A 42,620-nucleotide genomic window follows, 5' to 3' on the forward strand; every position below is an offset into this window, starting at 1 on the left:
CTTTCCGCCGCCAGGCCCCGCGCACCCCGCAACAGGGCGGGGCCTGGCGGCGGAAAGTCGTCGTGCCCTCGTCGGGGAGGTCCGGGGCCGGGGTCTGGCGGTGGAAGACGAACGTGCCGGGGTTGGACGGTTCGTCCTGCTGGGCGGGGAGCCTCGGGTCCGGGGCGCCCCAGGAGACGTGGTGGTCGCGGGCGCCGCCGAAACCGCTCTGGTGGGCGCGGTCCGCGCCCCAGGCCGATGCCGGCTCGGGGTCCTCGTCGAAGAAGTGCGGGCCGGTCTCCTCGACGGACGGGCCCGCGCCGGGCGCCAGCCCGTCCGACGGCGCCGGGCGGCTGGTGCCGGGCACCCAGGACGCGCCGTTCCAGTACCGGACGTATCCAGGAATGGACGGGTCCGGGTAGTACCCCTCGCGGGGCCTGTCGTCACCGGGTGCCGGGGTTGGGGCGCTCATGTCCGTCGTCCCGTATCTGCTCGGAGGTCGAATGAGGGTGTCCACATCTATCAGACCTGTGCCATCGCCACTGCCCGTCCCGCCCGACCCACTCCTTTCCGGGCAAGCTCGTGCACGGAGTCCACACGCCTCGAAGCCCCGTGGCGCCTTCGCGAAGCCTCGCGGAAAAAAAGTTTCCCGAAGTCGCGTAATGCTTCCGGCCGCACGCCCTCTCCACTCGTACGGGCCCACCGCGGGACCCGGCGAGCACGAGAGGACACACGTCATGCACACAGTCGTAGAGCGGGAGTTGGAGCTGAAGCTGATCCTGTCGCCGGAACGGAGCATTCCCGTTCCGGCCCGGCTCAGCTACCGCACGGACGACCCGTACGCCGTCCACATCTCCTTCCACATCAACTCCGAGCACCCCGTGCACTGGACGTTCGCCCGCGAACTCCTCGTCGAGGGGGTGTTCCGGCCGTGCGGGCACGGGGACGTGCGGGTGTGGCCGACGAAGGTGGAGGGGCGCAGCGTCGTCCTGATGGCGCTGAGTTCACCCGACGGGGACGCCCTCCTGGAGGCCCCGGCGGCCCAGGTGTCGGCGTGGCTGGAGCGGACCCTGCGGGTGGTGCCTCCGGGCTCTGAGGCCGAGCAGCTCGGTATCGACGACGGCCTGGCCGAGCTGCTCGCACCGACCCCGGCCGACGACCTGTGGCTGCGCGACCCGTGGCCGTCGGACGAGTCGCGGGACGGGGAGTGAGCCGTAGAACGGGACGGGGTCAGAAGAGTTTGCCGGGGTTGAGGATCCCCAGCGGGTCGAAGGTCGCCTTGACCGCCCGCTGCATCTCCACGCCCACCGGTCCGATCTCGCGGGCCAGCCACTCCTTCTTCAGGACACCGACGCCGTGTTCGCCGGTGATGGTGCCGCCGAGTTCCAGGCCGAGGGCCATGATCTCGTCGAAGGACTCGCGGGCGCGCCGGGACTCGTCGGGGTCCTGCGCGTCGAAGCAGACGGTGGGGTGGGTGTTGCCGTCGCCCGCGTGCGCGCAGACGCCGATCGTCAACTGGTACTTCTCCGCGATCCGTTCGACCCCTTCGAGCATCTCGCCGAGCCGTGACCGGGGCACGCACACGTCGTCGATCATCGTCGTGCCCTTGACCGCCTCCAGCGCCGTGAGCGACAACCGCCGCGCCTGGAGCAGCAGTTCGGACTCGGCCGCGTCCTCGGCGGGCACCACCTCCGTGGCTCCGGCCGCCTCGCAGAGGGCTCCTACGGCGGCCAGGTCGGCGGCGGGGTCGAGCGTGTCGAAGGCCGCGAGCAGCAGCGCCTCGGTGCTCTCCGGCAGTCCCATGTGCGCGAGGTCGTTGACGGCCTTGACGGTCGTACGGTCCATCAGTTCGAGGAGGGACGGCACGTGTCCGCCCTCCATGATCCGGCACACGGCGTCGCAGGCCTCCGCCGCGGACCCGAACTCCGCGGCCAGGACGAGCTGTTGGGGCGGCTGCGGCTTCAGCGCAAGCACCGCCTTCACGACGATGCCGAGCGAGCCCTCCGAGCCGACGAACAGGCGGGTCAGGTCGTATCCGGCGACGCCCTTGGCCGTACGCCGGCCGGTGGTCATGAGTCGCCCGTCGGCGAGGACGACGTCGAGGCCCAGGACGTACTCGGCCGTCACCCCGTACTTCACGCAGCACAGCCCGCCCGAGGCGGTGCCGATGTTGCCGCCGATGGTGCACATCTCCCAGCTGGAGGGGTCGGGCGGGTAGTACAGGCCGTGTTCGTTGACCGCGCGGGAGAGGGTCGCGTTGATGACGCCCGGCTCGACGACCGCGATGCGGTCGACCGGGCTGATCTCCAGGATGCGGTCCATCTTGACGAGGGACACCACGATGCAGCCCTCGGAGGCGTTCGCCGCGCCCGACAGGCCGGTGCGGGCGCCCTGCGGGACGACCGGGACGCGCAGTTCGGTGGCGACGCGCATCACGTGCTGGACGTGTTCGACCGTGCGCGGCAGCACGACGGCGGCGGGGGTGCCGGACGGGCAGAAGCTCGCCATGTCGTTGGCGTACGAGACCGTGACGTCCGGGTCGGTGAGGACGGCCTCGGCGGGCAGCCCGGTCAGCAGGCGGTCGAGAAGGGATCCGGTGTCGTGGTCGCGAGGCGCTTCGATACGGCTCATGATCACAGCGTCGCACTCGCGGCCATCGGTGTGAACCCCGTCCGCGCGCGGCTTCGGCTGCCGGGGCGCGGTCGTCGTAGTGACGCACAGTGAGCGCCATGGAGAACGAACAGCGGAGCCCGGGTACGTCCCTGGTGGCGGAGGCTCGCAAGCGCCGCTCCCCCGTTCTGCGGCGGGTGCTGATCGCCTCGGTCGCCGGGTGTGCCGTGGTCGGCGGGCTGCTGTGGCTGCTGCCCGAGGAACCGCGTCCGGCGCCGCCACCCGCACCGGGCCCCAAGACGCAGGCGCTGACCGCGGTGACCGCGGGGGTGCCGGCCGCGCTGCCCGACCTGGCCGCGCTGATCGGCGACCGCGAGGCCCGGGTGCGGGCCCGTCCGACGGACGCGCGCTCCTGGGCAGTGCTCGGGGTGGCCTACGTGGAGCAGGGGCGGCGCACCGGTGACGCCCTCTACTACCCGAAGGCCGACGACGCCCTCCACACCTCGCTGAAGGTCCGCGCGAAGGGGAACGACGCGAGCGCTGTGGCGATGGACGGTCTGACGGCCCTGGCGAACGAGCGGCGGGACTTCCGGGCAGCCCGGACCTGGGGCGAGGCCGCGGTGAAGCTGGCGCCGAAGCGCTGGACGACGTACCCGCTGCTGATCGACGCCTACACCGGCCTCGGCGACTACAAGGCGACCCGGCGGACCCTCGAAAAGCTCCAGGAACTGCACTCCGGACCCGCCGTGATGGCGCGCGCCGCCGAGGTCTACCGCGACCGGGGCTGGCGCGAGGACGCCGCCGCCCAGATCGCCGACGCGGCGGCCAGGGCGACCGCGCCCGCCGAACAGGCGGCCTGGTGGCAGCGGGCCGGTGAGCTGGCCTGGGAGCGCGGGGACCGGGAGGTGGCGCTACGGCACTTCGAGGCGGCCGTACGGATCGACCCCGACCAGCGGGAGGCGCTCGCCGGGGAGGGCAGGGCACTGGCGGCACTGGGCCGCACCTCGGAGGCCCTGAACGCCTACCAGGTCGCCCTCGCCAAGCAGCCGACCCCCCAATACGCCCTGGAACTGGGCGAGTTGTACGAGTCGCTGGGTCTCAGCCAGGCGGCCCGGGTCCAGTACGACACCTTGCGGACCCTGGCGACCAGGGACGCGGCGGGCGGTGTCGACGACGAGCTGGTGCTCGGTGTGTTCGAGGCGGACCACGGGGACGCACGGGATGCCGTACGACGGCTGCGCGGCGAGTGGGCCAGGCAGCCGGGGATCGCGGTGGCGGACGCGCTGGGGTGGGCGCTGCACCGGGCCGGGCAGGACGCGGAGGCGCTGAAGTTCGCGTCGACGGCGACGGACAAGGTGCACGGGGGCGGGGTGCGGGACGCGCTGTACGCGTTCCACCGGGGCATGATCGAGCGGGAGTTGGACAAGCCCGCCTCCGCGCGCCGGCACCTCCAGGAGGCGCTGCAGATCAACCCGTACTTCTCCCCGCTGCGGGTGCCGCAGGCGCAGCAGGCGCTGGCGGAACTGGGCGAGCCACCGGCCGAGCCCCTGCCCACGGACAAGGATCCGCAGGACAAGGAGCAGCAGGAGAAGGCGGGTTGAGCCTTCGCGTCACACGGCCGCCGTGCCGATCAGCGCGTTGCGGGTGACGAGTGCGGCCAGTTCGTCCTCCGTCAGCGACTCCGTGCCGGCGGGCCTGAGCGGCAGCACCATGTAGCGGGTCTCCGCGCTGGAGTCCCACACGGTGATGTCCGTGGTCGTGGGCAGGGTCAGGCCGAACTCGGCCAGTACGGAACGGGGTTCGCGCACGACACGCGAGCGGTAGGCCTCCGACTTGTACCAGCCCGGGGACGGGCCGAGGAGGGGGAGCGGGTAGCAGGAGCACAGGGTGCAGACGATGACGTTGTGCGTCGCGTCGGTGTTCTCCACGACCCGCAGACGCTGGAACGAGCCGTCCATGAAGCCGAGTTCCTGGACGGCCGCCGTGCCGTCCGTCAACAGCCGTGCCCGGTAGGCCTCGTCGGTCCAGGCGTGGGCCACGACCCGCGCCCCGTTCACCGGCGACGCGCCCGAGAGGAACGCGTCGAGCACCTCGTCGACCGCTCCGCCCGGGACGATCCCCTTCTCCTCCAGCAGGGTCTCGAGTCGCCGTACCCGCCGGGAGATCGAGGCGTCCTCGTGGTCACCGCTCATCGTCACGATCCTCTTCGTGTTCCGCTTCGTGTTCCGCTTCGCACGCTTCCAAGTAGCTTTCCCACAGGTCGAGTACGACGTGGTGGTCGCCCTTTCCCCACAGGTCCCGGGCCGCGAACCGCACCGCGTACACCTGCTCCACCGGCGCGTCCCCGCTCCCCCGCGCACTGATGTCGGCCAGTTCGGCATGGCCCTCCGCTTCGACCACGACACCGCATTTGCCGCGCGCGTACCGGGGCAGGCGGGTGTGGTGCGGCGGGTCGTGCCGGAAGGTCCGGACCCGGGTGCCGGGCGGGAAGCGGTCAGTCATCCAGCTCACCCGGTTCGATGACGCCCTTGCGTTCCAGCAGGGCGGTGAGCGCGGTGAACCAGCGTTCGTAGTACGGCATCGAGAGGTACGCGACGGGCGGGATGGCCTCGATCGCGTCCCGGAACTCGTTGGTGTTGACGATCCCTCGCGCGCGCAGGGCGTTGAACAGCCCGACGACCCGCGCCTCCCAGTCGGCGTGGAAGGGCTCGGCGTCGTCGGTGGTGTCGATGGCGCCGAAGCCCTCGGTGCCGCCCACGTCGTTGATCCTGGCCATGGGAGCAGAGTAGGGCGGAGAGCGTGGCTACGGCTTGTGGCAGAGCGAGAACCGGCGTGCCCCGGGCTCTCCGGACGCGAAACCCACGCACAGGCGGGTGTCGGGTTTCGTGCGGACCGCCAGGCCCTCGGGTTCGCGGTGGGTGAGGGTGTAGGCGGCCTCCGTGCGGGACTGCTGGAGGAGTTCGCCGGTGCGGATGTCGAGGCAGGAGACGTAGGTGTTGCCGTGTCGCGCGGGCGGGTTGGTGGTGGAGTCGTAGGCGGTGCCCGCGAGTTGGTAGAGGTGGTCGCCGTCGAGGGCGTAGCCCTGGAACGGGATCTTCGGGTCGGGGTGGGCGCCGGTCTGGGGTATGTCGGCGAGCGGTGTGGCGTAGTCGCGGGCCACGAAGGCGTCCAAGTCCCATATGCGGTAACGGGGTCGGTTGGCGATGCGGTAGCGGATGGCGATGCGGTTCGAGGTCATGCAGACCGTGGGCTGGTTGTTGGTGGAGTCCGCGATCGGCTTGCGGATCGCCACGTCGGCGGCGGTGCGGACCGTGCCGTTCGCGAAGTGGAAGCGGGTGACGGCCTGGCCGTAGGCGCCGCCGGAACCGGCCTTGGCGGCGGCCTCGGTCCAGATCCAGACGTCGCCGTCGGGGGTGTTCTGCACGCCCATACTGACGCCGTGCCCGAAGCCCTGGAGGTGCATGTGACCGAGCGAAGTGCCTTTGTAGTCGAGCTGGTTGAGGCAGAGGTTGCCCGCGTCGGCGCCGCCCTGCCTCAACTGGAGGACGTACAGGCGCTGGTGGACCTCGTCGAGGGCGAACGACTGGAGGACCGTGGGTTCGTGCAGGGTGCCCTTGTTCCAGAGCCAGCGCACCGCCGGTGCGGTCAGGTCGATGGGCGCGTCGGCCACGGTCCTCCCAAGTCCCTTGCGGGACCCGTGAGTTACAGGTTGCCCCGCTTTTCCTGCTCCCGCTCGATCGCCTCGAACAGGGCCTTGAAGTTGCCCTTCCCGAAGCCCATCGAGCCGTGCCGCTCGATGAGTTCGAAGAACACCGTAGGACGGTCCTGGACCGGCTTGGTGAAGATCTGGAGAAGGTACCCGTCCTCGTCGCGGTCGGCGAGGATCTTCAGCTCGCGCAGGGTCTCGACGGGGACGCGGGTGTCACCGACCCACTCGCCGAGGGTGTCGTAGTACGAGTCGGGGGTGTCGAGGAACTTGACCCCGGCCGCGCGCATGGTCCGTACCGTCCGCACGATGTCGTTGGTGTTGAGCGCGATGTGCTGGACGCCCGCGCCGCCGTAGAACTCCAGGTACTCGTCGATCTGGGACTTCTTCTTGGCGACGGCCGGTTCGTTGATCGGGAACTTGACCTTCAGGGTGCCGTCGGCGACGACCTTCGACATCAGCGCGCTGTACTCGGTGGCGATGTCGTCGCCCACGAACTCCTTCATGTTCGTGAAGCCCATGACCTTGTTGTAGAAGCCGACCCACTCGTTCATGTGGCCCAGTTCGACATTGCCGACGCAGTGGTCGATGGCCTGGAACGTGCGGTGGGCGGGCGCCTCGACGAGCGGGTCGGCGGGGGCGAAGCCGGGGAGGTACGGGCCGTCGTAGTCGACGCGCTCGACGAGCGTGTGGCGGGTCTCGCCGTAGGTGGCGATCGCGGCGAGGACGACCGTGCCGTGCTCGTCCTTCAGCTCATGCGGCTCGGCGAGCGAGCGGGCGCCGTGCCCGACGGCGTAGGCGTGGGCGGCGCGGGCGTCCGGGACCTCGATGGCGAGGTCGACGACGCCGTCGCCGTGCTCGGCCACATGCCGGGTGAGGAACTCGCCCCAGGGGCCGGCGGGCTTGATCACGGAGGTGAACACGAAGCGGGCGGAGCCGTTGGTGAGGACGTACGAGGCGGTCTCGCGGCTGCCGTTCTCCGGTCCGGAGTAGGCGACCAGGGTCATGCCGAAGGCCGTGGAGTAGTAGTGCGCCGCCTGCTTGGCGTTGCCCACGGCGAAGACGACCGCGTCCATTCCCTTGACCGGGAAGGGGTCGGCCTGCCGGGCGGTGTCGGGGGTCTGGTGAGTGTTCGCAGCGATGACAGCCATGAGCGCAGGCTCCCTCCGCTCCGCAAGGTGCGCAATAGTTTGCGTATCCGCTGGGCAGGCTGTTCAGTGCAGGGACCGTTTCTGCGGACTTTCTGTACATGATGACCATCGTGGGAGGCGTCGGCATGGGCATCGATCAGCTCGACGGCCGGATCATCGTGCTGCTGGCCGAGGAGCCGCGCATCGGCGTACTGGAGATGTCCCGGCGGCTCGGGGTCGCCCGGGGGACGGCGCAGGCGCGGCTGGACCGGCTTCAGTCGAATGGAGTCATCCGCGGGTTCGGTCCGCAGGTGGATCCGGCGGCGCTCGGCTATCCGGTCACGGCGTTCGCGACGCTGGAGATCCGGCAGGGGCAAGGCACGGACGTGCGGGCGCACTTGGCGACCGTCCCGGAGGTGCTCGAACTGCACACCACCACCGGCAGCGGGGACATGCTGTGCCGGCTGGTGGCCCGCTCGAACGCCGATCTCCAGCGGGTCATCGACCGGGTTGTCGGCTTTGATGGCATTGTCCGGGCCGCCACCGCGATCGTGATGGAGAACCCCGTTCCGCTGCGGGTCATCCCGCTGGTGAAACAGGCGGCCGAGGACGTGAACCGGCCGACGTAGGGGTGTGTGCATGTGAGCTTCTGGGAGTACGTGGGCAACCGGCACCAGCAGCTGCTCACCGACGCCTACCAACACGCCAGCGCGGTCTTCCAGTGCATGGTCGTGGCCACGCTGATCGGGGTGGTGATCGGTGTCGTGACGTACAGGAGCGAGTGGGCGGGCAATCTGGCCACCACGGCCACCTCGACCATTCTGACCATTCCGTCGCTCGCCATGATCGGTCTGCTCATTCCGATCGTGGGGCTCGGCGTCCCGCCCACGGTGATCGCGCTGACCCTGTACGGCCTGCTGCCGATCGTCCGGAACGCGATCGTGGGCCTGCGCGGGGTCGACCCGTCCCTGGTGGACGCGGCGAAGGGCATCGGGATGTCCCGGCTGATGCGGCTGGCGCGGGTCGAACTGCCGCTGGCCTGGCCGCCGATCCTCACCGGCATCCGGGTCTCCACCCAGATGCTGATGGGCATCGCGGCCATCGCGGCGTACGCCTCCGGGCCCGGTCTCGGCAACGAGATCTTCCGCGGCATCGGCTCGCTGGGCAGCAAGAACGCCCTCAACCAGGTGCTCGCGGGCACGCTCGGGATCATCGTCCTGGCGCTGCTGTTCGACGCCGCGTACGTCCTGCTGGGACGGCTGACCATTCCCAGGGGGATCCGTGTCTGAGGCCGCTACGACTACCTCCGGTGCCTCCATCGAGCTGGAGAACCTGACCAAGCGGTATCCCGGCAGTCCGCAGCCGGCGGTCGACAGCGTCAACATGGAGATCAAGGCGGGCGAGTTGGTCGTCTTCGTCGGGCCCTCCGGCTGCGGCAAGTCGACCACGCTCAAGATGATCAACCGGCTGATCGAACCGACCGGCGGCCGGATCCGCATCAACGGCGAGGACGTCACCGACATCGACCCGGTGAAGCTGCGCCGCAAGGTCGGCTACGCGATCCAGTCCAGCGGGCTCTTCCCGCACATGACGGTCGCCCAGAACATCGCACTCGTCCCGAGGATGATCGGCTGGTCGAAGTCCCGCATCAGGGACCGGGTGGAGGAGATGCTCGACCTGGTCGGTCTCGACGCCGGTGAGTTCCAGGGCCGCTATCCGCGTCAGCTGTCCGGCGGGCAGCAGCAACGCGTGGGCGTGGCACGGGCGTTGGCGGCGGATCCGCCGGTGCTGCTGATGGACGAGCCGTTCGGCGCGGTCGATCCGATCACCCGCGACCATCTCCAGGACGAGTTGATCAGGCTCCAGCACGAACTGCACAAGACGATCGTCTTCGTCACCCACGACTTCGACGAGGCGATCAAACTGGGCGACCGGATCGCGGTGCTGCGCGAACGCTCGCACATCGCCCAGTTCGACACCCCGGAGGCGATCCTCACCAACCCGGCGGACGACTTCGTGTCCGGGTTCGTCGGCGCCGGGGCGGCCCTGAAACGGCTCAACCTCACCCGGGTCCGGGACGTGGAGATCACCGACTATCCGACGGTCACGGTGGACGACCCGCTCCAGACCATCTTCAACAAGCTCCGGGACAGCGGCACCAACGAGATCCTGCTGCTCGACAAGCGCGGCCGGCCCTACAAGTGGCTGCGGCGCGGCGACATGATGCGCGCCAAGGGTTCGCTGGCCCGGGCGGGCACGCTGGTCAGCGACACGGTGACGCGTGACGCGACGCTCCGGGACGCGCTGGAGGCCGTGCTGACGGACAACGCGGGGCGGGTCGCGGTGACCGGGCGACGCGGCGAGTACATCGGTGTCGTCGACATGGAGACGCTGATGAACTCCGTGCACGAACTCCTGGAGGCCGACCGGCTGGAGGCGATGGAGGCGCAGCACGAGCTGGAGGAGGCCCGGGCCCTCCAGACGCACGCCGAGCAGGAGGGCGCCGGAGGGGAGGAGAAGGCGTGACGACCACTCCCGAACTTCCCGGACTGGACGAGGAGGAGGAGACGGCGGCCCCGGCGCCTCCGGCTCCCCCCAAACGCCGGATCACCTGGCAGAAGCTGACCATCCTGCCCGCGTTCCTGGTGGCGGTCCTGCTGGCGACCTGGCTGTGGTTCGACCAGGCCCACCTGGACGCCATTTCGGAGAACGCGCTCTCCAACGGACAGGTGAGCAAGGCGCTTTGGCAGCATGTCCAACTCACCGTGATCTCCACGTTCTTCGTGCTGATCATCGCGATCCCGCTGGGCATCCTGCTGACCCGCGGGGCGTTCCGGAAGGCCGCCCCGGTGGCGATGACCTTCGCCAACATGGGCCAGGCCACCCCGGCGATCGGCCTGTTGGCCCTGCTGGTGATCTGGCTGGGCACCGGCGAGAAGGCGGCCCTGATCGGCATCATCATCTACGCCGTCCTGCCGGTCCTCTCCAACACCATCGCCGGCCTGAAGGCCAACGACCCGACTCTGCTGGAGGCGGCCAGGGGTATCGGCATGTCCCAACTCGGCGTCCTGGGACGGGTGGAGCTGCCTCTCGCGGTCCCGCTGATCCTGGCGGGCGTCCGAACGGCCCTGGTCCTCAACGTCGGTACGGCGACCCTGGCGACCTTCGGCGGAGGCGGCGGCCTGGGTGTCCTGATCACCACCGGCATCACCACCCAGCGGATGCCCGTCCTGGTCCTCGGTTCGATTCTCACGGTCAGTCTCGCCCTGCTGGTGGACTGGCTGGCCTCCCTGGCCGAACTGCTGCTGCGCCCACGGGGGTTGGAGGTGGGCACGTGAAGCGGACCTGTCTGGGTCTGGTGACGGTCGGCGCGCTCGTCGTCGTCTCCGGCTGCGGACTGACCAGCGGCTCCCCGATGGTCGACGACGTCAGTCCCGGCACGGTCGGGCGGGGCGAGCCCCTCAAGGGCGCCCATCTCACCGTCACGTCGAAGGAGTTCACCGAGCAGCTGATCCTCGGCGCGATGATGGGCATCGCTTTCGAGGCGGCCGGAGCGGACGTCCTCGACCGGACCGGCATCCAGGGTTCGATCGGCGCGCGGGAGGCCGTCAAGTCCGGTGACGCGGACGGGATGTACGAGTACACCGGCACCGCGTGGATCACCTACCTCGGCAACAGCAAGCCGATCACCGACCCGATGAAACAGTGGCAGGCGGTCCGGGACGCGGACCTGAAGAACGGTCTGACCTGGCTGCCTCCCTCCGCCCTCAACAACACCTACGCGCTGGCCATGAACCAGGCCAACTTCGAGAAGTACGGCACGAAGACGCTGTCGGACGTGGCCGCGCTGGCGAAGAAGGACCCGGGCGCGGTGACGGTGTGCGTGGAGAGCGAGTTCGCCAACCGCGCGGACGGACTGCCCGGCATGCAGAAGGCGTACGGGATGAGTCTGCCCGCGAAGAACATCACGCAGATGGACACCGGGATCATCTACACCCAGGTGAAGAAGGGGAGTTGCACCTACGGCGAGGTCTTCACCACCGACGGCCGCATCAAGTCGATGAACCTCGCGGTGATGGCCGACGACAAGAAGTTCTTCCCCAACTACAACGCGGCGCCCGAGATCAACACCAAGGCCCTGAAGAAGTGGCCGGCGATCGCGGAGGTTCTCGCCCCGGTCACGAAGAAGCTGAACAACACGGTGGCGCAGGCGTTGAACGCGAAGGTGGACGTCGACGGGGAGGACCCGCACCAGGTGGCGTTGGGCTGGATGAAGGCGGAGGGGTTGGTCAAGTAGGGGTTACAAAGGACCAGTTGCAAAGAACAGCTTGCAACGACTCCTTTGCAACGCTACCTTTGTAAGCATGCAGGAACCCGAAGACCGCACTCCGCGCGTTCTCGACGCCCGCTCGCTGCGTGGCATCGCGCATCCGCTGCGCATGCAACTGCTGGACGCGCTGCGGCGCGGAGGTCCCGCCACGGCCTCCCAACTGGCCGCGAAACTGGGCGAGTCCAGCGGAGCGACCAGCTATCACCTGCGCCAACTTGCCGTGCACGGCTTCGTCGAAGACGCACCGGAACACGGCAAAGGGCGGGAACGCTGGTGGCGGGCGGTCGATCAGGGGCTGGTGTTCAACAGCGAGCAGTTCAAGGACGCCGCTCCAGAAGTACGCGGTGCGGCTGAGCTGTTCCTGCACGAAGTCGCCAACGCCCACACCCGCGAGCTGTCGACCTGGCTCGACACCCGCGAGAACTGGCCGGACGACTGGTTCCGTTCCTCTGACATGAGCGACATGTCGCTGCGGCTGACGCCTGATCTGGCCCGCGAGCTCATCGGCAAGATGCACGAACTGATCGTCGGCTACCGGGACCTCGACCTCGACAAGGCCACCCCCGGCTCCGAGCAAGTGCGCATCCACACCCACCTGTTCCCCATCGACACGGATTGAGAGGCACCACCATGAACGGCAACTCCGCGCAGCTCGCCGCCTGCCACATTGCCGACCTCCACGCCCAGGCCGACGCCCACCGCCTCGCCCTCGCCGCCAGGCCCCCGCGGGAACTCCGGACCCGCCTCGGCTGGACCCTCGTAGAGCTGGGCCTGCGTCTTGCCGCGACCGGTCCGCAGCCCGCTGTCGCCTAGGCCTGTCCTAGCAGCCCGGCACGGAACCCTTGCCGGACTCCAGCGCCTCCAGGGCGCCGACCGCGCCCTTCAGTGAGGTGACCGCGACCAGTCGTAGGCCCTTGGGCAGTTCGGACTTGGCGTCCGAGCACTCGGCCTTCGGCACCAGGAACACCGTCGCCCCGTCGCGGCGCGCGGCCTGGGTCTTGAGAGCCACTCCCCCGACCGCGCCGACCGTGCCGTCCGTGCCGATCGTCCCCGTACCGGCGATGACGCGGCCGCCCGTGAGGTCGCCGCCGTTGCCGTCGCCCTTCAGCTTGTCGATGATCCCCAGGGTGAACAGCAGGCCCGCGCTGGGGCCGCCCACGTCGGCGAGCGTGAGTGTGACCTTCACCTTCTTGTCGCTGAGGTTCAGGTAGTTGAGCGCGGCCGTGGTCGCGTCGTCCTGCGACTCCTGCATCTGCTGGGTGTTGTGCTGCTCGATCTCCTTGACGCTGTTGCCGCTCGGGTAGACCGAGTCACGGGGCATGACCGCCCGGTCGGTGCGGAACCAGCTGTCGATCACATCGCTGAGCGAGACATGCTGATCGGGTCCGGTCGCCTCGATCGTCGTCATGCGCAACTGACCGCTCGTCGTGCGCACCGGCGCCCCGGAGATCGTGATCACCGGGGTGCCCTTGTTCTCGCCGAGCACGTTCGCGGTCAGACCGGGCTGCGCCAGCGAGAACGGCAGCGGCGCGAAACCCGCCGTGGCGAGCAGCGCCACGACGGGCAGGGCACAGACGGCTACGGCCCAGGGGCGCGTGAGGCGAGAGAGGAGCACGGGATCAATCTAACGCGACGGTCGGTTTCGGCCGGGCGCCGGTCACCCCACGCCCGCCCATGGCCTCAGCGCAGCGCGTCCGCGACCTCCCGCGCCGCGTCCACGACCCGCGGCCCCACCCGTTCGGGCACGGCGTCGGCCAGCATCACCACGCCGACGCTGCCCTCGACCCCCGTGACCCCGAGCAGCGGAGCCGCGGCGCCGCTCGCGCCCGCCTCCAACTCCCCGTGCGTCAGCGTGTATCCGGGCTCGTCGGCCCCCTGGTGCCGGGCGGCGAGGATCGCGCGACCCGCGGCTCCCTTGTCCAGGGGATGGCGGAAGCCGGCCCGGTAGGCCACGTGGTAGTCGGTCCAGGTGGGCTCGACCACCGCGACGGCGAGGGCGTCGGCCCCGTCGACCAGGGTGAGGTGTGCGGTCGCCCCGATGTCCTCGGCCAGTGACCGCAGCGCGGGCAGCGCCGCCTCCCGTACGAGGGGGTGCACCTGGCGGCCGAGCCGCAGCACCCCGAGCCCGACCCGGGCCCGGCCGCCCAGATCACGTCGTACGAGAGCGTGCTGTTCGAGGGTGGCCAGCAACCGGTACACCACGGTCCGGTTGACGCCCAGTTTGTTGGAAAGTTCGGTGACGGTCAGCCCGTGGTCGGTGTCGGCCAGCAGTTTGAGGACGCGCAGTCCCCGGTCGAGCGTCTGGGAGGTCTCCGCGGTCACGACGCCCACTCCTTAAGTGGTGAGGTCGGCGGCCCCTTCGCGGCGGATGCGTCACCGAGTCCCGTCAGTGACGCGCTTCAGAGGCCGCCGATCGGCGAGGCGGCCCGGCGTGTCCGGGCCCAGTCGCTTCACGGCTGCGCTCCGCGGCGGCGCTGCCACGGGGCGTGTGCGTAGCGGGACACTAGCGAAGGGGGTTCGCTGAGCGGAAGTCTCCGTCCAGAATCCGGGCACTGCCTGGTACGGACCGGTTCGCTTCATGGCGATATGCCCGGCCCTGGCGTGGGGGGTGCTGGAAGCTGGGTGCGAATCTAACCACTGACGTCGGCTGTGACTGGTTAGAAAAGACCCCAGCCTCCAGAGAGCGCCGGATCCGGTGGGTCACTTCATGCGCGTGGCCCACTCCTGGACCTTCGCGATGCGCTGCCGCAGCTGCCCGGCCGTGGCCTCGGCGCTCGGCGGACCGCCACAGGTCCGGCGCAGCTCGGTGTGGATGACGCCGTGCGGTTTGCCGGTCTGGTGGACGTACGCGGAAACCATGGTGTTGAGCTGTTTCCGCAGCTCCATCATCTCCTTGTGCGAGACGACGGGCCGCCGCTCGGCGGGCAGTTCCAGCAGGTCGGCCTCGCCGTCCGGCTTCTTACGGCTGTGCGCGATCTGCCGGGCCTGCCGCTTCTGCAGCAGCATCTGCACCTGGTCGGGTTCGAGGAGCCCGGGGATACCGAGGTAGTCCTGCTCCTCCTCGCTCCCCGGGTGCGCCTGCATGCCGAACTCGGCACCGTCGTAGAGCACCCGGTCGAAGACGGCCTCGGACTCCAGCGCCTCGAAGGCGAACTGCTCCTGCTCGCCGGTGTCCTCGTCCTGCTCCTTGTTCGCCTCGTCCATCTCCTTCTCGGACTCGGCGTACGGGTCCTCCTCGCCCTCCTTCTTGGGCTTGTCGAGGGCGTGGTCGCGCTCGACCTCCATCTCGTTGGCGAAGGTGAGGAGGTCGGGGACGGTCGGGAGGAAGACGGAGGCGGTCTCGCCGCGCCGCCGGGACCGCACGAAACGCCCGACAGCCTGGGCGAAGAAGAGGGGGGTCGAGATCGTGGTGGCGTACACGCCGACAGCGAGCCGAGGCACGTCGACACCCTCCGACACCATCCGCACCGCAACCATCCACCGGTCGTTGCTCGCCGCGAAGTCGTCAATGCGCTTGGAGGCACCGGTGTCGTCCGACAGCACGACGGTCGCCTTGGAGCCGGTGATCTCGCGGATCAGCTTGGCGTAGGCGCGCGCGGAGTCCTGGTCGGAGGCGATGACGAGCGCCCCGGCGTCCGGGATGCCCTTCCTGACCTCGGTCAGCCGCTGGTCGGCGGCGCGCAGCACGCTCGGCATCCACTCGCCGCGCGCGTCCAGCGCCGTACGCCAGGCCTGGCTGATCGCGTCCTTGGTCATGGGTTCGCCGAGCCGCGCGGCGATCTCGTCGCCGGCCTTGGTCCGCCAGCGCATGTTGCCGCTGTAGGAGAGGAAGATGACCGGCCGGACGACATGGTCGGCGAGCGCGTTGCCGTAGCCGTAGGTGTAGTCGGCGGAGGACCGCCGAATCCCGTCGTTCCCTTCCTCGTACGTCACGAAGGGAATCGGATTGGTGTCCGACCGGAACGGCGTACCGGTCAGCGCGAGCCGCCGAGTGGCCGGCTCGAACGCCTCCAGACACGCCTCGCCCCACGACTTCGAGTCACCGGCATGGTGGATCTCGTCAAGGATGACGAGGGTCTTGCGCTGCTCGACACGGTTGCGATGCAGCATGGGCCGTACGCCGACTCCGGCGTACGTGACGGCCACCCCGTCGTAGTCCTTGCCGAGCGGCCCGGCGCTGTACTCCGGGTCGAGCTTGATCCCTATCCGCGCGGCGGCTTCCGCCCACTGCTTCTTCAGATGCTCGGTCGGCGCGACCACGGTCACCTGCTGCACGACATGGTGGTGCAGCAGCCAGGAGGCGAGGGTGAGCGCGAAGGTCGTCTTACCGGCACCCGGGGTCGCGACCGCGAGAAAGTCCCGTGGCTGCTCCTGGACATACCTCTCCATCGCCCCCTGCTGCCAGGCGCGCAGCTTGCTGGCGGTGCCCCAGGGGGCGCGGCCGGGGAAGGCCGGGGAGAGGTGGTGGGTGTTGGCGGAGGAGGCGGCGGTGGTAGTCACGGTCTCCGTTTGGTTGGTAGGGCGGCTCGGCTACGTATGACAACCGGGCCACCTTACCGGCGGGCCACCACTGTCAACGCGCGGACGACACCGGGGCGGGCGGGGATGGGACTGAGGTCACAGATCGCGGGAGTGGTCAGTGCCGCGCGTAACGCGGCAGCCGGGCAGCGATCTTGGTCACGTCCAGAGCGCCCTGGCAGACGTCCAGTACGAACTGCTCCGCATCGTCCACGTCGAAGTCCGCGTCCAGAGGGTGTCCGTTCAGGTGCAGGAAGACCCACGTCGCATACCAGGCGATGCGCTTGTTCCCGTCCACGAGGGCGTGGTTCCGGGCGAGGGACTCCATGAGCGCGGCGGCTTTCTGCCATACGTCCGGATAGGCGTCCTGCCCGAACACACTCGCCCGGGGCCGCGCGAGCGCCGAGTCGAGGAGTCCGTAGTCACGCACCTCGTCCGCCCCGAGCCGCTTCGCGAGGTCGAGCTGCTCGGGAAGCGTGAGGTAGTCCATCAGGCGAGCCTCCTGTTCAGCTCGGCGCTGGCCCTCAGCACATGCTCGGCCGCCTCGTCGAACAGTCGCGCGCGCTCGTTCACCGCCGCGATCACCGCGTCGTGCGCGAAGGCCTGCATACTGCGTCCCTCCGCCGCCGCGCGGTCGCGCAGTGCGTCGAGCTCCTCGTCCGTGAACCGCAGGTTCAGTCCAGCCATGCCTCAACGGTACCGAGCGGTACCACGTGGTGTCACCGCGGTTCCTTCCGCACCCGCGTGGTCACCCACGCCCCCACCAACGCCACCCCCGCCATCGGCAGGAACACGGCGGCGAACGCGGCCGGATGGGAGCCGCCGCCCGCCGAACCGACCACATGCCCGACCGTGCCCCCACCGAGCGCACCGAACGCGGCCCCGCCGACGGACAGCAGCACGACATTGGACAGCCCGTCGGAGATCTGCAGCGCGGCCGAGTTGGTGCCCGCCTCCTCCGGCGCGGAGAGCTGGAGCAGCAGCACGCTGGTGGAGGACATCACCAGCCCCATCCCGAAACACCCGAACCCCCACGCGACGGCCACGATCCACACGGGGACCGTATGGATGAGGACGCTCGGAGCCGCGGCGATGGCACCGGCCACCAGCACCATCCCGAACGTCATCAGCCGTTCCCGGTACGGCTCGACCCGCGCCCGTGCCTGCACCCACGACCCGAGCGCCCACGTCCCGCCGCCCGCCGCGAGCGAGAACCCGGCCAACGTCGGCGACAACCCGCGCTGGGTCACCAGCATCAACGGCACGAAGGACTCGGCCGAGATGAACGCCCCGGCACCCAGCCCACGCAACAACACGACCGACGGCAGCCCCCGCGCCGCCCGGTACGTACCGCGCGGCAACAGCCCGAGCACGGCCGGCACGAGCAGCGCGACGCCCGCGGCGGCGGGGACCAGCGAGAACCACCGCAGATCCTGGGCGGCGTACTGAAAGAGCCCGGCACCGAGAGAGATCCCGAGAGCGAGCCGGATACGACGCCGGTCGAAGGAGCCGGGCGAGCCGGGCGGCTGCTGACCGCCCTCGGACACGGGCCCGGCGGCCCGCCGCCGTATCTGGGGCAGGGCGAGCGCGAGCGGAAAGACGACAAGCACCGGAATCCCGATGAACACCCAACGCCAGCCCAGCTGTTCGGTCACCGCGCCGGCGGCGAGCGGCCCGACGACGGACGGCACCACCCAACTCGCGGCGAACGCGGCCACGATGCCGGGCCGCAACCGCTCCGGATACGCCCGCCCGATCACGACGTACAGAGCCACGATGACCAGCCCACCGCCCAGCCCCTGCACGGCCCGCCCCAGAATGAACACCCACATGACCTGAGCGGTCCCGGCGACCAGCAACCCGGCCGCGAACGCCCCGATCCCGGTGGTCAACGCCCCGAGCGGCCCCCACCGGTCCGACCACTGCCCGGCGGACACCATCCCGAACAGACTGGTCGTGAAGTACCCGGAGAACGCGAACGCGTACAGCCCCACCCCGTCCAGCTCCCGAGCTGCAACGGGCAGGGCCGTCCCCACGGCGGTCGCCTCGAAGGCGATCAACAGCACAACGGACACGATCCCGACACTGAGCGCCCGATACGACCGCCCCAGCACCCCGTCACGACACTCGTCGACCAGGTCAGAAGCAGCATCGGTGACATCGGCGTCACGCGGTTCGAGGACGGTCATGCGGGCCAGCGTAAGGCTCATCCTCCGCTTTGACCCCTGTCGAAAGACGGTCCACCACCGAGACCTTGGTCGTACGACCGCTGCCCCCTCACTCCCCCATTCATGAACGCGGTATGGCAGTCCCGTTGCAGCCCGACCGGCCCCCTTGTCCCACCCCACCGCCCGGCCCTACGGTCAACTCACCAACCACGGCCGTGTGCCCGAGTGGTTCAGGGACTCGCCTGCAAAGCGAGTTACGCGGGTTCGATTCCCGCCACGGCCTCTGGATGCCTGACCGGGCAGAGCGAATGGGCGGCACCCCACCTGGGGTGCCGCCCTTCTCGCGTGGCGTGGCGGCTAACCCGCGGAGCAGAGGCCGTCGGTCGGGCAGAACATCACCCACGTGAAGTTGTAGCCGGTTCGTACGGTCACGGGATTCGGTGTGGGGCCGTCGTTGATGTTGGACCCCGGGTCAGGTGTGGCGGTGAAACTCACCGTCGTTCCGACCTGGAAACTCGCGGTACAGGTGCCGGTCGGGTTCGGCTGCGGATCGCTGCTCGCGTACGGGTCCCACGCCGACTGGTGGCAGTTGATCCCGGCGGGCTGGCTGGTGACGGTTCCACCGCCCCAGCCGTCGCTACTCGGCGCGAAGCGCCGCTAAGGCAACCTGCGCGGGCGGCCCGTCGTCTTGGCCGGCATGGAGATGGTCAAGCTGGACACCATGGTGACGTGGGTCGACGCGCGCGACAGGCTGCCTCGGAGCGGTGTGCCGGTGGCAGCCGCGATCACCGGGCGGTATCCGCCGGACAGGGATGTCGAGGACGATGCCGATGACCCGCTGGGTGAGGAATTCTGGCTGGTGCGGCCCATGTACTTCACCTCTCTGCACTTCGGTGCCGACGGTGCGGAGCACACGGACTGCTTCGTCGACTCCGACGGGGTCGTCCGGCTGCCCTACGGGCTCGGCAGTGCCGAGACCGTGACACATTGGGCCGAACTGCCCACGCTGCCGGGCGAGATGACGACGCGTGCGGTTCTCGGGGAGGGTGTGCAGGCGGCTCTCCGGCGCGCTTGGAGCGCTGAGCCCCGAAGCTGACTCATCGCCGTGCCCGCCACAGGTCCCGCAGCAGTGCGATCTCCGCCATGTGGTGGATGAATTCCAGGCTGGATCCCGCCACGACGGAGATGTACGGGTCGTCGGGGTCGGAGCCGTACGGGTATTGGGAGAAGCCGACCACGTCCAACTGGTCCTCCGTGACCGTGGCCACGGCTGCCCGCCAGCGGTCGATCACCGGCCAGAACCCGTCCAGGGTCAGGGTCGCCGAGGGCGTGAAGTCGACCATCTGCTTGGGGTCCCGGCGTCGTTCACCGAACGTCCACTCCCACGCGCCCGCGAACTGGAAGTGCAGGTGGCCCAGGCGCCACGCGATCGTCGTGATCGGGGTTGTGTCGGGTTCCGGTTCGCCTTTGTGGGCGAGGACCTGTTCGACCCTTTCGACGCTCACGCTCCAGTCGTCGGCGATCTTGGCGACGGTCATGCCGTCGGCGGCCTGGCGGGCGACCTCGGCGTACTCGCTCGCCGGGATGTCCGGCGCGCCCAGGTCAAGGACCCACTCCCCCGGTCCGAACGCCCTCGGTGTCACCGCCTCGCTCCGGCGGCGGAGGGACCAGCAGTCGGGCGCCGGCTCCCAGAGGTACTCCTCGTCGCCGAGTCCCGTCAGCCGGACCTCGGCCATCTCCCGGGCCTTGTCGAACTGCTCCAGCAGTACGCCCAGTCGGCCGGTCCGTGTGTGTTCGGTGTCCATGTCCCGTTCCCCCTCGCCGTGTTGCGGTCAGGCGGAGGGAAGGTAGCGGCTCACCTCGCGTCGGCGCGAGCGAATTCCGCCGCTGGCCGCGTCCGCGTCCACATCCGCGTCACCGTTCGCGCCCCCGTCCCCGTCCCCGTCAGAGCACCCCTCCCGCCTCGTCCTGGAACGCCTCCGTCCAGTAGTGCGGGTGGCGTCGGTCGGCCGTCCGGGCCGCCGGCCCCGTCGGGTCCACCGACGACAGCGTCTGGAGCATCGTCGTGGCCAACTGGTCGTACGCCTCTGCCGTCAGCTCGCCCGAGAGGTCCGCGTCGATCGCTCTCTCGCGGTGGAGCAGCCAGAGGGTGAAGGCGAGGGTCGAGACGTCCGTGTTGAGGGGAGCCAGCGTCGCTTCCGGCTCGCTCCAGGTCAGGATCTCGCCCGTGGCGCCGTCCACCACCAGACCGGTGTCCTCGACGAGATGGCCGAGGCGGATCAACTCGTCGGCGCGGGCCGGGAGTTCGTCGGCGGGCTCGTCCTCGTAGAACTCGGACAAGGTCGGGAGCGGGACGTCCGTGTCCAGTTGGAAGAGGAGCGCGTCCTCGGGCAGGCCCGTCTCGCGCAGGAAGCGGCGGGTCGGTTCGTGGGTGAGCGTGGCGGGGAAGTCGACCTCCTCGAAGCGGGCCACCGTGCCCTGGCCGAACTCCTGGTCCAGCAGGCGGGCCGGGATGTCGAGGGTCAGCCCGGATGTCGTACCGGGGCCCGCGACCAGGGCCAGTGGGCGGATCAGGGCCGCCGCCTTCCAGAACGGGGGCACCTCGCCGTCCGTCTCCGACTCGAAGATCGAGAGCAGGTGGCGTGACGCCTCCGTCACCGTCTGCGCGCCGTGACGGCCCTCGTAGGACGCGAACTGGCCGCGCAGGGCGGTCAGTTCGTCGGTGGTCGTGGTGAAGCGGGCCAGCGTTTCGACCGATGGCGCCAGCGGGCCGGTCTCCATCAGGTCCGGGCAGTCGTGGAAGAAGTACGTCGTGGCGATCTCGCCCGTCTCGCCGTCCAGCAGGATCGACTCCGCCTCGCCGCCGTCGGGTCCCCAGAGCGCGCCTATCACCAGCTGGTCCCGCAGCTCCGCCGCCAGCGGGTCGGGATCGCCCAGCGAGTCCGCGACCGTCCGCAGGCCCTCCCTGCGCAGCTCCTCGAACGTCAACAGGGCGCTGTCGCCCGGCAGTCCGGGGCCGGTCAGCCAGCGGCGCGTGGACGCGTGCGTGATGTACGGATCGAGGTCGTCCTCGGTCAAGGTGATCGTGGTCGCCGTGGAACCGGCGTCGGTCCTGCTCATCGTTCCCCCGTGCATGGTTCCCCCGTGCGTGAATCTTCCCCGTGCGGCACCGGTGTTCCGCTGTCGTCCCCACTGCCCAGAACACTACGCGGCACCACTGACAACGACCCTGACCAGCGAAAACGCGGTGAACCCGCAGTGGAAACGCCTCGCAGGGCGCGGACGGACGCGGAACGTCCGAGACGTCCTCACCCCATCAGACGCTCAGACCACCCGTGAACGTTCCCGTCCCTCGATGATCGCGTCCACCGTCTCCCCCACCGCCAGCCCCGAGTTGTCCAGCCGGAGGCCGATGCGCGGGGTCTCCGCCCGCAGCGCGCCGTCCAGTTCCTCGACCGTCCACGCGCCGTACCCGGTCTTCGCCTGGTCGGCCTCCCGTGCCCGTGCCCTCGCCCTCGCCCTCGCCCGCGCCCGCGCCCTCGCCCGCGCCCGCGCCCTCGCCCGCGCCCGCGCCCGCGCCCGCGCCCGCGCCGGGAACGTACTCCTCACGGCCCGACACGATCATCCGCCGGAACACATCACCCCGGACGTGCGCCGCCCTCGGCAAGCGCTCGGCCGGCGCCTGCGCGACCGTCGACTTGTCGGCTGCCATCACACCCGTGATGAGGACGACACCCTCGATCACTCCTACAGGCACCGGCCTACTGCCCGTACTGCCCGTTCGTCACGACCGCCGCCTGGGGGCGGATCGGCAGGCGGTTCACGGGGCGGCCGGTCGCGGCGCGCACGGCGGAGGCGATGGCAGCCGGGGAGGTGACCACCGGTACCGCGCTGACCGCCTTCGCCCCGAAGGGGGCGACCACGTCACGTTCCTCGACGAGTTTCACGATCTTGATGTCGGGGGTGTCCAGGGCGGTGGGGAGGGCGTAGCCGGTGAGGTCGGGGTGGCGGATCAACCCGCGCGCGGTGCGCAGGTTTTCCGTCAACGCGATGCCCACGCCCTGAGTGACCCCGCCCTCGATACGGGCGACCAGTTGGGTCGGGTTCAGGATGCGGCCGACGTCCTGGGCGAGGGCGAGTTCGACGACCCTCACCGAGCCGAGTTCGATGTCGACGTCGACGACCGCGCGGATCGCGCAGAACGCGAGGCCCACGAAGGCGTCGCCCTGGCCCGCCTCGTCCAGGGGCTCGGTCGGGTGCGGGCGGCACTGGGCGGTGGCCCACAGTTCCTTGCCGTCCAGGGCCTCCGTGACGGTCGTCGAGAGGACGCCGTCGTAGGAGGTGATCTTGCCGTCGGTGATCTGGAGGAGTTCGGTGGACATGCCGAACTTGTGCGCCAGGGGCTGGAGGAGCTGGGTGCGGACCATTTTCGCGGCGCGTTCGACCGCGCCGCCCGAGACCCAGGTGTGGCGGCCTCGGCAGCCGGGGCCGGCGGGGGGCTGATCGGTGTCCACGGGGGCTACGTGTACCTCGTCGATGCCCAGGGTCTCCTGGACGATCTGGCGGGCCAGCGTGGTGAAGCCCTGGCCGGTCTCTACGGCCGCGCACAGGACCGTCGCGATGCCGTCGTGGACCTTCACGGTGGCCGTGGAGACCTCGTCCGCGCCCTCCGCGCCGAGCATGTGGACCATGCCGACGCCGTAGCCGACGCCCCGGCGCACCGCGCCCGGTTCGCCCGCGCCCTCGGGGCCGCCGGGCAGCAGCCACTCGTCCTCGGGGGTGTCCTTGGGGAGCTGCGGCAGCGGGAAGTCCCGTACGGCCTGGAGGAGTTCGGCGACCGGTGCCGGGCAGGTGACCGTCTGGCCGGTCGGGAGGACGTCACCGGTGGCCATGGCGTTGCGCAGGCGCAGTTCCGCCGGGTCCATGGCGAGCTTCTTGGCGAGCTTGTCCATCTGCGCCTCGTAGGCGGCGCAGACCTGCATGGCGCCCTCGCCGCGCACATGCCCGGAGGGCGGGTTGTTGGTGCGGACGGCCCAGCCCTCGATGAAGGCGTTCGGGACGACGTAGGGGCCGCAGGCGAAGGAGACGGCGGCGGCCAGGGCCTCCGAGGAGGTGTCGGCGTAGGCGCCCGCGTCGAGGAGCACCTGGGCCTCGACCTTGACCAGGCGGCCGTCCTCGTCGGCGTGGTGGCGGTAGCGCAGCAGCGTGGGGTGGCGGTGGGTGTGGCCGAGGAAGGACTCCTCGCGCGTGGCGGTGAGTTTGACCGGGCAGCCGGTCTTCAACGCGAGTAGTCCGAGCGGGAGTTGGAAGCCCTGGTCCTCGCGGTCGGCGGTGGCCCCGGGGACGCCGGTGACGACGACCTTCACGCGGTCGGGCTCCAGGCCGTAGCAGGCGGCTGCCGTGTCGCGGTCGGTGTGCGGGTCCGTGGAGGCGATGTACAGCTCGACTCCGCCGTCGGGGCGGGGCACGGCGAGGCCGGCCTCGGCACCGATGGGGGCGGGGTCCTGGCGGCCGATGCGGTACAGGCCCTCGACGACGATGTCGCCGGTCGCGTCGGGGTCGCCGTGGCGCAGCGGGATGTGCCGGATCAGGTTGCCGTCGGGGTGCAGCGGTTCGGCCTCGAAGGCCTGCTCCGGGTCGGTCACCGGGTCGAGCACCTCGTACTCGACCATGATGGCCGCGGCGGCCATCCGCGCGGTGTCCGGGTGGTCGGCGGCGACGGCGGCGATGGGCTCCCCGTGGTGGCGCACCACTTCGGAGGCGAACACCGGGCGGTCGGCGGTGCCGCGGCCGTAGCGGTCCCGGCCGGGCACGTCCTCGTGGGTGATGACGGCCCGTACGCCGGGCATGTCGCGCGCGTGGGACGTGTCGACGGACACGATGCGCGCGTGCGGGTGCGGTGAGCGCAGGACGGCCGCCCACAGGAGGCCCTCGGCCCACAGGTCGGCCGCGTACGGGAAGGTGCCCTCGGTCTTGGCGCGGGCGTCGGCGGCCGGGAGCGAGGCGCCCAGGCCGTGGCCCGGATGCTCCGGGGCGGGCGCGGCCTCTGTGGTCGCGGTGGCGGCTTCGTTGCTCACGCCTGACCTCCGTCCTGGCCGTACACCTGGTCCTGTGTGCGCGGGGACTCGAACGCCGACTGGTGGACTCCACCGCCCCCGGGACCCGCCTGGTGGGGAATACGCGCCTCGTCGCCGTCCGACTCAGGTTCGGCGGCAGCGGCGTGCGCCTCCCGTTCGGCGACGACTTCCTGTACGGCGTCCAGGACACCCCGGTAGCCGGAGCAGCGGCACAGGTTGCCGCACAGGGCCTGGCGCGCCTCCAGTTCGGTGGGCGCGGGGTTGCCCTCCAGGAGGTCGTGCACGGTCATCGCCATGCCGGGCACGCAGAATCCGCACTGCACGGCACCGCACTTGGCGAGCGCCCGCTGCACGTCCGAGGGCTGTCCCTCGACGGCCAGGCCCTCGACCGTACGGACCTCGGAGCCGGCGGCGGTGACGGCGGGCACCAGGCAGGAGGCGACGAGCCGTCCGTCGACCTGGACGTTGCAGGCCCCGCACTCGCCCTGGGAGCAGCCGTCCTTGGCGCCCGCGAGGCCGAGGCGTTCGCGGAGCACGTAGAGCAGCGACTCGCCGATCCAGGCGTCGGTGACGGGCCGGTCGGCGCCGTTGACGCGCAACACGTAGGAGGCGAGCGGGTGTTCCTCGCCGGGGATCTTCGGGGCGGGCTCGGCGTCCTCGTCCGGCGCGTCGGTGTCCGGGGCCGTCACGGGCGCCTCAGCGGCCTCCGGGGCGGCTTCGGCACCGTCGGACGCGTCGGCCGCCGCGGACGGCTCAGCGGGCCTCTCAGTGGCCCCCTCGGCCCCTTCGGCATCGCCGCCCGCCGCGCCGTCCGTCGTGCCGTCCGCGTCCGTCGACTGCGCGTCGGGCGCGGCGAGTTCGGCGCCGGTGTCGTCGTGGCGGTCGCCGCGCGCGTCCCCGTAGGGATCGCCGACGGCCTCGGTGCGGGCGTGGGCGTACGGGTCGGCGCCCTGGGGTTCCTCGTACGGCCGGTGGGTCGCCTCGGCGGCGGGATGCTCCCCGGACCGGTCGGCCGGGTGGGCCACACCGCGCCCGTCCGTGTCCGTGGCCGGGTAAGCCGTACCCCGGCCGTCGGTGCCGCTCGTGGAGTAGGCCGTGCCCCGGCCGTCGGTACCGCTCGCGGGGTAGGCCGCGCCTCGGCCGTCGGTGTGCGCGTCGGACTGCCCGGGCCGCTCCGTCACGCCCGTACCGGACGCCTGCTGTGCCCAGTTCTGGCCCGCGCCGTCCGTCGCCCAGGGCGCGGGCGCGCCGCCGGGCAGGGTGGCGGGCGGGGTGCCGCCCCACTGCTCGACCAGGGCGGAGGTGGTGAACTCGCCCGATTCGTCCGGGAGATCGCCCCCGGCGACGGGGATCGACCACTCCCCGGTCACGTCGTGACCGGGCGCGGTGCCCGGGGCAGGGGCGTTGGTGTCCTGGAAGGTCCACTGGCCGGTGGCCCCGGGGTGGTAGGCGAACTGCTCGCCCCCGGCCGTCCCCTGCTGCGGTACGGCGTTCGGGTCGGGCCACTGGACGCCCTCGGCGGGCACGGCCCAGGAGCCGGTGCCCGAGGGGTCGCCGTCCGGGGCGGGGCCGGCCGCTATGGGCGGCGGCACATAGCCGTGGCCCGGGGCGGCGAGGAGGGCGTCGATGCCCCCTTCGGGGAGTTTCACGAAGGCCGTGGCGCCGTCGTCGTAGTCGCCCTGGGGCAGCGGGTCCCAGCGTCCGCCGCCCTGGGGGGTGCCCTCTCCGTGCTGGTCGTCGGTCACGACAGCGCCCTCCCGAGTGCTCGTCGGGCAAGTGCGGCGACGGTGCGCCGCAGGTGCAGTACCGCGGGCGGAAGCTGTTCCACGGAGCCGTCCTCGGCCGGGGCCGGGTCGGGGATGCAGGCCGCGGCGACGTACTCCCCGAAGGCGGTCAGCGCCTCGGGGACGATCGCGCGGCCGTTGTCCCAGTCGATCAGCCGGGCGACCCACTGCTCGGCGTCCAGAGGTCTGAGCGGCATCGGCGCTATGGCGCCGACGGCGCACCTGACGCCGCGCCTGGCGGGGTCGAGGACGACCGCGACGGACGCGACCGAGCGTCCGGGTCCGGTCCGGCCGGTCGCCTTCAGGAAGACCTGCGGGGCGTGCAGCAGGGGCACGCGCACGAAGCCGATGAGTTCGCCGCCGCGCAGCATCTCGACGCCGGCCAGGAGGTGCGACACCGGGATCTCCCGGCGGGCTCCGCCCGGGCCCGCGATGATCAGCGTCGCCTCCAGGGCGGCCAGTACGGGCAGCGCGTCCCCGGTGGGCGCGGCCGAGGCGATGTTGCCGCCCAGGGTGCCCGCGTTGCGGATCTGCGGGGGGCCGGCAGCGCGCGCGGAGGCGGCGAGCGCCGGGATGAGGGCGGCGAAGTCGGGGCGGCCCATGCGGGCGTGCGTGAGGCCCGCGCCGAGCAGCGCGTGGCCGTCCTGGTACTGCCAGCCGCGGATCTCGCTGATCCGCCCGAGACCGACCAGCGCGCTGGGCCTGAGCTGGCCCGAGTTGACGGCCGCCATGAGGTCGGTGCCGCCGGCCACGGGAACGGCCGTGGGCAGGGCCGTGAGCGCCGCCACGGCCTCGTCCAGCGTTGTGGGCAGCGTGACGGACTGCCCCGCCTGCGGTGCGTGCGTGGTCAAACCGGCTGCCCCTTCCCGCTGCCCCACCTGGTCCCACCTGTTGCTGCCGTACGGTACGTGCTGACAGGGCGGACGTGGCAACTCTGGCACATCTTCGCAAGACCCGAACGCGGGGGTCCGCTAGGAGGCATTCGCCCGCCTCATCGGCGAGATGGTCCGTTTTGCCACGGCATCACCGGCATGCGCGAATTGCCACTCATCGGTGACTCCTGGGGGCTTTCTCCCTTCTGTGTTCTAGGCGTTCGGGGGCGGGCCGTCCTTGGGTCGTCCGAGCACTCCGGGGCGGCGCTGCCACGGCAGGGGTCCGGTGGGCGGGCGGTAGGCGACACCCAGGGCGTCGAGTCGCGGGTAGTGGGCGGTCATCCGGCGCTCGAAGTCGGCGAAGTCCCGTTCCGCGGGCGCCGGAAGGGCGCTCCAGGCGACCTCGGCGAACGCGGCCAGCCTGGGGAACGTCTGGTAGTCCACGCGCGCGTGATCCTCCATCACCTCGGTCCACACGTTGGCCTGAGTGCCCAGCACATGACGGGCCTCGGCCTCGGTGAGCTGCGAGGGAACGGGCTCGAAGCGGTAGACGTCCTCCAGGGTGCGCACATGGGCGATCGGCACCGGCTCGTCCTCGCCGCCATCCTGCCGCCAGTCCAAGTACACGTGTTGTTCAGGGCACATGACGACGTCGTGGCCCGCGCGGGCGGCGGTGATCCCGCCCTCGTAGCCGCGCCAGGACGACACGACCGCCCCGTCCGCGAGACCGCCCTCCAGGATCTCGTCCCAGCCGACGAGCCTTCTCCCGCGCGCGGAGAGCCACTTGTCGAAGTGTCGGATGAACCACGACTGCAACTCGTCCTCGTCCGCGAGCCCGAGTTCCCCGATGCGGGCCTGCACGGCCGGTGACTGCTTCCACTGGTCCTTGGGGCATTCGTCGCCGCCGACGTGAATGAACTCCGAGGGGAACAGGTCGAGGAGTTCCTCGAACACCCCCTCGTAGAAGCGCAGGGTGTTGTCAGTGGGGGCGAGTACGTTCGGGTTGATGCCCCAGGTGTCCCAGACGGAGAGGGAGTCGGTGTCAGTGACGTCTGTGTTGCCGAGTTCCGGATACGCGGCGATGGCGGCCTGCGAGTGCCCCGGTACGTCGATTTCGGGTACCACGGTGATATGCCGCTCGGCGGCGTAGGCGACGATCTCGCGGATGTCGTCCTGGGTGTAGTAGCCGCCGTGGGGCTTGTCGTCCCACAGGGGTGAGGCGCGGTGGCCGAATTTCGTGCGGGCCCGCCAGGAGCCGATCTCGGTCAGCTTCGGGTACCGCTTGATCTGTACGCGCCAGCCCTGGTCGTCCGTCAAGTGGAAGTGGAAGACGTTGAGTTTGTGCGCCGCCATCAGATCCAGGTAGCGCAGGACGCCTTCCTTGGGCATGAAGTGCCGGGCCACGTCGAGCATGAGGCCGCGCCAGCGGAAGCGGGGCGCGTCGCGGATGCTGACGGCGGGGAGTTCCCAACGGCGCTTCGAGGTGACCGGGGCGCGACGGAAGGCCTCGGGGCCGAGCAATTGACGGAGGGTCTGGGCGGCGTAGAACAGACCGGGTTCGTCGGCTCCCCAGAGGTGGACCAGATAGCCGTCGACGATCACCGTGTACGCCTCGGGGTCGTCGGACTCCCCCGGGCCGACGCGCAGCATGATGCGGTTTCCGCTGTCCTGGTGCGGTGCCAGGGGCAGTCCGGTCGCCGCGCCGACGGTGGCGCGCAGCCACTGTGCCACGCGCTCGGTGCCGGGGCCCGCGTCGATCTCGGTCCCGGCGTCGAGGACGCAGCCCACGCCCCCGCCGGGCAGCGCGTACGCGACACCGCTCGGCGCCGGAATCAGTTCCGTCTCTGAAGTCACGTCAGTCCTTAACCGCTCCGCCCAGCCCCGAGACCAGACGTCGCTGTACGAGTACGAAGAACACCAGCACCGGAATGGTCATCACCGTGGAGGCCGCCATGACCCCGCCCCAGTCCGGGTCGTCCGGCTTGTAGAAGACAAGGAGGGCCATCGGCAGGGTCGACTGGGAAGTGTCGCTGATGATGAAGGACTTGGCGAACAGGAAGTCGTTCCAGGCCGAGATGAAGGAAAACACGCTCGTGGCGACCAGCCCCGGGAAGACGAGCGGGAAAAGGATCTGCCACAGGAATCGTGTCCGGCTCGCCCCGTCGATGTACGCGGCCTCCTCCAGCGCGTCCGGTACGGCTTTCACGAACCCGCGCAGCATCCAGATCGCGAACGGCAGCGAGAACGCGATCTGGGGCAGGATCAGGGACCCCAGGGTGTTCAGCAGCCCGAGCCCCCGCATGGTGAAGAACAGGGGGATCGTCAGCGCTTCCACGGGCACCATCTGGGCCACCAGGAACATGATCAGGAGGGTGGTCCGGAAGCGGAACCGGAATCGGGTCACGGCGGTCGCGGCGAGAAAGGCGATCAGCGCCGAGACGATGACCACGGTGCCCGCCACGGCAAGGCTGTTGACGAAGTAACGGCCGAATTCCTGCTGTCCGAAGACCCGTCGGAAGGAGTCGAGGGAGGGCGCGAGCGTCCATGGCCGGGGTTCGCTCGACTCGATTTCCCCGGCCGGTTTGAAGGCGCTGAGCATCATCCAATAGAGGGGGAAGGCGACGACGACCGCGATCAGCAGCGCCGAGGCCTCGGCCGCGAGCCGCCAGGGCCGTCGTACAAAACCGCGGAGCGTACTCACAACTCCTCCCCCTGCCTGCGGAGCAGGCGCAGATAGATCAGCGTGACGGCGAGCAGCATCAGCAGCATGACGACGCCGATCGCCGAGCCGAGGCTGTATTTCGAGGACGCGAACGCCTGTTGGTAGGCGTACACGTTGAGGACGAGGTTCTGGCCCGCGATGCCGCCGCCGTTGGTCATGACGTAGATCTGGGTGAAGACCTTGAAGTCCCAGATGACGGACTGGATGGTGACGACGGTCAGGATCGGGCGGAGCATCGGCGTGAGGATCGACCGCCAGATGCGCCACTGCGAGGCGCCGTCCAGGGCGGCGGCCTCCAGGACTTCGGAGGGTACGGCGCGGATGCCGGCGTAGACCGTCACCATCACGAACGGGAAGGAGCACCACACCACTTCGAGCAGTACGAGGAAGAACGCGCTGAGGCGTCCGTACGTCCAGGAGTGGTCGCCGAGGCCGAGGATGCGGTTCACCGGGCCGAAGTCGGGGTCGAACAGCAGCAGCCAGACCGTCGAGCCCGTCACCGCCGGTGTCGCCCACGCTCCCAACGCGGCCAGCATCAGCACGAGTCGGGGCACGGCCCGCACACGGGTGAGCAGCACGGCGAGCGCGCAGCCGACCGCGAGCGTCGACACGACACACGCCCCCGCGAACAGCACGGTCGACAGCAGCACCTGCCAGAACTGGCTGTCCGAGAACAACTCCGCATAGTTCCCGAACCCCTTGAAGGTCGTCGGCTCCCCACCACTGACCTGGGCCTGCGTGTACTGGAAGAACGAGATCAGGCCGAGTTGGTAGATGGGGTAGACGAGCAACCCGCCGAGGACGACAAGAGCGGGGGCAAGATACAACCAAGGGGTGGTCCAACCCCCCAAGGGGCGCGGGGAACTGCGCGACCAGCCACGACGCACCCGCACACGCGAACGCTCCACACCAACCGAGCTATTGGGCGCCACCGGTCAACCCGCAGAGCTGAACGCGGAGTTCATCTTCTTCGCCGCGTCCTTCGAAGCCGCCGCCACGCTCTTCTTGCCGCTGATGACCTCCTGGAGCATCGTCGGCAGCACCAGCGAGGAGTCGATCTCGGACCAACCGGGCGACGCGGGAACGAACTTGGTGCCGGCGGCCAGGGTCTGCACGAAGGGCTTCTCGAACGGCACCTTCGCGGCGGCGGCATCGCGGACGTCCGTGAACGTCGGCAGGAAGCCCATCGCGTCGAACATCGAGGCCTGCGTCGCCTTCGAGGTGAGCTGTTCCATCAGGTCGACCGCGAGCGTGCGGTGCGAAGTGCTCTTCAGGACACCGATGTTGTTGCCGCCGGCGAACGCGGGGGCGACCGAGCCGGAGGCGACGCCCGGCAGCGGGACGACCGCGTACTTGCCCTTGACCTTGCCCGCCTCGACCGCGCTGTGGCTGAAGTCGCCGCCGATCGCCATGCCCGCCTTGCCGGCCGCGAACGCGGTGATGGTGTCGTTGCCGCCCATGACCGCGCACTTGGCGGCGGGACAGTTGTCGCTCGTGAAGAGCGAGGTGTAGGCCTTGATGCCCTTCTGGGCGGCGGCGCTGTCGATCGCGGAGGTGTAAGAACCCCCCGAACCGCCCTGGGCCGTGGCGAGTTCGCCGCCGTTGGCCCACACGAAGGGCATCGCGCCGTAGGTGTACGCGCCTCCGACGACAAGGCCGTAGAGGTCGGACTTCGCCTTGTGGATCTTCCGGGCGGTGGACGCCAACTCGGCCATGGTCTTGGGGGGTTGCAGGCCGAGGTCCTTGAAGACGTCGGTGCGGTAGTAGAGGGCGCGGACGCCGACGTAGAACGGGGAGCCGTACTGCTTGCCGTCGACCGTGACGGACTGCTTCGCGGTGGGGTCGGTGTCCTTGGCCTCGCTCCAGGCGCCGAACTCCTTGGTGACGTCGAGGAGTCCGCCGTCGTGGACGTAGCCGGCCGTGTCGGTGTTGCCGTACTCCATGACGTCGGGCGCGGACTTCGGGTCGTTGAACGCGGCCTTGACGCGCTGGGCGCGGGTGTCGATCGGGATGTACTCGACGTCGACCTTGGTGCCCTTGTGGGCCTTCTCGAAGGCGGTGACCACGGAGTCGACGACCTTCGCCTTCGGGTCGTTGCCGACCTCCTGGAAGAGCCACACGCGCAGGGTGCCGCTCTGATCGTCCTTGTCCGAGGACGAGTTGTCGGAGGTCTGGGGCGCGCAGCCGGCGACGACAGCGGCGGCTGCCAGGAGTACGGCGAATCTGGGGGCGAGCTTCATGGAGCGTTCCTCCGGGAATCCGGGCGTGATCCGGGCGTGATCCAGGCGTGCGTTGCAACATACGCAATGGGCGTTTCGCTCTGCACAACACCACGGAGATTAAGGAGTAGATGAACGAAGCCACAAGAGGTCTCAACCACTTCGTGACACGCGAAAGGCCGTCGAAAGGCCGTCGAAAAACCGCCGAAACGCACAAAAGGCCCTCGGGGCGCACCGAAGCGCGCCCCGAGGGCCTTACGAGGTCTTACGAAGTCAGACCGGCCGAACGGCTACTTGTCGCCGCCCTTGCCCTTGTCGCCGTCCCCGCCCGAGCCCATGGACTCGTAGATCTCCTTGCACATGGGACACACCGGGTACTTCTTCGGGTCGCGGCCCGGCACCCAGACCTTCCCGCACAACGCCACCACGGGAGTGCCGTCCAGGGCGCTCGCCATGATCTTGTCCTTCTGGACGTAATGGGCGAAGCGCTCATGGTCCCCGTCGCCGTGCGACACCTGGGGCGTCGGCTCTACGAGGGTCCCCGTACCAGTCCCGCGCTCGGGCTCAAGAGTGCTCATAGTGCCAAGGGTACTGAAGCTCACCGGCATCAGTTCCGCCAAGGGTCGATCAGTTCAGGGAAGGGTCGTCCGGATACGTCGCCACCATCGCCAGCTCGCTGCGCTGGCGGCGCAGCACCTCGCGCCAGAGCCGCTCGGGGGACGGCGAGGAGACGTCACCGGGCTCCGACTCGACGACGTACCAGGCGCCGTCCGTCAGTTCGTCCTCCAGTTGCCCCGGTCCCCAGCCGGCGTACCCGGCGAAGATTCTCAGCGAGCCGAGCGCCTTGGCCAGCAGTTCGGGCGGGGCCTCCAGGTCGACGAGGCCGATCGCGCCGTGCACCCGCCGCCAGCCGAGCGGTGCGCGCTCGGCGGACGACGCGCCGCCCGGGATGACGGCGACGCCGAGGGCCGAGTCCAGCTGCACCGGGCCGCCCTGGAAGACGACTCCCGGTTCGCCGGCGAGATCCGCCCAGCCCTCCAGGATGTCGCCGACGTCCACAGGAGTAGGCCGGTTGAGGACGACACCGAGGGAGCCCTCCTCGTCGTGGTCGAGAAGGAGCACCACCGCGCGGTCGAAGTTCGGGTCCGCCAGGGCGGGTGTTGCCACGAGCAACCGCCCTGTGAGCGAGGACACCTCGGTCATGCCAGACATGATCCCGCATCTTTCCGTGGATGGGGGAGGCAATGGGGGTTCGGGAGTGAATGCAGCTCAGGGCGGAAAGAGGCGTCCCCGGCGCACAGAACGCCGTCGTGACCCCATGTGCCCGATAGGGAACGGTTCGTGTTGTGACACAGCTATGACGTAGCTGAGTGGTCCTCGGGCTTTCTGAAGGGGGGTGGGCGGCCATTACGCTTACGTCTTCGGCCCCTGCCCAACTCCACGGAACGCGAGATTCATGACCGTCAACGGCTCAGACGACGTACTGCTTGTCCACGGCGGAACCCCGCTGGAGGGCGAGATCCGTGTCCGCGGTGCGAAGAACCTCGTACCCAAGGCCATGGTCGCCGCCCTGCTGGGCAGTGAGCCAAGTCGACTGCGCAACGTACCGGACATCCGAGACGTTCGGGTCGTACGCGGACTGCTGCAACTGCACGGGGTGACGGTCCGTCCGGGTGAGGAGCCGGGCGAGCTGGTGCTCGATCCGTCGCACGTCGAGAGCGCCAACGTCGCCGACATCGATGCCCACGCGGGTTCGTCGCGCATCCCGATCCTGTTCTGCGGTCCGCTGCTGCACCGGCTCGGGCACGCGTTCATCCCGGGTCTCGGCGGCTGCGACATCGGCGGCCGGCCGATCGACTTCCACTTCGAGGTGCTGCGGCAGTTCGGCGCGAAGATCGAGAAGCGGGCGGACGGCCAGTACCTGGAGGCCCCGCAGCGGCTGCGCGGCACGAAGATCCAGCTGCCGTACCCGTCCGTGGGCGCCACCGAGCAGGTGCTGCTGACCGCGGTGTTGGCGGAGGGCGTCACCGAACTCGCCAACGCGGCCGTGGAACCGGAGATCGAGGACCTCATCTGCGTACTGCAGAAGATGGGCGCGATCATCGCCATGGACACCGACCGCACGATCCGCATCACCGGCGTGGACTCGCTCGGCGGCTACACCCACGCGGCCCTCCCGGACCGCCTGGAGGCCGCGTCCTGGGCGTCGGCGGCGCTGGCGACCGAGGGCAACATCTACGTCAAGGGTGCGCAGCAGCGCTCGATGATGACGTTCCTCAACACCTACCGGAAGGTGGGCGGTGCCTTCGCGATCGACGACGAGGGCATCCGCTTCTGGCACCCCGGTGGGCAGTTGAAGTCCATCGCACTCGAAACGGACGTGCACCCGGGCTTCCAGACGGACTGGCAGCAGCCGCTGGTCGTCGCCCTGACGCAGGCGACCGGCCTCTCCATCGTCCACGAGACGGTCTACGAGTCCCGGCTCGGCTTCACCTCCGCGCTCAACCAGATGGGCGCGCACATCCAGCTCTACCGCGAGTGCCTCGGCGGTTCGCACTGCCGCTTCGGCCAGCGCAACTTCCTGCACTCGGCGGTCGTCTCGGGCCCGACCCGCCTCCAGGGCGCCGACCTGGTCATCCCCGACCTCCGCGGCGGCTTCTCGTACCTCATCGCGGCGCTGGCGGCCCAGGGCACGTCCCGCGTCCACGGCATCGACCTCATCAACCGCGGCTACGAGAACTTCATGGAGAAGCTCGTGGAGCTGGGCGCGAAGGTGGAACTGCCGGGCAAGGCCCTGGGGTAAGCGTCTGTACGACGATGGGGCGGCCACCCTGACCGGGTGGCCGCCCCATTCGCGTTACCTGAGCCTCGTACGCAATCCCGTCGCGTACGCGAAGGCCTACTTGCCCTTGGCGGCTTCCTTGAGCTTCGAGCCCGCGGACACCTTGACGCTGTAACCGGCGGGGATGTTGATCGGGTCGCCGGTCTGCGGGTTGCGCGCGGTGCGAGCGGCACGGTGGGTGCGCTCGAAGGTCAGGAAGCCGGGGATGGTGACCTTCTCGTCGCCCTTGGAGACGATCTCGCCGACGGTCTCGGCGAACGCGGCCAGAACGGCGTCGGCGTCCTTGCGGGTCACCTCGGCACGGTCGGCCAGCGCGGCCACCAGCTCACTGCGGTTCATGTTGTTACTCCCGTGTTCTTCTTGCCGTTTGAGGCGTGCCACGCGGCGGAGCCGCATATCGGGCACGGTGAAGCCGATGCTGCCAGGGTCCTCGGTGAGTCCCCGGACCCGGGTCCGTCGTCCAGACCCTCGCGCCCGAAGACGCATCCTGCCCCTACCTGCGGCGGGAAAGCCAATCCGGCACCCGTAGGAGTCGCGAGAACACCCGTGGGAGTCACACGAAGAGCGCCACTGCATCAGTGTGGTGACGCTCCGTCGGCTCCCGGCAGCGAGGGCCGGGCCTGGAGGGGCCCGAAGCCTGGCCGCCACGATAAACGGCTGCCGGAGGCCCCGGGTTCCGCGACGCGCCGATGTACGGGCGGCCGTGGCGATCCTCACAGCCGCCGCACACACACGGCCTGATGCGCTACGACGCGGCAGGCGTCGCGGAGGGCGCCGCGGCTCCGGCGGCCTTCGCTGCCTCGCGCACCGCGCCGGCCACCGCTCCGGCGACCTTGTCGTTGAAGACGCTGGGGATGATGTAGTTCGCGTTCAGCTCGTCCTCGGACACGACGTTCGCGAGTGCGGTCGCCGCGGCGAGCATCATCTCCGTGTTGACGGTGCGGGACTGCGCGTCCAGCAGACCGCGGAAGACACCCGGGAAGACCAGCACGTTGTTGATCTGGTTCGGGAAGTCCGAGCGGCCGGTGGCCACGACAGCGGCCGTCTGACGGGCGATCGTCGGGTCGACCTCGGGGTCCGGGTTCGCGAGCGCGAACACGATGGCGCCCTCGGCCATCGCGGCCACGTCGTCGCCGTCGAGGACGTTCGGGGCGGAGACGCCCACGAAGACGTCGGCGCCGCGCACGGCCTCCTTCAGGGTGCCGGTGAGGCCGTCGGGGTTGGTGTTGTCGGCGATCCAGCGCAGCGGCGAGTCGGGCTTGGCGTGCACCAGGTCCTCGCGGTCGGCGTGCACGACACCGTGGATGTCGGCGACGACCGCGTTCTTGACGCCGGCGGCGAGCAGCAGCTTGAGGATGGCGGTACCGGCCGCGCCCGCGCCGGACATGACGACCCGGATGTCACCGATGCCCTTGCCGGCCACCCGCAGGGCGTTGGTCAGCGCGGCGAGGACGACGATCGCGGTGCCGTGCTGGTCGTCGTGGAACACGGGGATGTCGAGGGCCTCGCGCAGCCGGGCCTCGATCTCGAAGCAGCGCGGCGCGGAGATGTCCTCCAGGTTGATGCCGGCGAAGCCCGGGGCGATGGCCTTGACGATCGCGACGATCTCGTCGGTGTCCTGGGTGTCCAGGCAGAGCGGCCAGGCGTCGATGCCGGCGAACCGCTTGAACAGGGCCGCCTTGCCCTCCATGACCGGGAGCGCGGCCTTGGGGCCGATGTTGCCGAGGCCGAGGACGGCCGAGCCGTCGGTGACGACCGCGACGGAGTTGCGCTTGATGGTGAGGCGGCGCGCGTCCTCGGGGTTCTCCGCGATCGCCATGCACACGCGGGCCACGCCCGGGGTGTAGATCATGGAGAGGTCGTCACGGTTGCGGATCGGGTGCTTGGACTGCATCTCGATCTTGCCGCCGAGGTGCATGAGGAACGTACGGTCGGAGACCTTGCCGAGGGTGACGCCCTCGATGCCGCGCAGCTGCTGGACGATCTCGTCGGCGTGGGCGGTGGAGGACGCCGCGATGGTGACGTCGATGCGGAGCTTCTCGTGGCCGGAGGCGGTCACGTCGAGGCCGGTCACCGAGCCTCCGTGGGACTCCACGGCCGTGGTGATCTGGGAGACCGCCGTTCCGCTGGCGGGCACCTCCAGACGGACCGTGATCGAGTAGGAGACGCTGGGCGCCGTAGCCATGGCCGACTTCCTCTGCTTTCACCGTTGAGCTGAGTACGCGCTCCGATGGTCGCACCTACTGCCCGGTAGGCGTTAGCCGCCCCCGATTGCGAACGTTTTGTTCGCAAGAAAAAGAGGCCCCCGTAATGGAGGCCTCTTTCACGATCCATGACACACGTTCAATGACACCGACCCGCCATGCTCGCCTCGCGGCAAGTGGTCGCTCTAAGCGACGAAGGTTGGGCCCGGGGGCTTGGATCGGGCCGGTGTCACACCCAGGCTAACAAACAGATCCCGTAAGGCCATTCCCATCCCGCAGGTTCACAGAATCAGTCCCGCAGGAGATCCGGCACCCCGTTCGCGTCCGGCTCGTCCCGCTCGGCGGAGACGACCGTCAGCTGCTGGGTCGCGCGGGTGAGGGCGACGTACAGGACACGGAGGCCGGCGGGTGACTCGTCGGCGATCTCCGCCGGCGACACGACGACGGTCGCGTCGTACTCCAGGCCCTTGGCCTCCAGGCTGCCGAGGGCGACGACCCGGTCGCCGAGGCCGGTGAGCCAGCGGCGGGCCTCCTCGCGGCGGTTCATGGCGACGACGACGCCGACCGTGCCGTCGACCTGGTCGAGCAGCCGGGCGGCCTCCGCGCGGACCGACTCCGACAACGAGTTCCGTACGACCGCGAAGTGAGGTTTCACTCCGGTCGAGCGGACCGCGGACGGGGACTCGGAGCCGGGCATGGCGAGGGCCAGGACCTTGGCCGCCAGTTCGGCGATCTCGGCCGGGTTGCGGTAGTTGACGGTGAGGGTGAAGCGGCGGCGGGGGCGGGAGCCGAGGGCCTCGTCGCGGGCCTCGGCGGCCTCGTCCGGGTCGGACCAGGAGGACTGGGCCGGGTCGCCGACGACCGTCCAGGTGGCGTGCCGGCCGCGGCGGCCGACCATGCGCCACTGCATCGGGGTGAGGTCCTGGGCCTCGTCCACGATGACGTGCGCGTACTCGACGCGCTCCTGGGCGAGCCGCTCGGCCCGTTCGCGCTGTGTCTCCTCGCGTACGGGCATCAGCTCCTCGAGACCGGTGAGCTGGTCCAGCGGGTCCAGGTCGCGCCGCTTGCGGGGGCGGGCCGGGGTGCCGAGGATCGCCTGGAGTTCGTCGAGGATCGCCACGTCGTGGACAGAGAGTCCGTCGCGCTTGAGGGCGCGGGCGACCCGGCGTACCTCGCCGGGGTTGAGGATGCGCCGGGCCCAGCGGCCGAGTCTGCGCTCGTCGGACATGGCCTCCAGGACGGCGCGCGGGGTGAGTTCGGGCCACCAGGAGTCGAGGAACGCGATGAACTCGTCCTCGCTCGCGACGTCCTCGTCGAAGGACGAGCGCAGTTCGGCGGCGAGTTCGGGGTCGGTGTGCCGGCCGGCCGAGCCGGAGCGCTCCCACAGGGCGTCCAGGAGGAGCTTGCGGGCGCGCGGGCGCAGCATGTTGACGGGGGCCGTACCGCTGAGGGCGTTCTGCCGGACGCGCTCCAGGTCGGCGGCCTCCAGTTCGAGCCGGCGGCCGAAGGCGACGACCCGCAGGCGGGCCGGTGACTCGTTCGCTTCGAGGGCGCCGCGCGCGGCCTTCCGCAGGACGCGGAGCATGCGGTACGAGCCCTTGGTGCGGGCGACGGCCGGGGAGTCGTACAGGGTGGCCTCGGCGCCGTCGACGAGCGAGCCGATGGCCCGGATGGCGACCTGGCCCTCCTCGCCGAGGGACGGCAGGACGCCCTCGGTGTAGGCGACCAGCAGCGGGGTGGGCGAGACGATGAGGATGCCGCCCGCGTAGCGGCGCCGGTCCTGGTAGAGCAGGTAGGCGGCGCGGTGCAGGGCGACGGCCGTCTTTCCCGTCCCCGGGCCGCCCTCGACGTAGGTCACCGAGGCGGCGGGGGCGCGGATCACCAGGTCCTGTTCGGCCTGGATGGACGCCACGATGTCGCGCATGGTGTGGCTGCGGGCCTGGCCGAGCGCGGCCATCAGGGCGCCGTCGCCGATGACGGCGAGCTTGTCGCCGTCGAGGAAGGCGGTCAGCTCGGGGCGCATCAGGTCGTCCTCGACCCCGAGGACCCGGCGGCCCTTGGAGCGGATGACGCGACGCCGTACGACCCGTCCGGGGTCGACCGGGGTCGAGCGGTAGAACGGGGCGGCGGCGGGTGCCCGCCAGTCGATGACCAGGGGGGCGTACTCGGTGTCGAGGACGCCGATGCGGCCGATGTGCAGGGTCTCGGCGATGTCGGCCGTGTTGTCGTCGCGCACGGAGCCGTCGGCGGGTTCGACGGCGGTGTAGGCGCCGTCGGGCCCCTTCTGGCCGTCCTTGCCGAGCAGCAGGTCGATCCTGCCGAAGAGGAAGTCCTCGAACTCGTTGTTGAGCCGGTTGAGGTGGATACCGGCGCGGAACACCTGCGCGTCGCGTTCGGCGAGCGCGCCGGGTGTGCCGACCTGGCCGCGTTTGGCGGCGTCGTTCATGAGGAACTCGGCCTCGCGGATCTTCTCCTCGAGGCGTCGGTACACCCGGTCCAGGTGTGTCTGTTCGCCGCTGATCTCCCGGTCCCGTAGCGAATCCTGGGCGGATTTGTCGGACACCGCATCGAGCGCGGTCTCCTGTTGAGCCTGTGCGGCCACCGGGCCCCCTTCTGACGTGCTGGGCAGCCGTCAACCGTACGCGAAGGGAGGCCGCCGAGGCGAGGGGCCCGCCCGGCGGAACCTGACAAAGACGCGGGGCCCGGTGCGCGCGTGCGCGCTCCGGACCCCGTCGAGCACAGTGGACCAGCTGCTAGGCGTCCACTTCCACGAGCTTCTTGCCGTCGAAGGTCATGACCTCGAAGTGGTCGATCTCGTTGGGCGTGAGGGCCGCGCCGCCCTGGGCGTAGAGCGGCGCCTTGGCCTCGGCCTTCGTGGCGTTCGCGATGCCGTAACCCCAGGCCGGGACCGACCAGGAGCTCATGGTCTCGCGTTCGCCGTTCTTGCCGACGGCGATCAGGGAACACTTCAGGGGGCCCTTGACGTTGCTGAGCTCCACGACCCCGAGGGTGCCCCAGTCCTTCTTCGACATGGCCACGGTCGCGCTGACCTTGGTGGTCTTGTCCGTGGCCGAGACCTTGTCGGACAAAGTGTCGAAGGTGGTCTTCGCGGTGGCCACGGCCGGGGTGTCACCCGAGCTGTTGCCGCCGTTGGCCGCGATCACGGCCAGCGGTCCCGCGATGATCAGCGCTGCAGCGGCGGCGATCATGTAGAAACTGCGCCGGCGCTTCAGGGCCCGGCGTTCACCGACGTCGTCGACCAGCCGCTCCACCAGCCGCGGGCTCGGCTTGGCGGACAGGGACTCGCCGATCGCGGGGGTGCCGGAGCCCGGCAGGTCCGCGAGCGCCGCGAGCATCGGTTCCATCCCGGCCAGCTCGTCGAGCTGCTGGGCGCACCACTCGCAGGTGGCGAGGTGTGCCTCGAAAGCGGTTGCTTCGGCGTCGTCGAGAATCCCGAGGGCGTAGGCGCCGACGGTCTCGTGTTCGTTCGAGCCCTGAGATCCCTGCATGGAACCAGGACTACCCGTTCCGTATCCCCCGTAAATGCTCATGCCGTCACCCCCCGCTCCTCCAGAGCAAGCTTCATCGATCGAAGGGCGTAGAACACCCTTGAGCGCACCGTGCCACTGGGGATGCCAAGCGTCTCGGCCGCCTCATTGACGGTACGCCCCTTGAAGTACGTCTCGACGAGCACCTCCCGGTGGGCCGGGGTCAGGTCGTCCAGCGCGTCCGACAGTGTCATCAGCCACAACGCCTTGTCGATCTCGTCCTCCGCGGGGATGACCTCCAGCGGCGACGGGTCCACCTCCTGCGGCCGGGCCTGCCGGCTGCGGTGACCGTCGATGACGATGCGCCGTGCGACCGTCACCAGCCAGGGTCGTACCGATCCGGTCGCCCGGTTGAGCTGGCCGGCGTTCTTCCAGGCCCGGATGAGCGTCTCCTGCACCACGTCCTCGGCTCGTTGCCGGTCACCGGCGACGAGCCGCAGCACATAGGCGAGCAAGGGTCCGGCGTGCTCTCGGTACAGGGCACGCATCAGCTCCTCATCAGGTTCCGAGGACTGGGACATGCGATGTCGGGCCCTCGGCGCTTGTTCATTGGCCACGACGGAATCCTTGCGCACGCCCACCTCCGGTGTCCGGGGGTTGCCCCGGTCGGTCGCTCATGGAGAGGTACGCGAGAGGGTGGGCGGGTGTTCAACGTGAGGCGACAGTTTTCTTCGAAGTGACGTGACGACCGGGACATGAGTGCACATTCCAGCCGTACGATCTTTACATTTCCACCACATCAGCAAGATCACGCGGGCTGCCCGTGCGGTTGCCGAGTGAAACGCACTGTTGTCAAAATCACTTCGCCAGTTGACGGTACGTCACTTCACAGAAGCCGCATATGGGATTCTCAGGCCCGGGCGAGGGCCGCGCGCCGACGATGCCGGGCCACTCGCTCCCGGTTCCCGCAGACCTCACTGGAGCACCAGCGCCTCCTGCGCCCCCGTGACGTGTCCAGGTACACGATGGGGCAGTTGTCCCCTTCGCACTCCCGCAGCGAGGCCCGCGCGACCGGGTCGGTGAGCAGCTCGACGGCGTCCCTGGCGATCACGGCGAGCAGCGCATCGCACCCCGGTGGACCGGCCAACTCCCGCACCAGCGCCCCGTCTTCGGCCTGTACGGCACGGGGTGCCGGGGGCGCGGCACGGGCGCGGTCGTTGAGGTGGGCGAGCGCGAGATCGTAGGAGTGGGCCTCGGCCGATGGTCGGCTACGCACCAACTGTCCGATCCGTCCCCGCAGTTCACGGAAGCCGACGAGCCAGGTCGCGTCGACGTGCGCGAGCTCGGTGGCCGCCGGGACGAGCCCGGAGCGGACGATCCACGCGCGCAGCGGCTCCGGCGCGTCGAGCCGTTCCTCGGGATGCGTGGTCGCGAGCAGATCCAGGCAGATCCGCCCGGCGTCGAAGCGCAGCTCGTACGGGGCCATGGTCGTACCCAGTGCCATGTGCCTGTCACCGCCTAGGGATTACCCCGGTCGGGAAACCGTTGCCTCTACAGTGCCTGTCCGCCCGCGCGGCCGGAACCCCTCGTACCGAGCGCGCGTGGGGAGTGCGCGTGGACGGCCGCGTATGCGCGTGCGCGTCTCGGCGATGTCCGGGGCGGGGGCGGGTCCGTTGACTGGAGGCATGACAGAAAACAGGACGTCCGGAACTGTCGGGACTGCGACGGGTTGGGTACTGGGTGCGGCCACGGTCGCGACGGGGCTGATCGCCGGGGCTTTCTACGTCTTCGCCTGCGCGGTGATGCCGGGGCTGGCGCGCAGCGACGACCGGGTCTTCGTCGAGGTGATGCGGAACATCAACGACGTGATCCAGAACCCGGTGTTCTTCCTGAGCTTCATGGGCGCGCTGCTGCTGTCCGCGGTGTCGGCGTGGCAGGCACGCGGACGCCCGTACCGCGGACAGCAGCAGC

Annotated in this window: 42 protein-coding genes, 1 tRNA gene and 2 pseudogenes; 14 read left to right on the plus strand and 31 right to left on the minus strand. The window is 70.1% G+C overall.

What is annotated here, in order from left to right; genetic code table 11:
* Positions 1-451 (minus strand): DUF2510 domain-containing protein (locus tag JHN45_RS23620; protein WP_201050535.1); only part of this gene is annotated, 451 nt, incomplete at its 3' end.
* 265 nt (positions 452-716) lie between these two features.
* On the opposite strand from JHN45_RS23620, the gene JHN45_RS23625 reads away from it, so the two are divergent.
* Positions 717-1,190, plus strand: a complete 474-nt coding sequence (locus tag JHN45_RS23625; protein WP_019065934.1) for an SsgA family sporulation/cell division regulator — start codon at positions 717-719, stop codon at positions 1,188-1,190.
* Positions 1,191-1,209: 19 nt separating this feature from the next.
* On the opposite strand, the gene JHN45_RS23630 is transcribed toward JHN45_RS23625, so the two are convergent.
* Positions 1,210-2,616, minus strand: coding sequence for an FAD-binding oxidoreductase (locus tag JHN45_RS23630; protein WP_201050536.1), 1,407 nt, complete (start codon positions 2,614-2,616; stop codon positions 1,210-1,212).
* 92 nt (positions 2,617-2,708) lie between these two features.
* Between JHN45_RS23630 and JHN45_RS23635 the strand changes: the two genes are divergently transcribed.
* Positions 2,709-4,190 carry a tetratricopeptide repeat protein gene (locus JHN45_RS23635; protein WP_200714263.1) on the plus strand — a complete coding sequence of 494 codons (1,482 nt, stop codon included), beginning with the start codon at positions 2,709-2,711 and terminating at the stop codon, positions 4,188-4,190.
* Between the two features lie 9 nt (positions 4,191-4,199).
* Here the strand turns inward: JHN45_RS23635 and nthA are convergent, their stop codons facing one another.
* Genes nthA through hppD form a run of 5 tightly spaced genes read right to left on the minus strand, consistent with a single transcriptional unit; the run spans position 4,200 to position 7,446 of the window.
* The gene (nthA, locus tag JHN45_RS23640) at positions 4,200-4,781 is read right to left on the minus strand and encodes a nitrile hydratase subunit alpha (protein ID WP_200714264.1); all 582 of its coding nucleotides are present in this window, start codon (positions 4,779-4,781) and stop codon (positions 4,200-4,202) included.
* Positions 4,771-5,091: an SH3-like domain-containing protein gene (locus JHN45_RS54750; protein WP_201050537.1), complete on the minus strand. Its 321-nt coding sequence runs from the start codon at positions 5,089-5,091 to the stop codon at positions 4,771-4,773. The genes nthA and JHN45_RS54750 overlap by 11 nt, the downstream gene beginning before the upstream one ends.
* Positions 5,084-5,365: an SH3-like domain-containing protein gene (locus JHN45_RS54755; RefSeq protein ID WP_201050538.1), complete on the minus strand. Its 282-nt coding sequence runs from the start codon at positions 5,363-5,365 to the stop codon at positions 5,084-5,086. The genes JHN45_RS54750 and JHN45_RS54755 overlap by 8 nt, the downstream gene beginning before the upstream one ends.
* A gap of 27 nt (positions 5,366-5,392) precedes the next feature.
* Entirely contained in the window at positions 5,393-6,259 is an 867-nt protein-coding gene (locus JHN45_RS23655) for a Teichoic acid biosynthesis protein C (Precursor) (RefSeq protein WP_201050539.1), read from the minus strand.
* Positions 6,260-6,291: 32 nt separating this feature from the next.
* Positions 6,292-7,446 (minus strand): 4-hydroxyphenylpyruvate dioxygenase, encoded by a 1,155-nt coding sequence (hppD, locus tag JHN45_RS23660; protein WP_201050540.1) that lies wholly within the window; start codon positions 7,444-7,446, stop codon positions 6,292-6,294.
* A gap of 125 nt (positions 7,447-7,571) precedes the next feature.
* On the opposite strand from hppD, the gene JHN45_RS23665 reads away from it, so the two are divergent.
* From JHN45_RS23665 to JHN45_RS23695, 7 genes are all read left to right on the plus strand, one after another.
* Positions 7,572-8,054 carry an Lrp/AsnC family transcriptional regulator gene (locus tag JHN45_RS23665; RefSeq protein WP_200714283.1) on the plus strand — a complete coding sequence of 161 codons (483 nt, stop codon included), beginning with the start codon at positions 7,572-7,574 and terminating at the stop codon, positions 8,052-8,054.
* A gap of 12 nt (positions 8,055-8,066) precedes the next feature.
* On the plus strand, positions 8,067-8,714 hold the full coding sequence (locus JHN45_RS23670) for an ABC transporter permease (RefSeq protein ID WP_200714269.1): 648 nt from the start codon (positions 8,067-8,069) through the stop codon (positions 8,712-8,714).
* Positions 8,707-9,951: a betaine/proline/choline family ABC transporter ATP-binding protein gene (locus tag JHN45_RS23675; protein WP_201050541.1), complete on the plus strand. Its 1,245-nt coding sequence runs from the start codon at positions 8,707-8,709 to the stop codon at positions 9,949-9,951. The genes JHN45_RS23670 and JHN45_RS23675 overlap by 8 nt, the downstream gene beginning before the upstream one ends.
* Positions 9,948-10,763, plus strand: coding sequence for an ABC transporter permease (locus JHN45_RS23680; protein WP_201050542.1), 816 nt, complete (start codon positions 9,948-9,950; stop codon positions 10,761-10,763). Before JHN45_RS23675 ends, JHN45_RS23680 begins: the two co-directional genes overlap by 4 nt.
* Positions 10,760-11,722, plus strand: a complete 963-nt coding sequence (locus JHN45_RS23685) for a glycine betaine ABC transporter substrate-binding protein (RefSeq protein WP_201050543.1) — start codon at positions 10,760-10,762, stop codon at positions 11,720-11,722. Before JHN45_RS23680 ends, JHN45_RS23685 begins: the two co-directional genes overlap by 4 nt.
* A gap of 67 nt (positions 11,723-11,789) precedes the next feature.
* Positions 11,790-12,374 (plus strand): transcriptional regulator, encoded by a 585-nt coding sequence (locus JHN45_RS23690; protein ID WP_200714273.1) that lies wholly within the window; start codon positions 11,790-11,792, stop codon positions 12,372-12,374.
* A gap of 11 nt (positions 12,375-12,385) precedes the next feature.
* On the plus strand, positions 12,386-12,568 hold the full coding sequence (locus JHN45_RS23695) for a hypothetical protein (protein WP_201050544.1): 183 nt from the start codon (positions 12,386-12,388) through the stop codon (positions 12,566-12,568).
* Between the two features lie 7 nt (positions 12,569-12,575).
* On the opposite strand, the gene JHN45_RS23700 is transcribed toward JHN45_RS23695, so the two are convergent.
* From JHN45_RS23700 to JHN45_RS23725, 6 genes are all read right to left on the minus strand, one after another.
* On the minus strand, positions 12,576-13,370 hold the full coding sequence (locus JHN45_RS23700; protein ID WP_201050545.1) for a S16 family serine protease: 795 nt from the start codon (positions 13,368-13,370) through the stop codon (positions 12,576-12,578).
* 65 nt (positions 13,371-13,435) lie between these two features.
* The gene (locus JHN45_RS23705; protein WP_200714276.1) at positions 13,436-14,077 is read right to left on the minus strand and encodes an IclR family transcriptional regulator; all 642 of its coding nucleotides are present in this window, start codon (positions 14,075-14,077) and stop codon (positions 13,436-13,438) included.
* A gap of 378 nt (positions 14,078-14,455) precedes the next feature.
* Positions 14,456-16,255, minus strand: coding sequence for a DEAD/DEAH box helicase (locus JHN45_RS23710; RefSeq protein ID WP_200714277.1), 1,800 nt, complete (start codon positions 16,253-16,255; stop codon positions 14,456-14,458).
* A gap of 136 nt (positions 16,256-16,391) precedes the next feature.
* Complete coding sequence (locus JHN45_RS23715; protein ID WP_200714278.1) at positions 16,392-16,763, minus strand: type II toxin-antitoxin system death-on-curing family toxin; 372 nt, start codon at positions 16,761-16,763, stop codon at positions 16,392-16,394.
* The gene (locus tag JHN45_RS23720; RefSeq protein WP_200714279.1) at positions 16,763-16,960 is read right to left on the minus strand and encodes a hypothetical protein; all 198 of its coding nucleotides are present in this window, start codon (positions 16,958-16,960) and stop codon (positions 16,763-16,765) included. The genes JHN45_RS23715 and JHN45_RS23720 overlap by 1 nt, the downstream gene beginning before the upstream one ends.
* A 32-nt stretch (positions 16,961-16,992) precedes the next feature.
* Positions 16,993-18,462 carry an MFS transporter gene (locus tag JHN45_RS23725; RefSeq protein WP_201050546.1) on the minus strand — a complete coding sequence of 490 codons (1,470 nt, stop codon included), beginning with the start codon at positions 18,460-18,462 and terminating at the stop codon, positions 16,993-16,995.
* Between the two features lie 190 nt (positions 18,463-18,652).
* On the opposite strand from JHN45_RS23725, the gene JHN45_RS23730 reads away from it, so the two are divergent.
* The 3 genes from JHN45_RS23730 to JHN45_RS23740 all read left to right on the plus strand — a co-directional run bounded on the left by JHN45_RS23730 (position 18,653) and on the right by JHN45_RS23740 (position 19,537).
* Positions 18,653-18,724 (plus strand) — tRNA-Cys (locus JHN45_RS23730).
* Positions 18,725-18,925: 201 nt separating this feature from the next.
* Complete coding sequence (locus JHN45_RS23735; RefSeq protein WP_201050547.1) at positions 18,926-19,102, plus strand: hypothetical protein; 177 nt, start codon at positions 18,926-18,928, stop codon at positions 19,100-19,102.
* 42 nt (positions 19,103-19,144) lie between these two features.
* Positions 19,145-19,537: an AQJ64_40280 family protein gene (locus JHN45_RS23740; RefSeq protein WP_201050555.1), complete on the plus strand. Its 393-nt coding sequence runs from the start codon at positions 19,145-19,147 to the stop codon at positions 19,535-19,537.
* Between the two features lies 1 nt (position 19,538).
* Here the strand turns inward: JHN45_RS23740 and JHN45_RS23745 are convergent, their stop codons facing one another.
* The 12 genes and pseudogenes from JHN45_RS23745 to JHN45_RS23800 all read right to left on the minus strand — a co-directional run bounded on the left by JHN45_RS23745 (position 19,539) and on the right by JHN45_RS23800 (position 33,318).
* On the minus strand, positions 19,539-20,246 hold the full coding sequence (locus JHN45_RS23745; protein ID WP_201050548.1) for a DinB family protein: 708 nt from the start codon (positions 20,244-20,246) through the stop codon (positions 19,539-19,541).
* A gap of 139 nt (positions 20,247-20,385) precedes the next feature.
* Positions 20,386-21,561 (minus strand): SUKH-4 family immunity protein, encoded by a 1,176-nt coding sequence (locus JHN45_RS23750; RefSeq protein WP_201050549.1) that lies wholly within the window; start codon positions 21,559-21,561, stop codon positions 20,386-20,388.
* Positions 21,562-21,765: 204 nt separating this feature from the next.
* A pseudogene (locus JHN45_RS23755) lies at positions 21,766-22,153 on the minus strand (phosphotransferase).
* A 49-nt stretch (positions 22,154-22,202) separates the two neighbouring features.
* A complete protein-coding gene (locus JHN45_RS23760) occupies positions 22,203-24,518 on the minus strand; it encodes a molybdopterin cofactor-binding domain-containing protein (protein WP_201050550.1) in 2,316 nt (771 codons plus the stop codon).
* Positions 24,515-26,263 (minus strand): 2Fe-2S iron-sulfur cluster-binding protein, encoded by a 1,749-nt coding sequence (locus JHN45_RS23765; RefSeq protein ID WP_201050551.1) that lies wholly within the window; start codon positions 26,261-26,263, stop codon positions 24,515-24,517. The genes JHN45_RS23760 and JHN45_RS23765 overlap by 4 nt, the downstream gene beginning before the upstream one ends.
* Positions 26,260-27,153 carry a xanthine dehydrogenase family protein subunit M gene (locus JHN45_RS23770; protein WP_200714545.1) on the minus strand — a complete coding sequence of 298 codons (894 nt, stop codon included), beginning with the start codon at positions 27,151-27,153 and terminating at the stop codon, positions 26,260-26,262. The genes JHN45_RS23765 and JHN45_RS23770 overlap by 4 nt, the downstream gene beginning before the upstream one ends.
* A gap of 234 nt (positions 27,154-27,387) precedes the next feature.
* A complete protein-coding gene (locus JHN45_RS23775; protein ID WP_201050552.1) occupies positions 27,388-29,028 on the minus strand; it encodes a beta-N-acetylhexosaminidase in 1,641 nt (546 codons plus the stop codon).
* A gap of 1 nt (position 29,029) precedes the next feature.
* Entirely contained in the window at positions 29,030-29,875 is an 846-nt protein-coding gene (locus JHN45_RS23780; protein WP_201050553.1) for a carbohydrate ABC transporter permease, read from the minus strand.
* Positions 29,872-30,789 carry a sugar ABC transporter permease gene (locus JHN45_RS23785; protein ID WP_307783172.1) on the minus strand — a complete coding sequence of 306 codons (918 nt, stop codon included), beginning with the start codon at positions 30,787-30,789 and terminating at the stop codon, positions 29,872-29,874. Before JHN45_RS23785 ends, JHN45_RS23780 begins: the two co-directional genes overlap by 4 nt.
* 42 nt (positions 30,790-30,831) lie before the next feature.
* Positions 30,832-32,136 (minus strand): extracellular solute-binding protein, encoded by a 1,305-nt coding sequence (locus tag JHN45_RS23790; RefSeq protein ID WP_200714549.1) that lies wholly within the window; start codon positions 32,134-32,136, stop codon positions 30,832-30,834.
* A gap of 269 nt (positions 32,137-32,405) precedes the next feature.
* Positions 32,406-32,693: a DUF3039 domain-containing protein gene (locus JHN45_RS23795; protein WP_026178118.1), complete on the minus strand. Its 288-nt coding sequence runs from the start codon at positions 32,691-32,693 to the stop codon at positions 32,406-32,408.
* A gap of 49 nt (positions 32,694-32,742) precedes the next feature.
* Entirely contained in the window at positions 32,743-33,318 is a 576-nt protein-coding gene (locus JHN45_RS23800) for a YqgE/AlgH family protein (RefSeq protein ID WP_200714550.1), read from the minus strand.
* 253 nt (positions 33,319-33,571) lie between these two features.
* Between JHN45_RS23800 and murA the strand changes: the two genes are divergently transcribed.
* A complete protein-coding gene (gene murA, locus JHN45_RS23805) occupies positions 33,572-34,918 on the plus strand; it encodes a UDP-N-acetylglucosamine 1-carboxyvinyltransferase (RefSeq protein ID WP_033286008.1) in 1,347 nt (448 codons plus the stop codon).
* Positions 34,919-35,014: 96 nt separating this feature from the next.
* Here murA and JHN45_RS23810 read toward each other — a convergent pair whose 3' ends face one another.
* The 6 genes from JHN45_RS23810 to JHN45_RS23835 form a co-directional block, all read right to left on the minus strand.
* Complete coding sequence (locus JHN45_RS23810) at positions 35,015-35,296, minus strand: HU family DNA-binding protein (protein WP_019056394.1); 282 nt, start codon at positions 35,294-35,296, stop codon at positions 35,015-35,017.
* Positions 35,297-35,702: 406 nt separating this feature from the next.
* Entirely contained in the window at positions 35,703-37,142 is a 1,440-nt protein-coding gene (locus JHN45_RS23815) for an NAD-dependent malic enzyme (protein ID WP_200714551.1), read from the minus strand.
* Positions 37,143-37,450: 308 nt separating this feature from the next.
* Positions 37,451-39,763: a UvrD-helicase domain-containing protein gene (locus tag JHN45_RS23820; protein ID WP_201050554.1), complete on the minus strand. Its 2,313-nt coding sequence runs from the start codon at positions 39,761-39,763 to the stop codon at positions 37,451-37,453.
* Between the two features lie 151 nt (positions 39,764-39,914).
* Positions 39,915-40,670, minus strand: coding sequence for an anti-sigma factor (locus JHN45_RS23825; protein ID WP_200714553.1), 756 nt, complete (start codon positions 40,668-40,670; stop codon positions 39,915-39,917).
* Between the two features lie 38 nt (positions 40,671-40,708).
* A complete protein-coding gene (locus tag JHN45_RS23830; RefSeq protein ID WP_019056398.1) occupies positions 40,709-41,230 on the minus strand; it encodes a sigma-70 family RNA polymerase sigma factor in 522 nt (173 codons plus the stop codon).
* A 329-nt stretch (positions 41,231-41,559) separates the two neighbouring features.
* The gene (locus tag JHN45_RS23835) at positions 41,560-42,153 is read right to left on the minus strand and encodes an ABATE domain-containing protein (protein WP_200714554.1); all 594 of its coding nucleotides are present in this window, start codon (positions 42,151-42,153) and stop codon (positions 41,560-41,562) included.
* Positions 42,154-42,334: 181 nt separating this feature from the next.
* Here JHN45_RS23835 and JHN45_RS23840 point away from each other — a divergent pair.
* Positions 42,335-42,620 (plus strand): annotated as a pseudogene (locus JHN45_RS23840) (hypothetical protein); the annotation flags it as partial.

Origin of the sequence: Streptomyces sp. MBT53 (assembly GCF_016654115.1) — a bacterium.
Classification (GTDB): domain Bacteria; phylum Actinomycetota; class Actinomycetes; order Streptomycetales; family Streptomycetaceae; genus Streptomyces.

Coding starts and splice junctions, on each gene's coding strand:
- JHN45_RS23725 (WP_201050546.1), bottom strand. CDS start 18,462: ATGACCGTCCTCGAACCGCGTGACGCCGATGTCACCGATGCTGCTTCT.
- JHN45_RS23715 (WP_200714278.1), bottom strand. CDS start 16,763: ATGGACTACCTCACGCTTCCCGAGCAGCTCGACCTCGCGAAGCGGCTC.
- nthA (WP_200714264.1), bottom strand. CDS start 4,781: ATGAGCGGTGACCACGAGGACGCCTCGATCTCCCGGCGGGTACGGCGA.
- hppD (WP_201050540.1), bottom strand. CDS start 7,446: ATGGCTGTCATCGCTGCGAACACTCACCAGACCCCCGACACCGCCCGG.
- JHN45_RS54750 (WP_201050537.1), bottom strand. CDS start 5,091: ATGACTGACCGCTTCCCGCCCGGCACCCGGGTCCGGACCTTCCGGCAC.
- JHN45_RS54755 (WP_201050538.1), bottom strand. CDS start 5,365: ATGGCCAGGATCAACGACGTGGGCGGCACCGAGGGCTTCGGCGCCATC.
- JHN45_RS23835 (WP_200714554.1), bottom strand. CDS start 42,153: ATGGCACTGGGTACGACCATGGCCCCGTACGAGCTGCGCTTCGACGCC.
- JHN45_RS23800 (WP_200714550.1), bottom strand. CDS start 33,318: ATGACCGAGGTGTCCTCGCTCACAGGGCGGTTGCTCGTGGCAACACCC.
- JHN45_RS23810 (WP_019056394.1), bottom strand. CDS start 35,296: ATGAACCGCAGTGAGCTGGTGGCCGCGCTGGCCGACCGTGCCGAGGTG.
- JHN45_RS23625 (WP_019065934.1), top strand. CDS start 717: ATGCACACAGTCGTAGAGCGGGAGTTGGAGCTGAAGCTGATCCTGTCG.
- JHN45_RS23795 (WP_026178118.1), bottom strand. CDS start 32,693: ATGAGCACTCTTGAGCCCGAGCGCGGGACTGGTACGGGGACCCTCGTA.
- JHN45_RS23720 (WP_200714279.1), bottom strand. CDS start 16,960: ATGGCTGGACTGAACCTGCGGTTCACGGACGAGGAGCTCGACGCACTG.
- JHN45_RS23790 (WP_200714549.1), bottom strand. CDS start 32,136: ATGAAGCTCGCCCCCAGATTCGCCGTACTCCTGGCAGCCGCCGCTGTC.
- JHN45_RS23825 (WP_200714553.1), bottom strand. CDS start 40,670: ATGCAGGGATCTCAGGGCTCGAACGAACACGAGACCGTCGGCGCCTAC.
- JHN45_RS23745 (WP_201050548.1), bottom strand. CDS start 20,246: ATGGACACCGAACACACACGGACCGGCCGACTGGGCGTACTGCTGGAG.
- JHN45_RS23690 (WP_200714273.1), top strand. CDS start 11,790: ATGCAGGAACCCGAAGACCGCACTCCGCGCGTTCTCGACGCCCGCTCG.
- murA (WP_033286008.1), top strand. CDS start 33,572: ATGACCGTCAACGGCTCAGACGACGTACTGCTTGTCCACGGCGGAACC.
- JHN45_RS23740 (WP_201050555.1), top strand. CDS start 19,145: ATGGTCAAGCTGGACACCATGGTGACGTGGGTCGACGCGCGCGACAGG.
- JHN45_RS23695 (WP_201050544.1), top strand. CDS start 12,386: ATGAACGGCAACTCCGCGCAGCTCGCCGCCTGCCACATTGCCGACCTC.
- JHN45_RS23815 (WP_200714551.1), bottom strand. CDS start 37,142: ATGGCTACGGCGCCCAGCGTCTCCTACTCGATCACGGTCCGTCTGGAG.
- JHN45_RS23750 (WP_201050549.1), bottom strand. CDS start 21,561: ATGAGCAGGACCGACGCCGGTTCCACGGCGACCACGATCACCTTGACC.
- JHN45_RS23635 (WP_200714263.1), top strand. CDS start 2,709: ATGGAGAACGAACAGCGGAGCCCGGGTACGTCCCTGGTGGCGGAGGCT.
- JHN45_RS23665 (WP_200714283.1), top strand. CDS start 7,572: ATGGGCATCGATCAGCTCGACGGCCGGATCATCGTGCTGCTGGCCGAG.
- JHN45_RS23830 (WP_019056398.1), bottom strand. CDS start 41,230: ATGTCCCAGTCCTCGGAACCTGATGAGGAGCTGATGCGTGCCCTGTAC.